The 57,671-nt window shown below is 47.0% G+C and carries 51 protein-coding genes and 1 pseudogene (1 of these 52 cut by a window edge); 28 read left to right on the forward strand and 24 right to left on the reverse strand.

Translation table 11 applies throughout. The features are described from left to right. Positions 1 to 63, reverse strand: partial view of a formate/nitrite transporter family protein gene (locus tag F905_RS05145; protein WP_005178046.1) — the 5' portion only. The gene continues 747 nt to the left of window position 1, outside the view; 63 of the gene's 810 nt are visible here — the first part of the coding sequence; its start codon is at positions 61 to 63; its stop codon lies off the left edge, out of view. Between the two features lie 292 nt (positions 64 to 355). On the opposite strand from F905_RS05145, the gene cynS reads away from it, so the two are divergent. Further along, positions 356 to 805, forward strand: coding sequence for a cyanase (gene cynS, locus F905_RS05150; RefSeq protein ID WP_005178047.1), 450 nt, complete (start codon positions 356 to 358; stop codon positions 803 to 805). 517 nt (positions 806 to 1,322) lie between these two features. On the opposite strand, the gene F905_RS05155 is transcribed toward cynS, so the two are convergent. Then, complete coding sequence (locus tag F905_RS05155) at positions 1,323 to 2,564, reverse strand: MFS transporter (protein ID WP_005178049.1); 1,242 nt, start codon at positions 2,562 to 2,564, stop codon at positions 1,323 to 1,325. 658 nt (positions 2,565 to 3,222) lie between these two features. Here F905_RS05155 and F905_RS05160 point away from each other — a divergent pair. The 3 genes from F905_RS05160 (at position 3,223) to F905_RS15395 (ending at position 4,680) form a co-directional block, all read left to right on the forward strand. Next, the gene (locus F905_RS05160) at positions 3,223 to 3,462 is read left to right on the forward strand and encodes a DUF2171 domain-containing protein (RefSeq protein ID WP_005178051.1); all 240 of its coding nucleotides are present in this window, start codon (positions 3,223 to 3,225) and stop codon (positions 3,460 to 3,462) included. Between the two features lie 90 nt (positions 3,463 to 3,552). Continuing rightward, positions 3,553 to 4,434 (forward strand): SDR family oxidoreductase, encoded by an 882-nt coding sequence (locus tag F905_RS05165; protein WP_228127888.1) that lies wholly within the window; start codon positions 3,553 to 3,555, stop codon positions 4,432 to 4,434. 81 nt (positions 4,435 to 4,515) lie between these two features. Then, positions 4,516 to 4,680: a hypothetical protein gene (locus F905_RS15395; protein ID WP_005178055.1), complete on the forward strand. Its 165-nt coding sequence runs from the start codon at positions 4,516 to 4,518 to the stop codon at positions 4,678 to 4,680. 98 nt (positions 4,681 to 4,778) lie between these two features. On the opposite strand, the gene F905_RS05175 is transcribed toward F905_RS15395, so the two are convergent. The 6 genes from F905_RS05175 to F905_RS05200 all read right to left on the reverse strand — a co-directional run bounded on the left by F905_RS05175 (position 4,779) and on the right by F905_RS05200 (position 13,060). Beyond that, positions 4,779 to 6,182: an iron-containing redox enzyme family protein gene (locus tag F905_RS05175; RefSeq protein ID WP_228127889.1), complete on the reverse strand. Its 1,404-nt coding sequence runs from the start codon at positions 6,180 to 6,182 to the stop codon at positions 4,779 to 4,781. Between the two features lie 316 nt (positions 6,183 to 6,498). After that, positions 6,499 to 7,662: a fatty acid desaturase family protein gene (locus tag F905_RS05180; protein WP_005178063.1), complete on the reverse strand. Its 1,164-nt coding sequence runs from the start codon at positions 7,660 to 7,662 to the stop codon at positions 6,499 to 6,501. Positions 7,663 to 7,679: 17 nt separating this feature from the next. Beyond that, positions 7,680 to 8,702 carry a ferredoxin reductase gene (locus F905_RS05185; RefSeq protein WP_005178067.1) on the reverse strand — a complete coding sequence of 341 codons (1,023 nt, stop codon included), beginning with the start codon at positions 8,700 to 8,702 and terminating at the stop codon, positions 7,680 to 7,682. A gap of 373 nt (positions 8,703 to 9,075) precedes the next feature. After that, a complete protein-coding gene (locus F905_RS05190; protein WP_005178070.1) occupies positions 9,076 to 10,365 on the reverse strand; it encodes a DcaP family trimeric outer membrane transporter in 1,290 nt (429 codons plus the stop codon). A gap of 106 nt (positions 10,366 to 10,471) precedes the next feature. After that, positions 10,472 to 11,854 (reverse strand): aromatic acid/H+ symport family MFS transporter, encoded by a 1,383-nt coding sequence (locus F905_RS05195; protein ID WP_005178072.1) that lies wholly within the window; start codon positions 11,852 to 11,854, stop codon positions 10,472 to 10,474. Between the two features lie 291 nt (positions 11,855 to 12,145). Continuing rightward, on the reverse strand, positions 12,146 to 13,060 hold the full coding sequence (locus F905_RS05200; RefSeq protein ID WP_005178075.1) for a LysR family transcriptional regulator: 915 nt from the start codon (positions 13,058 to 13,060) through the stop codon (positions 12,146 to 12,148). 118 nt (positions 13,061 to 13,178) lie between these two features. On the opposite strand from F905_RS05200, the gene F905_RS05205 reads away from it, so the two are divergent. The 12 genes from F905_RS05205 to pcaD all read left to right on the forward strand — a co-directional run bounded on the left by F905_RS05205 (position 13,179) and on the right by pcaD (position 24,386). After that, positions 13,179 to 14,288 (forward strand): muconate/chloromuconate family cycloisomerase, encoded by a 1,110-nt coding sequence (locus F905_RS05205; RefSeq protein ID WP_005178076.1) that lies wholly within the window; start codon positions 13,179 to 13,181, stop codon positions 14,286 to 14,288. Between the two features lie 11 nt (positions 14,289 to 14,299). Next, positions 14,300 to 14,590, forward strand: a complete 291-nt coding sequence (gene catC, locus F905_RS05210) for a muconolactone Delta-isomerase (RefSeq protein ID WP_005178078.1) — start codon at positions 14,300 to 14,302, stop codon at positions 14,588 to 14,590. Positions 14,591 to 14,756: 166 nt separating this feature from the next. Continuing rightward, positions 14,757 to 15,677 (forward strand): catechol 1,2-dioxygenase, encoded by a 921-nt coding sequence (gene catA, locus F905_RS05215; protein ID WP_005178079.1) that lies wholly within the window; start codon positions 14,757 to 14,759, stop codon positions 15,675 to 15,677. A gap of 75 nt (positions 15,678 to 15,752) precedes the next feature. Further along, positions 15,753 to 17,138: a benzoate 1,2-dioxygenase large subunit gene (gene benA, locus F905_RS05220; RefSeq protein WP_005178080.1), complete on the forward strand. Its 1,386-nt coding sequence runs from the start codon at positions 15,753 to 15,755 to the stop codon at positions 17,136 to 17,138. Beyond that, positions 17,135 to 17,626 carry a benzoate 1,2-dioxygenase small subunit gene (benB, locus tag F905_RS05225; RefSeq protein ID WP_005178081.1) on the forward strand — a complete coding sequence of 164 codons (492 nt, stop codon included), beginning with the start codon at positions 17,135 to 17,137 and terminating at the stop codon, positions 17,624 to 17,626. The genes benA and benB overlap by 4 nt, the downstream gene beginning before the upstream one ends. 95 nt (positions 17,627 to 17,721) lie before the next feature. After that, a complete protein-coding gene (gene benC, locus F905_RS05230) occupies positions 17,722 to 18,738 on the forward strand; it encodes a benzoate 1,2-dioxygenase electron transfer component BenC (protein WP_005178083.1) in 1,017 nt (338 codons plus the stop codon). Between the two features lie 17 nt (positions 18,739 to 18,755). Beyond that, a complete protein-coding gene (benD, locus tag F905_RS05235) occupies positions 18,756 to 19,541 on the forward strand; it encodes a benzoate diol dehydrogenase BenD (RefSeq protein WP_005178084.1) in 786 nt (261 codons plus the stop codon). Positions 19,542 to 19,595: 54 nt separating this feature from the next. Beyond that, a complete protein-coding gene (gene benE, locus F905_RS05240; RefSeq protein ID WP_005178085.1) occupies positions 19,596 to 20,822 on the forward strand; it encodes a benzoate/H(+) symporter BenE in 1,227 nt (408 codons plus the stop codon). Positions 20,823 to 20,846: 24 nt separating this feature from the next. Continuing rightward, positions 20,847 to 21,533, forward strand: a complete 687-nt coding sequence (locus F905_RS05245) for a 3-oxoacid CoA-transferase subunit A (RefSeq protein WP_005178086.1) — start codon at positions 20,847 to 20,849, stop codon at positions 21,531 to 21,533. Positions 21,534 to 21,552: 19 nt separating this feature from the next. Continuing rightward, positions 21,553 to 22,206 (forward strand): 3-oxoacid CoA-transferase subunit B, encoded by a 654-nt coding sequence (locus F905_RS05250; RefSeq protein ID WP_005178098.1) that lies wholly within the window; start codon positions 21,553 to 21,555, stop codon positions 22,204 to 22,206. Between the two features lie 134 nt (positions 22,207 to 22,340). Beyond that, positions 22,341 to 23,546, forward strand: coding sequence for a 3-oxoadipyl-CoA thiolase (gene pcaF / locus F905_RS05255; RefSeq protein WP_005178100.1), 1,206 nt, complete (start codon positions 22,341 to 22,343; stop codon positions 23,544 to 23,546). Positions 23,547 to 23,606: 60 nt separating this feature from the next. Continuing rightward, positions 23,607 to 24,386: a 3-oxoadipate enol-lactonase gene (gene pcaD, locus F905_RS05260; protein ID WP_005178103.1), complete on the forward strand. Its 780-nt coding sequence runs from the start codon at positions 23,607 to 23,609 to the stop codon at positions 24,384 to 24,386. Positions 24,387 to 24,506: 120 nt separating this feature from the next. Here pcaD and F905_RS05265 read toward each other — a convergent pair whose 3' ends face one another. Further along, positions 24,507 to 25,394 carry a DMT family transporter gene (locus F905_RS05265; protein WP_005178106.1) on the reverse strand — a complete coding sequence of 296 codons (888 nt, stop codon included), beginning with the start codon at positions 25,392 to 25,394 and terminating at the stop codon, positions 24,507 to 24,509. 338 nt (positions 25,395 to 25,732) lie between these two features. Between F905_RS05265 and F905_RS05270 the strand changes: the two genes are divergently transcribed. Further along, on the forward strand, positions 25,733 to 26,824 hold the full coding sequence (locus F905_RS05270; protein ID WP_005178110.1) for a zinc-binding metallopeptidase family protein: 1,092 nt from the start codon (positions 25,733 to 25,735) through the stop codon (positions 26,822 to 26,824). Between the two features lie 26 nt (positions 26,825 to 26,850). Here the strand turns inward: F905_RS05270 and F905_RS05275 are convergent, their stop codons facing one another. Next, entirely contained in the window at positions 26,851 to 27,906 is a 1,056-nt protein-coding gene (locus F905_RS05275) for an aromatic ring-hydroxylating oxygenase subunit alpha (protein WP_034597688.1), read from the reverse strand. A 238-nt stretch (positions 27,907 to 28,144) separates the two neighbouring features. Between F905_RS05275 and F905_RS05280 the strand changes: the two genes are divergently transcribed. Next, complete coding sequence (locus tag F905_RS05280) at positions 28,145 to 29,068, forward strand: LysR family transcriptional regulator (RefSeq protein ID WP_034597691.1); 924 nt, start codon at positions 28,145 to 28,147, stop codon at positions 29,066 to 29,068. Here the strand turns inward: F905_RS05280 and F905_RS05285 are convergent. The 13 genes and pseudogenes from F905_RS05285 to F905_RS05340 form a co-directional block, all read right to left on the reverse strand. After that, entirely contained in the window at positions 29,065 to 29,748 is a 684-nt protein-coding gene (locus F905_RS05285) for an ATP-binding cassette domain-containing protein (RefSeq protein WP_005178115.1), read from the reverse strand. The genes F905_RS05280 and F905_RS05285 overlap by 4 nt on opposite strands. Beyond that, positions 29,748 to 30,434 carry a molybdate ABC transporter permease subunit gene (modB, locus tag F905_RS05290; protein WP_005178116.1) on the reverse strand — a complete coding sequence of 229 codons (687 nt, stop codon included), beginning with the start codon at positions 30,432 to 30,434 and terminating at the stop codon, positions 29,748 to 29,750. Before modB ends, F905_RS05285 begins: the two co-directional genes overlap by 1 nt. 12 nt (positions 30,435 to 30,446) lie before the next feature. Next, entirely contained in the window at positions 30,447 to 31,202 is a 756-nt protein-coding gene (gene modA / locus F905_RS05295; protein ID WP_005178120.1) for a molybdate ABC transporter substrate-binding protein, read from the reverse strand. A gap of 11 nt (positions 31,203 to 31,213) precedes the next feature. Continuing rightward, positions 31,214 to 32,446 carry a molybdopterin molybdotransferase MoeA gene (locus tag F905_RS05300; protein ID WP_005178122.1) on the reverse strand — a complete coding sequence of 411 codons (1,233 nt, stop codon included), beginning with the start codon at positions 32,444 to 32,446 and terminating at the stop codon, positions 31,214 to 31,216. Then, positions 32,446 to 33,369 (reverse strand): bifunctional molybdenum cofactor biosynthesis protein MoaC/MoaB, encoded by a 924-nt coding sequence (moaCB, locus tag F905_RS05305; RefSeq protein WP_005178124.1) that lies wholly within the window; start codon positions 33,367 to 33,369, stop codon positions 32,446 to 32,448. Before moaCB ends, F905_RS05300 begins: the two co-directional genes overlap by 1 nt. A gap of 49 nt (positions 33,370 to 33,418) precedes the next feature. Further along, positions 33,419 to 33,943: a molybdenum cofactor biosynthesis protein MoaE gene (locus tag F905_RS05310; RefSeq protein WP_005178126.1), complete on the reverse strand. Its 525-nt coding sequence runs from the start codon at positions 33,941 to 33,943 to the stop codon at positions 33,419 to 33,421. 3 nt (positions 33,944 to 33,946) lie between these two features. Then, positions 33,947 to 34,072: pseudogene (locus F905_RS15660) on the reverse strand (MoaD/ThiS family protein); the annotation flags it as partial. 128 nt (positions 34,073 to 34,200) lie between these two features. After that, entirely contained in the window at positions 34,201 to 35,235 is a 1,035-nt protein-coding gene (gene moaA, locus F905_RS05315) for a GTP 3',8-cyclase MoaA (protein ID WP_034597697.1), read from the reverse strand. 180 nt (positions 35,236 to 35,415) lie between these two features. Further along, entirely contained in the window at positions 35,416 to 36,045 is a 630-nt protein-coding gene (mobA, locus tag F905_RS05320; protein WP_005178135.1) for a molybdenum cofactor guanylyltransferase, read from the reverse strand. Next, the gene (locus F905_RS05325; protein WP_005178136.1) at positions 36,042 to 38,819 is read right to left on the reverse strand and encodes a nitrate reductase; all 2,778 of its coding nucleotides are present in this window, start codon (positions 38,817 to 38,819) and stop codon (positions 36,042 to 36,044) included. The genes mobA and F905_RS05325 overlap by 4 nt, the downstream gene beginning before the upstream one ends. Before the next feature lie 297 nt (positions 38,820 to 39,116). Further along, positions 39,117 to 40,727: a nitrite reductase small subunit NirD gene (nirD, locus tag F905_RS05330; protein WP_034597559.1), complete on the reverse strand. Its 1,611-nt coding sequence runs from the start codon at positions 40,725 to 40,727 to the stop codon at positions 39,117 to 39,119. 93 nt (positions 40,728 to 40,820) lie between these two features. Beyond that, positions 40,821 to 43,367, reverse strand: coding sequence for a nitrite reductase large subunit NirB (nirB, locus tag F905_RS05335; RefSeq protein ID WP_005178140.1), 2,547 nt, complete (start codon positions 43,365 to 43,367; stop codon positions 40,821 to 40,823). A gap of 31 nt (positions 43,368 to 43,398) precedes the next feature. Continuing rightward, positions 43,399 to 44,739 carry an MFS transporter gene (locus F905_RS05340; RefSeq protein WP_005178146.1) on the reverse strand — a complete coding sequence of 447 codons (1,341 nt, stop codon included), beginning with the start codon at positions 44,737 to 44,739 and terminating at the stop codon, positions 43,399 to 43,401. 444 nt (positions 44,740 to 45,183) lie between these two features. Here F905_RS05340 and F905_RS05345 point away from each other — a divergent pair, with 444 nt between their 5' ends. Both F905_RS05345 and F905_RS05350 read left to right on the forward strand, forming a co-directional pair. After that, complete coding sequence (locus tag F905_RS05345) at positions 45,184 to 45,771, forward strand: ANTAR domain-containing response regulator (RefSeq protein WP_005178149.1); 588 nt, start codon at positions 45,184 to 45,186, stop codon at positions 45,769 to 45,771. 2 nt (positions 45,772 to 45,773) lie between these two features. Beyond that, the gene (locus F905_RS05350) at positions 45,774 to 46,781 is read left to right on the forward strand and encodes an ABC transporter substrate-binding protein (RefSeq protein ID WP_005178152.1); all 1,008 of its coding nucleotides are present in this window, start codon (positions 45,774 to 45,776) and stop codon (positions 46,779 to 46,781) included. 54 nt (positions 46,782 to 46,835) lie between these two features. Here F905_RS05350 and cysK read toward each other — a convergent pair whose 3' ends face one another. Beyond that, entirely contained in the window at positions 46,836 to 47,834 is a 999-nt protein-coding gene (gene cysK / locus F905_RS05355; protein WP_005178153.1) for a cysteine synthase A, read from the reverse strand. 298 nt (positions 47,835 to 48,132) lie between these two features. On the opposite strand from cysK, the gene plsB reads away from it, so the two are divergent. From plsB to F905_RS05395, 8 genes are all read left to right on the forward strand, one after another. Then, complete coding sequence (gene plsB / locus F905_RS05360; protein WP_005178156.1) at positions 48,133 to 50,628, forward strand: glycerol-3-phosphate 1-O-acyltransferase PlsB; 2,496 nt, start codon at positions 48,133 to 48,135, stop codon at positions 50,626 to 50,628. A 161-nt stretch (positions 50,629 to 50,789) separates the two neighbouring features. Then, positions 50,790 to 51,107, forward strand: a complete 318-nt coding sequence (locus tag F905_RS05365; protein WP_005178157.1) for an ArsR/SmtB family transcription factor — start codon at positions 50,790 to 50,792, stop codon at positions 51,105 to 51,107. Between the two features lie 73 nt (positions 51,108 to 51,180). Beyond that, the gene (locus F905_RS05370) at positions 51,181 to 52,905 is read left to right on the forward strand and encodes a SulP family inorganic anion transporter (RefSeq protein WP_005178161.1); all 1,725 of its coding nucleotides are present in this window, start codon (positions 51,181 to 51,183) and stop codon (positions 52,903 to 52,905) included. A gap of 230 nt (positions 52,906 to 53,135) precedes the next feature. After that, the gene (sstT, locus tag F905_RS05375) at positions 53,136 to 54,329 is read left to right on the forward strand and encodes a serine/threonine transporter SstT (RefSeq protein WP_005178165.1); all 1,194 of its coding nucleotides are present in this window, start codon (positions 53,136 to 53,138) and stop codon (positions 54,327 to 54,329) included. Positions 54,330 to 54,364: 35 nt separating this feature from the next. Continuing rightward, entirely contained in the window at positions 54,365 to 55,039 is a 675-nt protein-coding gene (locus F905_RS05380; protein ID WP_005178167.1) for a YoaK family protein, read from the forward strand. 15 nt (positions 55,040 to 55,054) lie between these two features. After that, a complete protein-coding gene (locus F905_RS05385; RefSeq protein ID WP_005178168.1) occupies positions 55,055 to 55,588 on the forward strand; it encodes a DUF2058 domain-containing protein in 534 nt (177 codons plus the stop codon). Positions 55,589 to 55,765: 177 nt separating this feature from the next. Further along, positions 55,766 to 57,004, forward strand: coding sequence for a mechanosensitive ion channel family protein (locus tag F905_RS05390; protein WP_005178169.1), 1,239 nt, complete (start codon positions 55,766 to 55,768; stop codon positions 57,002 to 57,004). Positions 57,005 to 57,208: 204 nt separating this feature from the next. Further along, positions 57,209 to 57,571: a NirD/YgiW/YdeI family stress tolerance protein gene (locus F905_RS05395; RefSeq protein WP_005178170.1), complete on the forward strand. Its 363-nt coding sequence runs from the start codon at positions 57,209 to 57,211 to the stop codon at positions 57,569 to 57,571. The last annotated feature ends 100 nt before the right edge of the window (positions 57,572 to 57,671 follow it).

Consider the following 57,671-nt stretch of genomic DNA (forward strand, 5'->3'; position numbering starts at 1 on the left):
TAGTTTCGATTCACCGGCATCCACAACTTTGGTTGCAAATTCGGAAGGTGCAAGATAAGCCATTGCGAGTACCCCTCAACGATTGAAATTTAGCGGTGGGATGATTTGCAAATAAAAAGCGCCTAAGACGACTTTCACGTCTTAGGCGCCATTGCCTGAATCATCCAGCATGTTTTAAAAATTTATGGCGTCGTTGCCATCAGTTCAGTGGAGATACAGCAAGGAACGTACCAACTTTGTGTGAAAGATAAATTTACGCCATGGTCAGATTCAATATCTGAGCTGATTTTAAGCTGGCATACATTGTGCTTTTCCCTTCTCAGTGTTTTAGCTATAAGCAGTTGAGGAAATAGATATGATTAGCCACCGCCAACAAGTGACAGACATGATTTTATCTGCCAAGGTACTGAACAATATTCAGTGGTCCAGTGTGGCGCAGGAAATTGGTTTATCCAAAGAATGGGTGACGGCAGCCTGTTTGGGGCAAATGGCCTTGAATAAGGAACAGGCCGAAAAAATTGGTCAGATATTTAACCTGAGTGATGAAGCCGTGGCCTGGCTACAGATTGTGCCGTATAAAGGCTCCCTGCCGACCAGCGTTCCGACCGATCCTTTAATTTACCGCTGGTATGAAGTGGTAAATGTCTATGGTTCTACCATTAAAGAGCTGATTCATGAAGAATTTGGCGACGGGATTATGAGCGCAATTGATTTTAGTATGGATATTCAACGGGAAAGCCATGAAAATGGCGACCGGGTAAATGTGGTGCTATCCGGGAAATTTTTGCCCTATAAATCCTATTAAGATGAGTTTGTGTTGAGCGGCTTTGTTGCACAAAGATTTCATAACTATATGATTTTAAAAGTTTTGATTATTTTTTGATCCAAAATTAAATTTATTTAAATCAGATGCTTACATATTTATGCAACAAAGCCAGATAAGAGTGAAAATTAAGATAAACAGCCGCGCTTTGTTTCAGATCATTGGAATGTAGCAGGTCTTTTTTATTTTAAAAAATTAACAGGCTGTATTTAAAATAGTAAAATTTTATTCTTTTAAATATCTTTTTTAATTTTTTACTATTTTTATATTTCAGCTGTTTTTATTTACAAAATGAAATAATAGACGCGTTAAGATGAAGTGGTTTATTTTCTTAATAATAAAAAATATTTAAATAGAGTCCATAATTTTTAAATATATTCTTTAGTCCCTTGATTTCACTTTCATTGTCTTATGAATTGCGGCTTAAATATAAAAAAAGCCAGTCAGTGAGCGCTGACTGGCGAAAAGGAAGACACAGATAAGTAGCTGAATGTCCGATTTAGTCGACCTGGGTAAAGCGGTTTAAGACAGCAATCGACAGCAGCAATAAGGCCACCAGCGCAAAGACGGTGCTCAGGCCAATGGCTTCACTTAGGAAACCGACCAGCGCCGGGCCACTTAATGAACCGCTATAGGCAATGGTCGATACCAGCGATAAAGCAGCTGCTTTAGGCATAATATTCTGACGTCCGACACGGGAGAACATCACTGGCACAATATTGGAACAGCCAAAACCGAGTAAGGCATAACCCAGCAGGACCACCGCCCAGTGCGGCGCCATCACAATAATGCCTAGACCCAAGGCCGCACACAGCGCGCTATAGGTGATGATGTTTTTCTCGCCCCACATTCTCAGTAAGCGACGTCCAGAAAAACGGCCGATGGTCATGGTAATGGCAAAGAAAGTATAGGCCAGACCGGCAAAAGAAGCGTCCATCCCAAAGTTGCTAACCAGATAAATTCCGCTCCAGTCCATTGCTGAGCCTTCTGATAAAAAGGCAATAAAACAGACCAAACCAATTAACAGAATCATCGGGCTTGGGCGAAATTTCTGCTTCGCTGATGGTGCGGTGTCTTCTGGGGCTGTGTCTGATTTTTTCTCAATTTCAGACAGGCTGTTGGGAACGGCCAGAATGGCAATAAAGGCCAGCACCGCGCTCATGATTAAAGCGCTCATTAGCGGTGAAACACCCAATGACAGCAGCACAGTCACAGTCAGCACACCAAGTAAACCGCCCAGACTGCACATACCATGGAAGCTGGACATCATATTTTTCAGGCTGTTCTTTTCAACAATCACCGCCTGTAAATTAATGGCCACCCCAAATGCACCCACCGCGGTCCCAAAGATAAACAGCACAATTGCCATGCTTAAGGCAGTACCAAATACCGTCAGTAACGGCAAAATGATCATCGCTACAACCAGCGCAATCCCGATTAAAATACGGCAGCCAATACGCTGGATTAACAGACCGGCCGCAGGCATGGCCAGCATCGATCCAATCCCCATACAGAGTAGCAACAGGCCAAAGTCTGCATGGTTTAAAGAAAGACGTTGTTGTGCAAATGGAATGAGCGGTGCCCAAGATGCCGTACTTAAACCCAGACCAAAAAAGCTGAGTTTGGTTGCCAGACCTTGTGCATTGAGCTGGGCAGATGCATCGACGACTGTGGTTTTGGAAAACAACATGTATGTGCCACCTTCTAAAAACAGGGCATCCCATTCCAAAAAATTGTCCATAGAAAAACCCCTGCACACTTATAGGAAAATCTATAAACTTGCAGGGGCTTTTGTTGGCGGAATTATACACAATTCACAGCACTGTACAGCCCTTTTTTGTCTATTTTACAAACAATTTTGTAATGACAAAAAGTACTTAATTTTTCTCGTTTTTTTGAAAAATTCCAGCTGCAATATTTTTATATAATCATTTAAAAACAAATGCTTAATAGGTTGATTGTTTTATTCAATCAGTTTAATGAGTTTTAGTGATTGCCTGAAAATTGACTTACATACAGATACACAGCCCTGCCCTTTCAGTTTTGATTATTTCGACCGCTCAACCATCTAGCTGATGCAGGATTAAGCGTTTAAACCAATAAGTAGCTAGAGATCTTCTGTAGTTTATAATTTTTATTTAAAAATAATAAAATGAGATTTATAAATATATGATTTTTGATTATCTCAACTCATCTATTTCAATATAACAATAGCTTTAATTATTTAAATTTAGCCTCAATCATTTAGATATTTCATAATGTTTAATATATATCTGCATGTAGTGAATTGTTATACTCTATGGCGGAGTTGTTTCGATTTTAAATAAAGCTATTTTTATCTCTTTGAGGCGTTTAAATTAAATAGAGATATTTATTTCATCTGAATTGGAGTAATAAAAATGGCTGATATTAATTTAAATAACATTCAGAAACATAGCGAAGTTATTGCCTCCTGCGGCACCCATGTGGGTACGGTCGATCATCTGGAAGGCAGCGATAAAATCAAACTGACCAAGCAGGATTCTGGCGATGGGATGCACCATTACATTCTGATCTCTTGGGTGGAAGAAATTCGTGGCAACCAGATTATCCTGAACAAGAATTCTGAAGAAGTCACCCGTCAGTGGGAAGCGGTATAACTTCTAAAAAGCACGATCTGCCCAGACTCGTGCTTTTTTATCGCTAACGATTTCATCTGATTGAGCAAAACAATAAATCGACCCTAAAATTTGGAGAACTCCATGAATCATTATCCTGACAGCCCATCTCCGCAAGAGAAACAGGAGCATCAGCCCGGTGTGCAATATAAAATGACGCCCGAACCTGAAATTATTAAAAGCAATTATCAGGGCAGTCAAAAACTCAAAGACAAGGTGGCCTTAATTACCGGCGGTGATAGCGGCATCGGCCGCTCCGTGGCAGTGCTGTTTGCCCGCGAAGGTGCCAATATTATTATTCCCTATTTAGAAGAAGATCAGGATGCGCAAGACACCAAGCGACTGGTTGAGCAGGAAGGTCGTCAATGTCTGCTGATTCAGTGTGACCTGCGCCAACATGCGGCAGTGCAGCAGATGGTCGATCTGGCTTTGCAGCAGTTTCCGCATATTAATATTCTGGTCAATAATGCTGCTGTGCAATATCCACAAAAAACCATTGAAGATATTAATCCCGAACAGCTGCATAAAACCTTTGAAACCAACCTCTACCCGCTGTTTTATGTGACCCAGCTGCTGATTCCTCAAATGCAGGCCGGTGACAGTATTATCAATACCACCAGTATCACCAGCTATCAGGGCCATAATGAGCTGATTGATTATGCCAGTACCAAAGGGGCTATTACTGCCTTTACCCGTAGCCTGTCGACCAACCTGCTAAAAAATAAAACCGGGATTCGGGTGAATGGTGTCGCACCCGGCCCAATCTGGACGCCGTTAATTCCAAGCAGTTTTGATGAAGAACAGCTAAAAGGTTTTGGTGAAGATACCCCCATGGGCCGCATGGGTCAGCCAAGTGAAGTTGCGCCGGCTTATCTGTTTTTAGCCTCCGATGAAGCCAGCTATATTTCCGGTCAGGTGATTCATGTTAATGGCGGTACTATTGTCAATGGTTAACGGCATTTAAAGGCACACAAGCAATGTAGATAACATTTTGAGTTTTATTGAAACATGCAGATCTATACAGGAGTGAAACTGATGTCTAGAGGTGATAAGTCGGCCTATACCGACAAGCAGAAACGTCAGGCCCGCCATATTATTGAATCGGAAAAAGAGCGAGGCCATTCCGAAGAAGAAGCAGAACGCATTGGCTGGTCTACCGTCAATAAACAGGATGGCAGCGGTAAAAAGAAATCCCACTAAATGCCCTTCTGTTCTGCTGGAACCCTTTTAAACTTCTATAAAAATGCCAATCCTTAGGATTGGCATTTTGTTAGGTGATGACAAGTAGTCATCAAATTTTATTGAATCTGCTGCAGTGCTTGCGGGAATAAAAACTGGGTCAGTTGACGCGTGGCCCATAAACCAGTGGGATTATGATGCTGATGCGGCGCCAAGTAAGGCAATAGCAGATTGATTTTTTCTTCCGCGTTACGCGCCAGTTTTAATTGCTGCTGCAAGGCCTGCTGTTCGCTTGAATTGAAATAATCGACAATATAATCATCGACCTGCTGCACCGGGGTTACTGCCTTAAACGGCGCACGGCGTTCGGTATAGGCTTGGGCAATCCAGTCATAAATAATCTGCTGTTCAGCGACTGAAAACACCCCAAACATTTTACCTTCTTCATTGTGAATCAGCTGCCAGAAGCGGCTTTCACTCGGATGCTGGCCGCGTTTAATCCACTGTTTATCCTGTAACACCTGAAGGAACTCAACCACTTTCTGGTCATTGCTGAGCCATTCATTCACCGATGCCTGAGCAAAGCGGCAGCGGTTATTATGAATCAACTTGCCGACCACAGCTTTTTTCTTGAAAATCTTTTCAATCAGCGGGGTTAAATCATTGTTTTTAATAATTTCAGTCGAGCCTAGGCCAACATCATTCAGAGCATAGCCGCGTTTCAGTTTGTCAATAAACTCTGTTTTATTGGCGGCCTGACTATAGCCATATTCCAGTGCGGCGACTGAACGATGCGCGTGACCATTGTCCAGGTTATCAATGGTAATGTGCACATTAAAATACTGATGATCCAGCCCCAGTTCAGCCAGTTCATAATTACTGATCAGCAAATGCAACGGCAACTGTTCATAGCCTAAATTAAAACCAATCACTTCCGGCAGATATTGCTGCGGCGCATAGGCCAGCGCCAGTTGTACCACGGGCTGATAATAGTATTCATCTTCCAGTCCTTCGACCAGATCTTGCAGATTCAGACTGCTGAGCAATTGCTGATACATCGACACGTGATTGGCTTTGGCTGAACCGAGGCCCAGCTCTTCCAGATAAATCATGATCAGATGCTGAAAATTCGGATCAGACCAATGTTTTAAGGTGCTATACAGCCAGGAACCATCAACATATTTTACTGGCGCGACTTTCACCAGAAAATCATAGGCTGCTGCTACATGCTGAAAGTATTCACGCTGACCACCAGCCTGACGCCGGCTTAAATACTGCTGATAGCGTTCACAATTCTGCATATTCTGCTGAAAAAGCCAGTCTTTGATCTGGACTGGCTCATCGGGTAAAGGAATAGATGGGGGATCTATCTGGTGAAGCTCGCGCTGTAAAAGCTGGGCCGAAAGCTTTTCTTTTTCTGGTGCTGGCGTGCTTTCATCCAGAAAGAAATGAAACAGCTCCCGATAGCTTTTTTGTCGTTCGAGTTTTAAGGGGCGATAACTGTTCTGAGAGACAACTGACATCTTGTTATTTTCCATTATTTTTCACTCAAACCAGCTTAGGAGATTCGCCAAAATCACCATAGTTCAGTTTTGTTAAACCACGTTAACTTGCCAGCTGCTCAAAAATAAAGCGCAGAGATATCAGAAACTTATAAATATAATTCAGTTACATAATCGGCAAGACCGGTCGTTTTTTCTGTAAAAATAGCTCATGCTCCTGTAGCGCTGTTGCACTCAAGTTTGAGTCTTGAGTAAAAAATGCAGCAGTTATGCAAAATAAAAAAGACCAAAAGACATCTTATCTTCTGGTCTTATAAAAGCTGGCTAAAATCTGCTGTTACTGGAATTTGGCTTTCAGCTGGGCCAGACAGGTACGAATCAGGTGACCGCCCTGCCCGATTTTGTCCTGCCAGTGATTTGGCACCGAACACTTGGCCAGACGCACCCAGACACTGGAAAACTGCTGGATAAAATTGGCTTCATTATAATGAATACCATATTCTGCACACAGCGCTTTAATTTTTGGCGCTACTTCGGCATAACGGTTGGCCGGCATATCCGGAAATAAATGGTGCTCAATCTGATGGCTTAAATTTCCACTTAAAATATGCAGCCACTGGGTGCCACTAAAATTACTCGAACCGCGAATCTGGCGGATATACCATTCAGCCCGGCTTTCATTTTCGGTGTTGTCGGCTTCAAAATTTTCTGCATCTTCAGTGAAATGGCCATTGAAGATGACTGCAGATGCCCACAGGCTGCGAATCACATTGGCGACAGCATTGCCGGCAAAAACCGGAATGGCATTTGGCCCGGCAAGCAGCGGGAAAAAGACATAATCTTTGACCACCTGACGGCGCATTTTCTTTCTTAAACCGGCCGCTTCATCCCAGACCTGTTTCCAGGTTTTGGTTTTATAAACCAGTACATCTTCTAAATGCAGACGTTGCAGTCCCACATACCATTCAAAAAATACCATCAGCTGAATAGCCAGCGGAATATTCATCAGAAAACGCGGTTCCCATTTTTGCGCTTCGCTAACCCGCAGCAAGCCATAGCCAACATCGTGGTCTTTGTCGACAATATTGGTATAGGTGTGATGAATATAGTTATGGGTATATTTCCAGTCGTCTCCGGTGGCAATGGTGTCCCAGTCATAACTGGCACCGTTCAGGGTCGGATCATTCATCCAGTCAAACTGGCCATGCATGACGTTATGACCCAGCTCCATATTTTCAACAATTTTGGATAATCCTAGTAAACCAGTCCCCAATAACCATACTGGCGGAATCCAGCCGCCAAACATCAGCATCCCACGTGAGGCAATTTCACTATAGCGGACAAAATTACGGATTTTATAAATATACTGGGCATCTTTTTCCCCCAGATCGTCCATGACTTCACGGCGGATGGCTTCCACTTTGGCACCAAATTCCTGAATCTGAGCCTCGGTTAAATATTTTGACTTGCTGTTCGGATGTAACGCGGCAGGCATATTCATGTGATGTTCCCTCCAGATTATAAGTTAATCACGACAGGACTGATTGCCTGCGTCACACAAAGTTTGATTTGGGTATTATGGTTATGGTCAATTTCACCGGTCAGCAGATTACGCACGCTGCCGCTGACTTTGGTACAGGAACAGGTATTGCAAATACCCATGCGACAGCCATGGGCCGGTCTTAGCCCGACGGCTTCGGCACTGTCCAGCAAATTACTGTTGGCCTGAAAATCCTGCTGCGAGCGCAAGAATTGCACCGGCTGCGCCTCCAGAGTTGCATCTGCAGTCATTTGAAAATACTCGGAATGAAACTGCTCGCTTAAATCCAGCTGCTGACAAATCTGCTGGGCGGCCTGCATCATCGAGGCTGAACCACAAGCATAAATATGTCGCTCACCCAGTTGCTCGACCGTGTTTTGCAGTAAGCTCAAAGACAGATGCTGATGCTGTTCTACAGTATTAAAATGATGATATTTAAAATGTGGATACATCAGCGCCAGGGTTTTAATTTCGGCATGGAAGGCATCATCCCGGGTGAAATACAGCAGGTCTATCGGCTGGGTCGAGCTGACCACGGCTTTTTGTAATAAGGAATAAATCGCGGTAATCCCACTGCCCGATGCAATAAAACATAAAGATGGAACTTGTGCCGGCAGCACAAAATTGCCCTGCGGCTGGGACAGCTCCACCACAGCCCCTGCCGGTAACCGGGTCAAGGCATTGGACATTTTACCTTGTCGTTTGATGGCCAGAATCACATCGCCGTTATCGAGCAAAGTGACAATAGAATAGCTGCGCTGCTGGCGTACCCCATTCATCGCCAGCGTGACCAGAATACTTTGTCCGGCCTGAAAACGCTGTGCCTGAAAATTCTGGTTGGGACGTAAATGAATTTTATAAAAGTCTGGACTTAATGCCTGAATTTCAACAACGCAGGCTTTGACTTTTTTCAATGCCCAGACTGGATTTATTTTTTCTGCAATAAAATCAATAAAATCTTCTCGAATCCACTCGGGTTTATACTCTACAGAAGTGCTCATAGCGGCCTCATGATTTTTTCAGTGAACGGATGTTCTTTTTTTAATGTTCATGCCCACTATATAGATTCATAATCTCGATTCCATGTGAATGCAGGACAAAACTTGTCTTTTCCTTATGTTTTAGCTGGTTTTGTCTGACAAGATTCTGCACTTTTTCGGTCCCGACTTCGATGGGAGAAGTTTTATTGTTCTGATTTGCTTTTGTGCAGGCGCAGGATTTTTCATGAAAATGTCGTATGCTTTTGTCAGACTCGGTGAAAATGCCTGATATTTTTGCTGTAATTTCCCCCCCACATTAGACTTAAGTCCAAAAAAGTCTAAAACCAAAAAAGCCAGAAGTGTCCTTCCGGCTTTTTTAATCTATAGCGTGTAATTAGAAGTTATAGATGGCCACCATATTAATACGGTTGTCTTCACCTGTTTTGCTGCCATTGGCCGCAGGAACTACTGCTTCACGCTCACCATAGACATATTCCAGACCTAAGCTAACCGGCTTGATCGGGCTATAGAAGACATTGGCCCATGCCTGCCATAAGTCTTTGTTAACGCCAGTTCGTTTATCTGCTGGAGTCGCTGCCAGATAATCAGCATCCTGATCAAAGCTCATATAGCCATAACCCACTGTGCCGCGCAGTTTTTCATTAAACTTCTGGGTCAGACCGACAGTAATCGAATCAAACTCGCTTTGCTCCAGACCATTCGCCCCCTGGATGGTGCCGGTATTGGCAAAAGACACAAAACTGCTATCACCCTTCACATGGTAGTAGTCTGCTTTTAAAGTCGTGCTTGGGGTCACATCATATTTAGCGCCCAAGCCCACACCCCACGCCATTTCTTCATCAGAATTGATGCGTTTTTCATGGCCCATGGCACGTGCGCTCACGCTCATGTTATCGGCGAACTGATGATTTAAGCGCGCAGTTAAAGCCGGTAAACGCTGGGTGATGCTGTTATCTTTTGGGTCTTCAGCAGCCACCACCAGATTGGTTTGCGGGCTGAATTTCGCGGTATAACGCACTTGCGGGGTACGTTTAACTGCGCCACCGGCATAGGCCAAAGCATCGACTGTTTCCGGCATATAATCCGGTACCGCAAAGTTAGACCAGGTTTGACCAATTAACCAGTCAGCATAATTTAAGTAAGCATGACGAATACGTAAGTTATCAAAATTTGAACCGCCCAAGAAGTCGACTTCAATTTTACCTTTTACGTCTTGATCACCCACAGGGCTTTTGAAATCCAAACCTAAACGTGTAGCAGAAAGCGTTGATCTTAAACGATCACTACTTTCATTATTGCCTTCTAACGCTACGGCATTAATATGGTTATATGGCAAATCTCGGCTACTGCCCTCAACCTGATAAGAACCATCCATACGGACGTTTCCATACAGGTTAAATTCAGCATTACCCAGCGTCATACCCAAGCCGCGCTTTTCAGTGCTGGCTTTTTGTGCAACAGGTGGTTGTACCGCAGTATTGGCAAGTTGGTTTAAATTCGCTTGAACCGTTTGATTTTGTTGAGCATATTGATGAACAAGTGCTTTCAGTTGTTGCACTTCCTGACGAAGCTGCTCAACTTCCTGGCTGCTTTGCGCATTGGCCATTACACTCATTGTTAAACCGACAGCAATTACTAAAGGTTTGATCATCATTGTTTTCATGGGCACACTTATCCTGTGACTATCCGTTTTTGTCGTTCCTGACAAAGTTTCATTGTTTTAAAGTTTGGCTAGCCTGAAGAACTCAAGCTAGCGGTTTGCTCAGAGATTAATGTGCAGAGCTTTTGACTGCTTTGACATTGCTGTTGGCGAAGCTTTCCTGCTTGGCTTTGGCACCATCTACCGAGACTTTCAGATTTACCATAAAGATCGCTACGGCTGCAATTAGACCAGGGATGGCAATCATCATGAAATTCATCTGGTGTGGCAGGTTTAAAGTCAGCAGTGCACCAGTCAGCACAGGCCCGACAATCGCGCCGATCCGGCCAATTCCAGAGGCCCAACCCATACCGGTTGAACGTACTGTAGTCGGGTAAAACTGTGCGACGAAAGTATATAGTAAAATTTGTGATCCAATGGTGGCTGCACCGGCAATGGCAATTAAGGTATACAGCACTGGCTGTGGACTGTTAAAGCCAAGCAGGATTAGCGCAATTGCCCCCACGGTGAACATAATGGTCAATACCGGTTTCAGATGGAAACGATCTGACAAGGCACCGCCACCAATTGCACCGACCATACCGCCAATATTCAGCGCGAACAGGAACAGCATACTTGCACCGAGTGAATAACCGGCCTGAATCATCAGTTTTGGTAACCAGCTGCCCAATGCATAGACCATTAACAGACACATGAAGAACGCAACCCAGAACATTAAGGTACTGAAGGTACGACCTTGCTGGAACAGTGCACGTAATGGGGCTTCATCACCGGCCATCACTTCATTCAGCACAAACTGGGTATTTGGCGCAATATTCTGTTCTGGAGCAATTTTCTGTACAAAGGTGCGGACCTGTTCTGTTTCACCTTTTTTGGTGAGGAACATCAGGGATTCTGGCAAGAATTTCCACAGCAGCGGTAACAGCAATAATGGTGTACCGGCTAGGTAGAACATGATTTTCCAGCCATAATCTGCCACCAGCCATGCACCTAACAAGGCAGAGGTCATCCCGCCAATGGCATAGCCACTGAACATCACGGCAACCAGAGTACTCCGAATCCGTTTTGGTGCGTATTCGGTCATCAGTGCCACCACGTTTGGCATCACACCGCCAATGCCTAAACCGGCAAGGAAACGTAAAATACCAAACTCAATCGGGTTACTGGCAAAAGCACCGAGGAAGGTAAAGCCACTGAAAATGGCCACACAGATCATAATGGTCTTTTTCCGGCCCAGTTTATCGGAGAGCGTTCCGAAACTCATGGCACCGAACATCATCCCGAATAGTGCAGTACTGGCCAATAGCCCTGCCTCTACCGCACCAAGTGACCATTCCTGCATCAATAGTGGTAAAGCCACCCCGTAAATAACCAGGTCATAGCCGTCGAAGATAATAATTAATAAACACCATAAAAGTACGCCCCAGTGAAATGGCGTAAATTTCGCGTTATCAACCACCGTATTGATGTTTACTGAATCTGTTGTATTCACGATAAGCCTCCTGCTTGTGAAACCGTCCAAATTTTTGTAAACAATGACCCAATGCGTTATTTTTGTCCAAAACCGATTGCATATATATTCATACCTAAAAAGTTAGGCGAAAAAATTAGTTTTATAAACAATTGTTTATGTTTTAAACAATCTATCTTTATGTAAGAAATATAAATTAAAGTTTATTTTTAAGCTGTGAAACATAAAAAAAGGTCTGAACAAAAGCGCGCCGTTCAGACCTGTTGCAACTTTATCTATATAAAGGATGGAAAGAGCTAAACTTCAACGCCCTTAAATTACAGTACGATCATATTTAATCGCTTCCAGATCATAGACCTGATAAATACTGTCAAACAGCGAGCGGATATCTTCGCTTTCATCCATACTGCGAATCGCCAGGAAAATCGGGCTTTTAGCAGCATCATCGAGTAAAGGAATATAGTTCAAATGCGGCAACTGTATGGTACGCGCGCTTTCCGGGACTATACACATACCTTCGCCGGCAGCTACCAGCCCCAAAGCCAGCTGAATTTCACGCACTTCTTTTAAACTGCGCGGCTCCAGACTGTATTCGGAAAACAGGCCGCGCACTTGGGTCGAAAAATTCGGTTTGGGATGGTTTGGATAGAGAAAAATATTTTCTTCGACAATATCTGAAAGGTATATACCCTGCCGCTTTGTTGCAAATAGATGACTGTCATGCACCGCCACCATGAGCGGTTCTTCACGCAATAAAATACGTCGAATGGCCGGATCGGAAATGCGTAAACGGCCAAATCCGACATCTATACGACCTTCCTTTAAGGCCTGAATCTGGTTGGTGGTGGTCATTTCAACCAGTTCTATCTTTAAATTAGGATGTTGTTGGCGGAATAAATAGACTATTCTGGGGAGTAAACCATAAAGTAAAGAGCCCACAAAACCAATGGTCACGGTTTTCTCGACCATTCCCACCCGCTTGGTCATGGTTTTGATCTCTTCCGCATTAGACAAAAGTTTTACGGCATGCTGATAGAAAAATTGGCCTGCCGGAGTGGTCTGTAATGGGCGGCTACCGCGCTCAAATAGCTGAATTCCAAGCTCACTTTCCAGATTTTGGATCTGACGGCTTAAAGGTGGTTGCGCAATAAACAGTTTTTCAGCTGCTTTGGTAAAACTCTGTTCTTCTACCACAGCAACAAAGTATCTGAGATGTCTAAGTTCCATACCCTTTCCATACCTTTAGAATATAATAAAATGCCAAAATGATCTTCGACAGTGCGTTTCTATTCTTTTAAGGTATATCACATCAGATACACAACGCAAGATTGCGAAGAGTAAAGTGATGTATAAATCCATTGAAACCATGCTTGTCGAGATTCCGACCATTCGTCCACACAAAATGGCGGTGGCGACAATGCAGACGCAAACCCTGGTATTGGTAAAGATCTCCACAGACGATGGTTTTGTGGGCTGGGGCGAAGCAACCACAATTGGTGGATTAGGCTACGGTGAAGAAAGCCCAGAAAGCGTAAAAACCAATATTGATACTTACTTCGCACCTTTACTAAAAACATTGGCTGGTTTGAACTTTGCACAAACCATGCGCGCCCTGAAAAAGAATATTAACGGCAACCGTTTTGCCAAATGTGCCATCCAGACTGCTTTACTGGACATTCAGGCACAGCGCCTCGGTTTACCACTGAGTGAAATTCTTGGTGGCCGTTTACGTGACAGCGTTCCTGTGCTTTGGGTATTGGCTTCAGGCAATACTGAAAAAGACATCGCTGAAGCGCAGAAGATGATTGAAATCAAACGTCACAATGTGTTCAAGCTGAAAATCGGTTCTCGTCTGGTTGAAGAAGATGTTGAACACGTGCTGGCAATCAAAAAAGCATTAGGCAAAGACGTTTCTATTCGTGTTGACGTCAACCGTGCCTGGTCAGAGCTTGAAGCCATTAAAGGTATTCAGCTGCTGCAAGATGGCGGTGTTGACCTGATTGAACAGCCATGCGGCATTGAAAACCTCGATGCGATGCGTCGCCTCACCCGCCGTTTCGATATTGCCATTATGGCAGACGAATCGTTAATGGGTCCAAACAGCGCTTACCAGATTGCCCGTAACAATGGCGCATCAGTTTTTGCAGTTAAAGTGGCGCAGTCCGGCGGCCTGATTGAAGGATGTGAGGTTGGCAAAATTGCCAAGCTGGCCAATATCGACCTATACGGCGGCACCATGCTGGAAGGCCCGGTAGGAACAATTGCTTCAGCGCATGTGTTCTCGACTTTTGAAAGCCTGGCTTACGGCACCGAACTGTTTGGTCCATTGCTACTGACGGAAGAAATTTTAAAAACACCATTGCAATATCAAAACTTTGAATTGGTGTTACCAACCACTGCCGGTTTAGGTATTGAACTGGATGAAGACAAGCTTGACCGCTTACGTCGTCAATAAAGGAGCTAGACATGCTTTTCCACGTACGCATGGATGTCAATATTCCACTCGATATGCCAGCTGAACGCGCTAATGAAATTAAAGCCGTTGAAAAGGCATATTCGCAGGAATTACAGCGCCAAGGTAAATGGCGTCATATCTGGCGCATTACAGGCCAGTATTCAAACATCAGTATTTTTGATGTTGAGAGCAACGAAGAACTGCACAACCTGCTGCAAGGTCTGCCGTTGTATCCATACATGAATATTGAAGTGATGGCGCTTAACCGACACCCATCTTCTGTCCGTGATGATGACACCTGATTCACAGTTCATATCGGTATTTTAAGAATTTAAAGCCGCTATCGGGGTAGCGACTTTAGAAATCCAAAGGGTAAATAAACAAGGATTGTGGCCAGCCAGATCAGCCAGCCAAACAAGCATTCAGGCAGCCACGACAACTATATACATACATTCAAGGAGTAATTGTATGGATCGTCAAACAATTGAAAACGTAGTTAAGGCTTGTAACGTCGACACTGCAGAGGGTCCGGTAAATCCACGCGTTCAACAGGTTGTGGTACGTCTTGTAACTGATCTTTTCCAAGCGATTGAAGACCTGGATTTAAGCCAGTCTGAAGTATGGAAAGGTATTGAAACCATTATTGACATCGCCAAAGCAGATGAATTTGCATTAATGGGTTCTGCAGTTGGTCTGGAACACTTCCTTGATCTTCGTGCTGACGAAGCAGATGCCAAAGCAGGCCTGACTGGCGGTACACCACGTACCATCGAAGGCCCGCTGTATGTTGCAGGCGCACCTGAATCAGTAGGTTTTGCACGTATGGACGACGGTTCTGAAGAAGGTCAAATCGCAACATTAATCATTGAAGGTCAAGTGACTGACACTGATGGCAACATCCTGCCAGGCGCGAAGGTAGAAATGTGGCACGCCAATAGCCATGGTAACTACTCTTTCTTTGACAAGTCGCAATCACACTTCAACCTGCGTCGCAGCATTTTAGCAGACGACCAAGGTAACTACGTTGCACAAACTACCATGCCTGTAGGTTATGGCCTGAACCCAGAAGGTCCTTTACAAGGCGTATTGAACCAGATCGCGCGTCACGGTCAACGTCCTGCACACGTGCACTACTTCATCTCTGCACCGGGTCACCGTAAATTGACAACTCAATTCAACATTGAGGGTGACAAATACTTATGGGATGACTTCGCATTCGGTACACGTGAAGGTCTGGTAGCCGTTGCTGAAGATGTGACTGATGAAGCTGAAATCGCGCGTCGTGGCTTGAAAGGTCCGTTCAAATACATCCGTTTTGATGTAGTTCTTCAGAAAGATAAAGAAGGTGCTCCTTCTACTGAAGTTGAACGCCGCCGCGCAAGCGCTTAATCATACAGGGAACCGAAATGTCTACTCCCAGACATTTCGGTGACTTACCCAAATTTGGAAAGTCGGAGAACGGACATGCCTCGTATTCCAGTAATTAACACCAGCCATTTAGATCGTATTGACGAATTACTTGTTGAAAACTATGAAACAGGTGAATTCAAGCTACATCGTTCAGTATTTACAGACCAGGCCATTTTTGACCTTGAAATGAAATATATTTTCGAGGGAAACTGGGTGTACTTGGCACATGAAAGCCAAATTCCAAATAACAACGATTATTACACCACTCACATGGGCCGCCAGCCGATCATCATTGCACGTAACCGTAACGGTGAACTGAATGCCATGATCAATGCCTGTTCACACCGTGGTGCGCAGCTTTGCCGTTACAAACGCGGTAACAAAGCGACTTATACCTGCCCTTTCCACGGCTGGACATTTAACAACTCAGGCAAACTTTTAAAAGTAAAAGATCCGGCAGATGCAGGTTATTCAGACTGCTTCAATCAAGACGGTTCACACGACCTGAAAAAAGTTGCCCGTTTTGAAAACTACAAAGGTTTCTTGTTCGGTAGCTTAAACCCGGATGTTCCACCACTAGAAGAATATCTTGGCGAAGCCACCAAAATTATTGACATGATCGTGGGTCAGTCTGACCAGGGTCTGGAAGTATTACGCGGCTCATCAACCTATACCTATGAAGGTAACTGGAAGCTGACTGCTGAAAACGGTGCCGATGGTTACCACGTGTCTGCAGTACACTGGAACTATGCTGCAACCACTCAACAACGTAAAGAAAAGCAAGGTGGCGACAACATTCGTGCCATGAGCGCGGGTGCTTGGGGTAAACAAGGCGGCGGTTCATACGGATTCGAAAATGGTCACATGCTGCTTTGGACACAATGGGCCAACCCGGAAGACCGTCCAAACTTTGCCAAAAAAGATGAATATACCGAGAAATTCGGTGCGCCAATGGCGAAATGGATGATCGAGCGTTCTCGTAACCTGTGTATCTATCCAAACGTCTACTTCATGGACCAGTTCGGTTCACAGATTCGTGTACTTCGTCCATTGTCTCCAACCAAAACTGAAGTGACCATTTACTGTATCGCTCCTGTCGGTGAAGACGCTGATGCACGTGCACGTCGTATCCGTCAGTATGAAGACTTCTTCAACGCTTCAGGTATGGCAACTCCAGATGACTTGGAAGAGTTCCGTGCATGTCAAGCGGGTTATGCCGGTATTGCCCTGGAATGGAACGACATGAGTCGTGGTGCCAAACACTGGATCCAAGGTCCGGATGATGCGGCTAACGAAATTGGTTTAAAACCAAAACTTTCAGGCATTAAAACTGAAGATGAAGGTTTATACCTTGCTCAACACGAATTCTGGCTCAAACTTATGAAAAAAGCGATTGCTGACGAGAAAGAGCTTGCTGCAACTGAAGGAGAAAACGCATGAGCGCGATTACTTTAGAAAATATTGCTCAATTCCTCTACCGTGAAGCACGTTTTTTAGACGATGAGCAATGGGACGACTGGTTACAGTGCTATGCGCCAAATGCAGAATTCTGGATGCCAGCCTGGGATGACGATGACAAACTGACTGAAGATCCACAGTCTGAAATTTCACTGATCTACTACCCGGACCGTCAAGGCCTTGAAGACCGTGTGTTCCGTATTAAAACTGAACGCTCTTCTGCCACCATGCCGGATACCCGTACCAGCCACAACATCAGCAATATTGAAGTGGTTGAGCAAAACGGTGATTTAGTCACAGTGCGTTTTAACTGGAACACTTTAAGTTTCCGTTACAAAACCAACTACAGCTACTTCGGCATGTCACGTTATGTGATCGATTTCTCTGGCGAAGAACCAAAAATCGTGAACAAGTATGTGGTTCTGAAGAACGACTACATCAACCAAGTAATTGATATTTACCATCTGTAAGCCCTGCTGTTTTAGCTTACTGATGTGGCCTTCAGCCAAACGGAAACTTGGCTGAAGGTTGAAAATGTTTCAAAGATTTTTATAGGATTCCAGCCATGTCAAACCACAATGTTGCACTTCAATTTGAAGACGGTGTTACTCGTTTCATTACAGTTGCACAAGGTGAAACTCTATCCGATGCAGCTTACCGTCAAAAGATCAATATCCCTCTGGATTGCCGTGACGGTGCATGTGGTACCTGTCGAGCGTTTTGTGAATCAGGTACGTATGACATGCCTGAAGAAACCTATATTGAAGATGCATTAACACCTGAAGAAGCAGAAGAAGGTTATATCCTTGCCTGCCAATGCCGCCCGACTTCAGATGCGGTGTTCCAGATTCAGGCATCTTCAGATGTATGTAAAACTGAAATTCACGCGTTCGAAGGTACTTTATCTCGCGTTGAGAACCTGTCTGACTCAACCATTACCTTTGATATCCAGCTTGACGAAGGTCAACCTGATATCCACTTCCTGGCCGGTCAATATGTCAATGTCGGTATTCCAGGAACAGCTGAAACCCGTTCTTATTCATTCAGTTCTAAACCGGGCAACCGTTTAACCGGTTTCGTAGTACGTAACGTACCAAACGGCAAAATGAGTGAATTCTTAAGCAAAAATGCCAAAGCTGGCGACAAAATGACCTTTACCGGTCCATTTGGTAGCTTCTACTTACGTAACGTGGTGCGCCCGGTACTGATGCTTGCGGGTGGTACAGGTATTGCTCCGTTCATGTCAATGCTGCAAGTACTGGAAGAAAAAGGTTCAGATCAGCCAGTGCGTCTGGTATTTGGTGTAACCAATGACTTTGACCTGGTTGCGCTGGAAAAACTGAACGAACTGCAAGCCAAATTCCCATGGTTCGAATACCGCACTGTTGTAGCGAATCCGGAATCTGCACATGAGCGTAAAGGCTATGTGACTGGTCATATTGACAACGAATGGCTCAATGGCGGCGATGTTGATGTGTACCTGTGTGGTCCAGTGCCAATGGTTGAAGCGGTACGCGGCTGGTTAGATGGTGAAGGTGTAAAACCGGCCAACTTCCTGTTCGAAAAATTCTCTGCTAACTAAAATCGAGTAATCCCGCAATGTCTGATCGTCAAAGATTTTTAAATAAAGTGGTGATTGTGACTGGTGCTGCCCAAGGCATCGGTCGCGGGGTTGCCCTGCAAGTGGCAGCCGAAGGCGCCCAAGTGGTCATGGCCGACCGTTCTGAATATGTCGCAGAAGTGCTGGCAGAGATTCAGGCCGCCGGTGGTGATGCGGTCACCATTAATGCTGACCTGGAAACCTATGCTGGCGCGCAGTCAGTGGTTGCCAAAGCCATCGACACTTACGGCCGCGTTGATATCTTAATCAACAACGTCGGCGGTGCCATCTGGATGAAACCTTTCCAGGAATTTTCTGAAGAAGAAATTATCAAGGAAGTGAACCGTTCACTGTTCCCAACCATGTGGTGCTGCCGCGCAGTATTGCCGGAAATGCTGAAAAACCAGAAAGGCACCATTGTAAACGTTTCATCTATTGCCACCTGTGGTATTAACCGTATTCCTTACTCTGCCTCTAAAGGCGGCGTCAATGCCCTGACCAAATCGCTGGCTTTTGCACATGCGAAAGATGGTATTCGTGTTAATGCCGTGGCAACCGGTGGAACTGAAGCGCCACCACGTAAAGTGCCACGTAACACTGCCCCATTGTCTGAACAAGAACAGGCATGGATGCAGGAAGTGGTTGATCAGACCATTGATCGCACCTTCCTCGGCCGTTACGGCACCATTCAAGAACAAGTCAATGCCATTTTATTCCTGGCATCTGACGATGCGTCATATGTGACAGGCACAGTTGTTCCTGTCGGCGGTGGTGATCAGGGTTAACCTGATCATCTTTTTTTGTACAGGATCATTGCCAGACTTGCACGGAGGCAAACAATGAGTCACCTGTTAGATACCTTAAGAAAAGACTGGTCCCTATCAGCCACAGTTGCAGGATTTTTAGCTGTACTGATTTCCTATGCCGGTCCTTTAATCATCTTCTTCCAGGCAGCCCAACAGGCTCAAGTGTCCAATGCCATGATGATTTCATGGATTTGGGGCATTTCTATTGGCGCAGCCGTTGCCGGTATCTTCCTTTCAATTAAATTCAAAGTTCCGGTGGTTACCGCCTGGTCGGCACCCGGAACGGCCTTGCTGGTCACCCTCTTTCCTGATATTTCCCTGAACGAAGCCGTTGCAGCCTACATCACCTCAGCCGTGGTGATTTTCATTATTGGGATTACCGGTTATTTCGACAAATTGCTGGCCTTAATTCCGCAAGCGGTTGCAGCGGGCATGATGGCCGGCATTTTGTGCCAGTTTGGCTTTGGCCTGTTTACTGCCAGTAATAACATGCCGTTTATTGTATTTGGCATGTTGCTGGTGTTCTTACTGGCCAAACGTTTTAGTCCGCGCTATGCCATGCTGTATGTACTATTGACCGGAATTGGCCTGAGCCTGTTGCTCGGCACCATGAATCCGGTCGAAATGAGTTTTAGCCTGGCAGTGCCGCAGTTTATTGCGCCGGAATGGACCTGGAACTCGACCCTTAACCTGGCCTTACCGCTGATTTTAGTCAGCCTGTCTGGTCAGTTTCTACCGGGGATGGCCATTTTAAAGCTCAGTGGCTACGACACGCCGGCTAAACCCATTATTACCACCACCAGTATCGCTTCGCTGGCGGTGGCGTGTGTTGGCGGGATCACTATTGTCCTGGCCTCAATTACCGCCGCGCTGTGCATGGGCAAAGACGCGCATGAACTGAAAGAAAAGCGCTATATCGCCGGGATTGCCAACGGCCTGTTCTACATTTTAGGCGGTTTATTTGCCGGCAGCATTGTGATGCTGTTTAGCCTGCTCCCGAAAGAATTGGTGGCAGCATTGGCCGGTCTGGCACTTCTAGGAGCCATTGGCATCAATTTAAATGCCGCCATGCATCAGGAAAACCAGCGTGACGCAGCACTTATTACCTTCCTGGCAACTGCATCGGGTATGCAGTTTTTAGGTCTCAGCTCAGTTTTTTGGGGAATTTGTCTGGGTATTCTGGCTCATGTCATTTTAAGCAGAACCGGTTTATCAGCACTGACCTCACCTTCAAGCCCAAGCAAAAGCACGGGTCAATGAAGTTTGTTTGACTAGGAAACAACTATGATTGATAAAAGCTCAGCATCTTTAAAAGATGTGCTCTCTCAAATTAAAGATGGTTCAACCATCATGATTGGTGGTTTCGGTACAGCAGGTCAGCCTGCTGAACTGATTGATGGCCTGATTGAACTGGGCATCAAGGATTTGGTCATCGTCAATAACAATGCCGGTAATGGCGACTACGGTTTGGCCAAATTACTCAAAGCAGGCGCTGTACGTAAAATCATCTGCTCGTTCCCTCGTCAGTCTGACTCTTATATTTTTGATGAACTGTATCGTGCTGGCAAAATCGAGCTGGAACTGGTGCCGCAAGGTAACCTGGCTTGCCGTATTCAGGCTGCAGGTATGGGTTTAGGCCCAATCTACACCCCAACTGGCTTTGGTACTTTACTGGCTGAAGGTAAACCGACCTTAAATTACGAAGGCAAAGACTTCGTTCTGGAAAACCCGATTAAAGCCGATTTCGCTTTAATTAAAGCCTACAAAGGCGACCGTTGGGGCAACCTCGTTTACCGTAAATCGGCACGTAACTTTGGCCCGATTATGGCCATGGCGGCAGATGTTACCATTGCACAGGTCGCTGAAGTGGTTGAACTGGGTGAGCTTGATCCTGAGCACATCATCACTCCGGGTATTTTTGTACAGCATGTGGTGTCAGTTGCTGCCAAACAGCCTGAACAATCAGCATAAATACGTGAAGGAGAACACGATGAGCTATACCAAATTAACACGTGACCAGATTGCTGAACGCGTTGCCCAAGACATTCCAGATGGTGCCTATGTCAACCTCGGGATTGGCCTGCCAACCAAAATTTCAAACTACCTGCCTGCAGATAAAGATGTATTCCTGCATTCTGAAAACGGTTTATTGGCCTTTGGTCCAAAACCTGCGCCAGGTGAAGAAGATCCGGAACTGATCAATGCCGGTAAAGAATATGTGACCATGCTAATCGGCGGCTGTTTCTTCCATCATGGGGATTCTTTCGCGATGATGCGTGGCGGTCACTTGGACATCGCTGTACTCGGCGCGTTCCAGATTGCAGAAAATGGTGACTTGGCCAACTGGCATACCGGTGCCCCAGATGCGATTCCTGCGGTGGGTGGAGCAATGGACCTTGCAGTCGGTGCCAAAAAAGTCTTTATCACCACCGATCACGTCACCAAAAAAGGCGAGCCGAAAATTGTAGCAGAGCTGAGTTATCCGGCGACTGGCCTGAAATGTGTAGACCGTATTTATACCGACCTGTGCGTGATTGACGTGACTGCCGAAGGCATGAAAGTGATTGAGAAAGTTGACGGTCTGTCATTTGAAGAGCTGCAATCCTTGACCGGTGCGAAGCTGATTGATGCGACACAGGGTTAAGTAATCCCTCCCAACCTCCCTGAGCGAGTTTTTAAAGCACGGCTTTAAAAACTCAGCGCAAGCAAGGGAGGAAAAGTCCGCCTTTTCTAAAGGAGGATTTAGGGGGATTAAAAAGAATTTAGGAAATAGAAAAAATGAAAAACGCATATATCATCGATGCTATTCGTACCCCATTCGGTCGCTATGCAGGTGGACTTGCTCCTGTACGTGCAGATGACCTGGGTGCCATTCCCATTCAGGCGCTGATGGAGCGTAACCCCAGTGTTAACTGGGAAAAAGTAGATGATGTGATTTACGGCTGTGCCAACCAGGCCGGTGAAGACAACCGTAACGTCGGCCGTATGTCTGCGCTATTGGCGGGTGTGCCGCATCAGGTGCCTGCAACAACCTTAAACCGTTTATGCGGTTCATCACTGGATGCAGTTGCCATGGCAGCGCGTACCATTAAAGCCGGTGAAGCACATCTGATTGTGGCGGGTGGCGTAGAAAGTATGTCACGTGCGCCATTTGTGATGGGTAAATCTGAATCTGCCTATGGCCGTAGCCAGAAAATTGAAGACACCACCATGGGCTGGCGCTTCATTAACCCGAAACTGAAAGAAATGTATGGTGTTGAAACCATGCCTCAAACTGCTGAAAACGTGGCAGAACAGTTCAACATTAACCGTGAAGATCAGGACAAGTTTGCGTTTGAAAGCCAGCAACGTACTGCTGCTGCACAAGCCAAAGGTTTCTTTAAAAATGAAATCGTACCTGTGGTCATTCCACAGCGTAAAGGCGAACCGGTTGTGATCGATACCGATGAACATCCACGTGCATCAACCACGTTAGAAGGTCTGGCCAAGCTAAAACCTGTGGTCAAAGCCGATGGTACTGTGACTGCCGGTAATGCCTCCGGTATTAACGATGGTGCAGCAGCATTATTAATTGCCTCTGATGAAGCGGTAGCGGAATACGGTTTAAAACCACGTGCCAAAATTATTGGTGCAACAGTAGTCGGTGTAGAACCACGCATTATGGGCTTTGGTCCAGCGCCAGCCATTAAAAAACTGTTGGCCCAAACCGGTCTGACGTTAGAGCAGATGGATGTGATTGAGCTAAACGAAGCTTTTGCTGCTCAAGCACTGGCGTGTACCCGTGACCTTGGTCTGGAAGATGGTGCCGCGAAAGTGAACCCGAATGGTGGCTCCATTTCACTGGGTCATCCACTCGGTGCATCAGGTGCGCGTCTGGTCACCACGGCCCTGAACCAGCTGGAAGCCACTGGCGGCAAATATGGCCTGTGCTCAATGTGTATTGGTGTCGGTCAAGGCATCGCTTTGATTATTGAACGCGTTTAAAGATACGATAACAAATTAAATTTCCCCTCCCTTTTTTAAAGGGAGGTCGGGAGGGATTCAATGCCAACATTTACATCTCAAGATGCTGAAATTAATTACCAAACCTTTGGTGATGCGACAAAACCTGCGCTGGTATTTTCTAACTCGCTAGGTACCAACTTTAAAATGTGGCAACCGCAAATTGACCACTTCCAGCAGGACTTTTTTGTCATTTGCTATGACACCCGTGGTCACGGCGCATCTTCTGCTCCACAAGGTCCATATACGCTTGACCAGCTCGGCCAAGACGTGGTGAATCTGCTCGATCATTTAAATATTGAAAAAGCAGCCTTCTGTGGGATTTCGATGGGTGGTTTGACCGGTCAGTGGCTGGCAATTAACAAGCCTGAACGTTTTAGCCATGTTGTGGTCTGTAATACAGCCGCTAAAATTGGTCAGGAACAGGCTTGGAATGAGCGTGCCGCACTGGTCCGTGAACAAGGTTTGGCCCCTATTGCATCAACGGCGGCCGGTCGTTGGTTTACCGAACCCTTTATCCAAAGTAACGCAGCAACTGTAGCGACTCTTTCAAACGACCTGGGAGCTGGCAGCCCTGAGGGTTATGCAAGCTGCTGCGAAGCTTTGGCTAAAGCGGATGTACGTGAACAGTTAAAAGACATTCAGGTACCGGTATTCATTGTTGCTGGTCAGCAAGACCCGGTAACAACTGTAGCCGATGGTGAATTTATGCAACAACGCATTGCCAACGCTGAACTGTTTGAAATTAATGCTTCGCATATTTCCAATATTGAACAGCCAGAAGCCTTTAATCAGGCGGTGCAGGCGTTTATTCAACGCTAAACCCAGCTCGGTTGAAAGCATTTAAAAAAAGATAATCTCCGGATTATCTTTTTTTGTTTTTAGGCAATTTTTAAAAAGATTGATGATTCTACTGAGATGCCCTGCCCATCTACTTCAACTTTAAGCCCAGATCACCAGCATCGCGGCAATCACCACCAGTACCAAGCCCAGATGATCGGTTCGGGCCAGTTTTTCCTTAAAGAAAAAGGCAGAAATCAGCAAGCTAAATAGAATTTCAATCTGTCCCAAAGTTTTGACCAAGGCCACAGTCTGCATACTCATGGCACTAAACCAGCCAAGGGAGGCCAGAAAACTGCAAATACTCACCTTAAAGGTCAGTCCCAGTCGCTGCCACATGGCCTGTAAGGTATGCCGGCTAAACAGCCCCAAATACAACAACATGCTGATACATTGCAGCCCGATCACAAAACATAATACCCAGCCGGCACGATGTAAAAAGGGTAAATTCTCCAGTTCCAGACTCGCTTCACGCACCAGCAGTGAGGTAATGGCAAAACTGAGACCACTGCCCACCCCAATCGCCAACGTGCTGACAGAAAGCTTGGTATTGGCCGGCCCTTTACTGAGTAAAAAGACTGCCACGCCGCCTAATACGACGCCAACCCAGCCCAGCAGACTTAAATATTCGCCCAGTAGTGCCACGCCAATTAAAGCCGCCAGAATCGCCTCGCTTTTGGCCAGTCCGACCCCAATGGCATAGTTTTTCTGCTTGAACAGCTGCACCATGAGAATGGTGGCCAGAATCTGGCAAAAAGCCGCCACAGCAATATACAGCCAGAATTTCCCGCTAAAGCTAACCGGCGTTGCGGCAGGCTGCTGCAGATATAAAAAACTCAAATAACCGACCGCAAACGGCAAGGCAAAAATAAAGCGTGCAAGCGTGACGCCATAAACGTCGACCGTCATGCTGAGCTGTTTTTGAAAGGCATTGCGCCAGGCCTGCATAAATGCAGCCATCAGGGTAAAAAGAATCCAGGTACTGGCCATGCGAGTATGAAAAATATGATCGGGAATAAGGTTTAATCTACTCCTTTCATGGCATATATTCGACCATTTTTCATCCATTTACCGTGGCTTTGCTGAATAAATCTTCAATTCTGTCAATTTGCGGCTTTTATGTTCCCTTTAACCCGGAATGCGATGACTGCAAGGCACATGCTTGTGGTTTGCATCTACATGGTTTTTTGACTCAAAATGAGGCTAAGCGACTGATCGCATCAGGCAACTTTGTAAATTTGCTACAATTTTATAGCGGGTTTCAAATACCCTCCTGACTCAATCTATGTTTAGATAAATGGATGTATCCTGCAGGCTGAGGATCAAGAATGAAGTATTTTGAATGTGCGGTATGCCATCAGCAGATTTTTTTTGGTGCCTCATTTTGTGAATATTGCAAGGCGCCCATTGGCTTTGTCGCCTCCGAAAAAGATATGGGCACCTTTCGTAAGGATAGCGAAAATGAATGGGTCAGCCTGAATGAAAGCTATCGTAATCAGAAATTTAAGCCCTGTTTTAATTATAGTCACTATCAGGTCTGCAACTGGATGATTCCCGTCGATGATGAAAATATCTATTGCGAATCCTGCCAGCTTACCCACACCATCCCCAATTTAGATGAACCGGAAAATATCCAGTACTGGCGTTATCTGGAACAGGCTAAACGGCGGTTTTTATATCTGGCGCAGCGCATGAATATTATGCCGCGGCCAAAACGTTCTGAAGATGACCGCTATGGCCTGCGCTATGAATTTCTAATGCCCATGGAAGGCCAACCGGTGCTGACCGGCCACGCCAATGGTCTGATTACCCTCAATGCCATTGAAGCCGATGTGGTCTATCGGGAAACCACGCGCGTAACCATGGGAGAAAACTACCGCACCCTGCTCGGCCATTTTCGCCATGAAAGCGGCCATTATTATTTTGATGTGATGCAAAACCGCCATCCGGAACTGGTCGATGAATTCCGCTACTATTTTGGTGATGAACGTCAGGATTATGGCATGGCACTCAAACGCCATTATGAACAAGGCCCGCCCTCCGACTGGCAAGACAGCTATATCAGCACCTATGCCACCACCCATCCCTGGGAAGACTGGGCTGAAACCTGGGCGCATTATCTGCACATGATGGATACTTTGGAAACCGCCTATTTTGCCGGAATCCGGGTGCAAGGTAACGGCCGTACCCTGTCCAATCTGTACTTTACCGAATGCCCGATTGGCGGCAAGGATATTGAACACATTTTAGAAAACTGGATTGCCCTGACCTTTAATCTGAATGCGCTGAATCGTAGTATCGGGCTGGATGATGCCTATCCGTTTAAACTGACCGAGCCGGTAAAAGACAAGCTGCGTTTTATTCACCGGCATGTGCTGGATAAAGCCTTTAAATCCAGTCAGGCCAGTCATCCTGCTTAAGATCGCTTTCAATTCAATGAGATTTGCTACACGATATAGCGTTTACTTAGGCCCCATTCGGCCAGAATCCGGCGGTATAAGGCCGATGCGCGATCTGCTTCAAAATGGGCTTCCATGCTTAAATCCAGCGGCAGTTCTTCCGGTTTCTGACTTTCTACCATATCCTGATCTTCGGCAAAAATCTGCGCATTAAAATCGTAAACCGCTTGCAGGTCACCGGTGGTATCAAAATTCCGGGTTAAAGGCACAAATAACTGGGTCTGATTGGCCGATACCGGACAGCAGGCATTTAAGATTTTCAAGATCCCATTATTCGGAAAATAAATGGTCAAGGTCGCTGCAAAGGGTGGATAAACATCAAATTCACGCGTCCATAAAAAGCCTTCGGGTGCTAAATGTTGCATACCATGCGGATAATTACTGACATTGGAAATATAGATACTTTTCAGGCCATAGTCGGTACGTTCAGTATGATATTTCGGCACCACCGGATTGTCCCGATCGGCAAAAGCCTGATGATGCACCCAGGCAAAATGTGCAACATCAATAAAGCCTTCTAACTGACGGCCGCTAGAACCGGCAATATCCACACTGGGCGGTAAAATAGATTGATGCTCAACATCTTCCCAGGTATCCAACACCGGAAAATTAGCCGCCTGTTCATCGCGCCCAAACAGGCTGGTCCAGACCAGGCCATATTTCAGCACTACCGGAAACGTGGTCAAGCTAAAACGCTCCGAAATCTGGGTCAGGTCGGGCTGGGCCGGAATTTTGGTGCATTTGCCGGCCCGGTTATAGTGCAACCCATGGTAAGGACAGACAATTTCATCGCCTTCTACCCAGCCTTTGCTTAAGGGCACACCACGATGCGGACAAATATCCCGCACCAGCTGAATATCACCGCTTTCCGTCCGGTACAGTGCCATCTTCACATTCAGTAAAGTCACCTGTTGCGGCTGGCTGCTGACATCCTGAATTCGTGCCACCGGATACCAATGCTGCGCCAGAATATGCCAGTCACTGGCATCAAAGCGGCTGTCATGGGGTTGGGCAAACAGGTTGATTACAGGAATTGCACTCATAGGCTGGCTCACTTTTAAGCTATACAGGTACAGAAAAAAACGGAAATCAGCCGGTTTTCTCATGTCGTTTATTGTTAATTTCCTGTTTTAAATTAAGAGCTTCTGCTTTTTCTGTCTATTAGAATGTTTTTGATGATCTGTTCTAAATATTCGAACACTTTAGTCAAAATTGACCTGAACTGGCGCAGATCTTGCTCTTTTAAAACCTGTCGATATCACGCTGGCCAGGTCTTAAATGGTGAATACCCCATTTTCGCGTTTTTCAGAATATTTTATTGCGGTGGCGCAAACCGGCAGCTTGCGTAAGGCAGCCGAACAGCTGTTTATTTCGGTATCTGCCGTGCATCGACAAATTGTACTGGCCGAGCAGGAACTTGGGATTGCACTATTTGAACGTCTGAATCATGGGCTACGGCTGACTTTGGCCGGAGAGTTGCTGTATGCCGATCTATTAAAATGGCACAAAGAATTTCAGCAGACCCGCATCCGTTTTGATGAAATTCAGGGCCTACATCGTGGCAGCATTGAATTTGGCTTAATTTCAGCGCTCAGCGAAAGTTTTGTGCTGCATTCCATGCAACACATGAGCCAGCATTATCCCTGGATTGATTTTCACGTGCATGTGCTGGACAGTGAAAAAGTCGCGCAGATGATTCAGGCCGCGGAGCTGGATTTTGGTCTGCTGCTGAATCCGCAAGCGCATCCGCATTTAGAAGTGGTGGCTTTTGTGGAAATTCCGCTGGGTTTTGTGATTCCAGTTGAGCATCCTCTGGCAGAACAAACACCGCTGTATTTTTCCGATACCTTGCCTTATGCCCATTTAATGCCAGCACCACCGCTGATTATTCATGAATATGTCAGCGCGCTGTATAAGCACCATCAGTTTAGTCCGCGTAGCCGCATCGAATGTAATGACATTCGCATGTTAATGTCATTGTTAAAGCAGAATTTGGGGCTGGGGCTAATGAGTTATTTAGATGCACTGCCGCTCCTGGAACATCAAACAGCCATCTTTAAACCGGTTCAGGACAAAGGTTTATATCCACTGACGCTGGCCCTGTGTGTGGCACCGAAACGACAGCTTTCCCGGATTGCGCAAATCATGATGAAACAGTTAACCGAGCAGCTGGAGCAGCTACAACAGCAAATTGCCGAGCTTTAACAAACCGGCTGAATCAAAGGTACTACATTGTCCCGTTGCAAACGGCTGATGCCCTGCACTTTTTGCATTTGATACACCGTGGCCTGAAGTTCCAGCAATTCTTCCGGATGATGGGTCACATAGATCATGCCCAGCTGCAGTTCGCGCTGAATGCGTTTTAAAAATGGCAGTATCTGCTGTTTTAACTGCTGATCCAGTCCGCTTAAGGGTTCATCCAGCAGCAATAACTGCGGTGCAGATAATAAAGCCCGGCCAATCGAAACGCGCTGTGCTTCCCCGCCGGATAATTGATGCGCTTTGCGTCGAATCAGCCTGGACAGTTCTAACAGCTCAACAATCTGCTCAAACTCAAATTTACGCTGTGCCAGCGGCTGTAAACCTTCTGCATATCTTAAATTCTGCTCAACATTCAAATGCGGAAATAACAGGGCTTTCTGAAAAATCAGGGCAATTTTACGTTGATGCACAGGCACAAATACCTGCTGCTGGGTATCGAGCAATAAACGGTGATTCAGCACAATCCGGCCCTGTTGCGGCCGTAACAGTCCGGCCAGCAGATGCAAAAAGCTGGTTTTACCAGAACCGGAGGGCCCCAGAATGCCAACAATCTGCTCTGCACAGGCCAGCTGCAGCTGTAATTTGAACTGCGCATTCTGATAATCAATCTGACAATCCAGCATCAGTTTTGCCCCAATTTACGTTGATATCTGTGCAGAATAAAATAATTGGCCAGTAAGGCGGCAAAAGCCAAGCCGGTAGATAACAGCACCAGACGCATGGCAGCGGCTTCACCATCGGGCTGTTGAATGAGCGTATAAATAGCGATGGGAATGGTGCGGGTTTCATCCGGAATATTGCCAACAAAGGTAATGGTGGCACCAAATTCACCCAGACTGCGGCTAAAGCCCAGAATACTGCCCATAAGAATCCCGGGCAGCACCAGCGGTAAGCTAATACTGAAAAAGACTTTCAGCGGCGCAGCCCCGAGTGAGGCCGCCACCTGTTCCAGTTGTGGATTCAACATTTGAAAAGACAAACGAATCGGTTGAACCAGCAAGGGAAATGCAACCAGCATGGCGGCCACTACTGCACCTTTCCAGTTAAATGCCAGCTCAATACCCCAGTGGGCCAAAACCTGCCCAATCCAACCTTGCGGACTAAACAGCACCAGTAATGCATAGCCCAACACTACCGGCGGCAAAACCATCGGCAGTTGTAACATGGCTTCGATCAAAAACTTGCTGCGAAATTCATAGCGTGCCAGCATCCAGCCCAGACAAATTGCAAATGGCAGGCAAAACAAGGTCGCAACACTGGCCACTTTGGCAGACAGATACAAGGCACTTAGTTCTTCGGGACTCAGCATCAAAGCAGCAACCTAGGGGCGAAAACCATGTTGAACAAAAATCTTGTGAGCCGCGGCGCTACCCAAATAGCGCCCGAACTTGATCGCCTGACGATTCTTTTCGCCCTGTTTGGTTAAAGCTGCGGTATAGACAATGTCCGGATGGGTTTGCACCGGAAACGTACCCAGCACTTTTACTTTATCGCTACTGACCGCATCGCTGCGATAAACAATGCCGACCTGACAGGCACCGCGCTCGACAAAGGCCAATGCAGCCCGGGCATCCGACGCGCCAATAATGCGTTTTTCCAGCTGTTTATACCAGCCCAGCTTGGTTAGACTGTGTTTGGCATATTTTCCAACTGCCACCGAATCGACCTGTCCGGTACACAGCCGCCCTGTAAAGGCCTGAGGAAAATTAAAGGTAGGATGCGCCCGAAACGGAATCCGCGCATCTTTCAGGGCAATTGCCACCAGCTGGTTATAAATAATTGGTTTGACCTGACTGGCTTTGACCTTGTTGCGTTTCACCAGATAGGTCATCCAGTCCTGATCGGCCGGAAAATAAAGATCGACTTTTGCACCGCGGACAATATGTTTGGCCAGGGTCGATGAAGTGCCAAAAACCGGTACAATCTTGGCTTCTGGATATTGTAGCTGATAATGCCGAATCACATCCGTCAATGCCGGGCCCAGACTTGCAGCTGCATACACCTGAACGGAATTGGCTCGACTGAATGTGCTTAAGCACAAGGCGACACAGATTAAACCAAGTTGGATAGTCTTCAAAACGCACTCCCTCAATGCTGTATGAATATTCCCTTTAAGCATTGGCCTTTTTGAATCGACTGATGGGCCGGCACACGCACCAGACAGTTGGCATACATCAGATTACTGAGCATATGTGATTGCTGCTTGGCTAAACTGTGCAGTTTCAACACCCCATCTTCAAAACAGGCGGCCATTCTTAAAATCCTTTCTCTCGCATCGGGCTTTAAGTCATGTTGTATTTGCCCTGTCCACCACGCGGGTGGCTGACTTTGCCCTTGTAATACTTCTAATAAAGTTTGCGTATAGATCGAGATTCCAACATATACCGCCGCAGGATTGCCCGGCAATGCCAATAAGTGACAAAATTTGTTAGCCGATTTTCGGTATCTGGCGAAAAAAACCGGTTTCCCCGGCTTCTGTTTCACTTTCCAGAACACCTGCTCAAAGCCTACATTTAAAGCCACCGGACGGATAAAATCATAATCACCAACCGAAATTCCGCCAGTGCTGATGATGACATCATACTCCTCCTGAAGTTGCTGAAAGTATCGGATTAAGGCAATTTCATTATCTCCCACATGCACAATATGCACAGGTTGATGCCGTGCCTGACACCAGGATGCAATTAAAGGCGCATTGGCATCAAAAATTTTTCCTGCTTGCAGATCTGTAGCCGACTGCGCGACTTCATCGCCGGTAATCAGCACGGCAACTTTAGGCTGCTGATAGACCTGTACCTGATCAATACCGGCCATGCTTAAAGCCGCAATTGCGCCGATATTTAAATATTGTCCGGCTGATGCCAGTAACTGACCTTGGGTAATTTCTTCGCCCACATCCCGGATATCGGCATGCAGTTTGAGCGCAGTCTCTAGCTGAACCAGATGGCTCGACATCCGCTGCACAATTTCCTGACGTGCCACCGTGGTGGTACCGGCAGGAATGGGCGCGCCGGTAAAAATACGCATCGCCTGTCCACGCTGCAGCGTCACATCGGCTGATTGACCTGCCCGGATTTCACCGACCAGCTGGAACTGCGCGCCTGGCGCTATCTCTCCATCGCTACACAGGGCATAACCATCGACTGCACTTTGGGAAAATAAAGGCAGATCAATCCCCGCATAAATATCTTCAGCTAAATAGCGATGCAAGCCCTGTTGTAGCTGCAGGGTTTCCACCTCCAGACAGGGCGTTGCCGCAATTATCTTGTCCAACGCCTGATCCAGACTGATCAGCCCGCTTTCTGCACCACAGCCTGACATTATTGATAGCCTCCTGCATGTGGAATATTTTTCTGCACATCAAAGACATGCACCAAGGCCGGTAATACCGCCAGCAAGGATTCCTTCGCGCCTTGACGGCTGCCCGGTAAAGTCATCACCAGACTATTTTCAATATAGCCAGCCACTCCACGGCTTAAAGCCGCATACGGCGTGCGTTTCTGGCCAAAACTGCGCGAGGCTTCCATCAGCCCCGGAATTTCCCGTTCTAATAGCGGAGCCAGGGTTTCTACGGTTAAATCTTTCGGGCCAAGACCGGTGCCGCCGACGGTTAAAATCAGCGGATACTGATTTTTCTGCTGTTCAATTAAAGCCAGCAGCTGTTCCGGGCTATCCGGAATCACCTGATACTGAACCTGCTGGAAATTGGCCTCTGCCAATATTTCCAGAATATTCTGGCCGGCGGTATCCGGTTTTTTACCCGCGGCGACGGTATCGGACAGCACAATCACCGAGGCTGGCATCGGCTGCGCCAAGACCCGACTAAAATGGGATTTACCGCCTTTTTTCTGCTGTAATTTGCATTGATCCAGACACAAATCTTCCGGTTCACAATGCGGTTTCAGCATGTCGTATAAGGTCAGTCCGGCCAGACTGGCTGCGGTTAAGGCTTCCATCTCGACACCGGTCGGACCAATCGTTTCTACCGTGGCAATAATCTCGACATGCTGTTCATGCAGTTCATAATCCACATCGGCCCGGTAAATGGGTAAAGGATGGCACAGCGGAATCAGCTCATCGGTACGTTTGGCTGCCAGAATACCGGCAATACGCGCAGTTTTCAGCGCATCGCCTTTTTCGGTATTGCCCTGACGCAGCAGCTCGATACAGTGCGGCGGCGCATATAAAATGGCACTGGCCACCGCAGTACGATAGGTTTCGGCTTTCATGCCTACATTTTTCATGACTTTATTCCGGAATTATTGATTTAAAAAATTAGGCTTAACATCAAATTTAAAGCGGCCATTGATAGGCGTTTTCGCCTGCATGGGGGTGATTGCAGCAATCGGTATGCGTATTCGCTTCCACTGGCGGATGATCTTTACGAATACAGCAGCCTTCGACATACTGGCTGCTGCCATCGCAATAAAATTCTTCTTTCCAGACCGGGACTTCATGTTTGACCCGCTCCACCGCCACCTCACAGGCCTGAAAGGCTTCACGGCGATGCGGTGCATACGCCATGGCAATAATTGCGGTTTCACCAATGGCTAAATCCCCAATCCGGTGGATGACCCGCACATACGACACGCCATATTGCTGCTGAATTTCCTGCTCAATCTGCCGGATCATTTTTTCTGCCACCGGTGCATAGGCGGTATATTTCAGCGACTGCACCGCTTTACCTTCATGATGGTTGCGAACTGTGCCCACAAAAATGCCAATGCCACCACATTCGGGAAAGTGCTGAATCTCATCGAAGCTGGACTGGCTGAGTGGCATATCCTGAATCCGGGCAAACTGTTTTAGATGTTGCATCGTTTAACCTCCTGCCACCGGTGACAGCAACACCAGCGTGGTACTGTGCTGCAAAGTCTGCTGGCGTGGCACAATATCTTCACCAATCGCGCAGGCACACCGCTCGACCAGAGCCGCCGCCGCTGGATAACTGTGGTTTAACTACAGCAACAAGTCCGCAATGGCCGTACCGGGCAAGCACTGCATCTGCACGGTTTCTGGCAGCGCCTGTTTTACAGCGCCAAAGGCTTCAATCTGAATCAGGATATCGTGCATACTTAACCTCCAATCATATACATGCTGATTTTCCGGGGGCTCCCGGCAGTGGTTGTGGCTTGAGAATGAATGGCATGAAAGCCGGCTTTTTTCTGCCAGATATAAGCCTGTAATTGCTGCAATAATTGCTCACGTGCCACGGGCGCCGTGTGAGTCTGCAGCTGTTCAATCAGCGCTTTTAAGGGCACAGGCTGTTCGGCAAACAGACAGTTATACAGTTCACCCTGCGCACTTAAACGCAACCGGTCACACTGGCCGCAAAAGGCATGGCTGATGGTGGAAATAATCCCCACCAGATGGCCATCGAGCCGATATTCCCGTGCCGGATTCGCGCCTTGGCTGTGGATGACTTCGACCGGAAAATACTGGCTTAAGTGCTGCAAAATTTCCTGCTCGGTCACTACATGTGAGGCACTCCAGCGTCCATCACCATCCAGCGGCATAAATTCAATAAAACGCAGTGGAATCTGCTCGGCTTTGCTCCACTGCAAAAGCGGCACCATCTGGTCGTCATTAACCCCTTTGATTAGCACGCTATTCAGTTTGATGGGCAAATGCGCCTGCTGCGCGGCCTGAATCCCGTCGAGTACCGGCTGTAGCTGTTTTTGGGTTAGCGTAAAAAACTGCTGCGGATCTAAACTGTCCAGGCTGATATTTAAATCATCCAGACCGGCCTGTTTTAATTCCTGCGCATAGCGGCTTAAATAATGGCCATTTGTGGTCATGGAAATTCGCGCCAGCCCCAATTGGCGTAAGGGCTGTAAATCCCGGATAAAATGCACCACACCCTGGCGCATCAGCGGTTCGCCGCCGGTAATGCGGATATGCTGAATCCCGTGCTCAACCATCAACTGGCAAAACTGCAGCAAGGCCTCAAAACTCAGCAGCTGATGTTTCTTCATCCATTCAGGATGTTCAGGCATACAGTAGACACATTTAAAATTGCAGCGATCGGTCACAGAAATCCGCAGTTTGCGTTTGCTCCGGCCAAACTGATCCTGAAAATATGCGGGTCTCACGGGAATCTGGGGATTGATCACGCCTGTTATCCTCTGGGCAATTGCTTCATGGCTGTGCAATAGGCAATAGGTTTGCACGGATCACATGCCGCGCTTTAGGCTTGAATTTGCAATTAATGTTCCAACTTTGGGCTTTTGATAAAGAGAGTGTTTAAATTCTGCCCAGCACATGCTAGTAGCGAAGAAATGAGATGATTTTTAAAGAAATTTCAGCTGACGATACTGTTGCAGTTCATCCAGCGAGTTAATACTGTGAAAAAATAGCGCACGATTTTTAAATTTTGCCACCTGAGCATGCATTTCTGCGAAACAGTGCTTTAAACTGCGCTGATGTTGTGCAAGATGCGCGCGAAGTGTGGGCAAACTGCTGCGTTTCATCAGACAAAATGGATACAGCGCCTGTCCGTTCATCATCACATAGGCCACGTCGGCCTGCGGCTGTCTGGCCAGACGCTGATGCAACCGTGGCAGCACATCGGGCGGAATATAGGTCACATCACAGGGAACAAACAGCACATAGTCGGCCTGCACATGGCCCCAGGCGCTTTTCATGCCCATCAACGGGCCTAGAAAACCGCCTTCATCATCATGATAACACTGCAGATGCGGCAGCAATCTGGCGTAAATAGAACGATCGCGATGGCTATTGATCCACAATTGCTGAATTTCTGTTTTAAAGCGCCGCTGGATTTTGAGCAGCTGGATGTCATCATCAAACTTTTGCAGCAGCTTGTTCATGCCATTCATGCGGCGGGCTTGTCCGCCCGCCAGAATGACCAGATCGGTCACAGGATAATCCATCTGAATGGTGGCATAGTTGCGATTCATGGCATTTCCTCCATCTGACAGGCTTTAATCAGCCCACGGATTTCCGGTAAACATGAGCCACAATTGCCGCCAGCTTTTAAACAGGCCGTGATCTGTTTTTCATGGCTTAACTGCTGCTCCCGAATGGTCTGGATAATGCGGTTTTTGCCAACTTTAAAGCAGCTACATACCAGCGGTCCTTCATTGTTCTGTACCGACATCGCCTGTCCGGCCAGCAAGGCTTTGCGATGCGTGGCACTTAAACGCTCACGTTTAAACAGGCTGGCAACCCAGTCCCGATCGGGCAATAAAGCGTTGGGCGCAATATACAGGCTGGCAATTAAAATCCCGTCCTGTAACACCACACTATGGCTGATGAATGCCGATGGATCTTCCAGCTGCAGCCATTCAAAGCGGCTATCTTCCAGCTGCAGCAGCTGTTTAATCTGTGCGGCGGTATGTTTAAATTTTTTCCGGTCGGCCAGTTCATAACGCACCGCTTTGGCGGTCTGAATCTTGCTCCACCACGCTACCTGCGCCAAAGTGGCCTGAACTGCCGCTTCATGACCGTGGCGAATATACAGCACGCCCTGCCAGTCGGTATAAAATGGCTGGATGCTAACCGGGGTATGTTTAAATTCGGGTTCGCCGGAAATGGCATCCACCACCGGATTGACCACTTTTCCAATTCGCGCATCGGAAGCGACCTGATCATTCCAGTGAATGGGTGCAAACAGCTGGCCACGGCGAATACCAGTCGAGACTTCAACCCGCAGTACACAACTGCCCCAGCGGGATTTCAGCTCCACCAGTTCCCCATCTTTCAGGCCATATTTCAGTGCATCATTGGGGTGAATTTCACAATAGGGCTCGGCTTTGTGAGTGCTTAAATTGGCCGATAAACCGGTACGGCTCATGGTGTGCCACTGATCACGAATCCGGCCAGTATTCAGAATGAGAGGATAATCTTCACAAGCGCCATGTACCGGGTCGATGGCCTGAGTGGCAATAAAACGGGCTTTGCCATTGGGGAAGCTAAACTGTCCCTGGGTAAACAGCTGTTCCACCGGTGGATTCTGCTGAGGCGTTAATACTGGCCATTGCAACGGCTGCAGCTGTTCATACTGTTGCAGGCTTAGCTGGCTCAGACCGCTTAAATTAAAGTAGCGAAATAGCGGATAGTCCTGACGCTGTGTCACCGGACCATTTTCACAGGCCGATAAAGCCGCATGTTCCAGAAAAATCTCATGCACATGCTGATAATCGAAACCGCGAAAGCCCATGGCCTTGGCCACCTGACTGATCGCCCACCAGTCGGCCCTGGCCTGGCCCGGTGCGGGCAAAAAGGCACGCTGTCTGGAAATGCGCCGTTCGGAATTGGTAACACTGCCCTCTTTTTCGCCCCAACCCAAAGCCGGTAATAAAATATCGGCATAGGCGGTGCTATCGGTATCCTGACAGATATCCGACACCACCACAAAATCACACTGCGCCAAGGCGCGTTTGACCTGATCGGCATTGGGTAAACTCACCACCGGATTGGTGGCCATAATCCACAGTGCCTTGATTTTCCCGGCTTCTACCGCTTCAAACAGATCGACCGCTTTTAACCCGGCTTGAGAGGCAATTTTGGGGCTGTCCCAGAACTGCTGTACCAGCTGCTGATGGGCCGGCTGATCCAGATCCAGATGTGCCGCCAGCATATTGGCCAGTCCCCCCACTTCACGGCCACCCATGGCATTCGGTTGTCCGGTCATGGAAAACGGTGCTGCGCCCGGCTTGCCAATTTTGCCTGTTAACAGATGGCAATTGATAATACTGTTGGCTTTATTCACCCCTTGTGAAGACTGATTGACCCCCATCGAAAACAAGGTCATGACTTTGTCAGTCTGGGCAAACTTTTCAAAAAACAGCTGTAATTTCTCGGCAGAAATCCCGGTACGCGCTGCCACATTTTCCAGCTGCTGCTCCGCGGCGCTGGCTTCTAACGCCTGCTGCAAGCCTTCGGTATAGGCAGCGGTAAAATTGTGGTCCTGATGACCGTTTTGCTGTAAGTACTGCAGCAAGCCGTTAAACAGCGCCACATCTTGCCCGAGCATAATCGGCAAATGTAAATCGGCCGCTTCACAGGTCGCGGTAAAGCGTGGGTCGACCACCACCACAAACAGATTGCGCTGTTCTTTGGCCTGCATCATGCGCTGATACAGAACCGGATGGCACCAGGCAGTATTGGAACCGACCAGCACCACCATCTCGGTCTGTTCAAAATCTGCATAGCTGGCAGGCACCAGATCTTCACCAAAGGCCCGTTTATGCGCCGCCACCGCAGAGGACATACACAGCCGCGAGTTGGTATCAATATTAGCCGTGCCCAAATAACCTTTGACGAATTTATTGACCACATAATAGTCTTCGGTCAGCAATTGCCCCGAAACATAAAAAGCAATACTTTCCGGGCCATATTGCTCAATACAATGCTGGAATTTTTGCGCAATTTCGGTGGTGGCAGTCTGCCAGTCTGTTGGCTGACGGTTGTCCTTACGGCCCAGCATTGGGGTTAATACCCGTGTCTCTAGCCCCAAGGTATCGGCCAGATTGCTACCTTTAATACACAGCTTGCCAAAGTTGGCTGGATGCTGCACATCGCCTTCGACTTTCACCTGCACGCCTTGTGGTGAATGGCTGACATGAGCCCTCACCCCACAACCAACCCCACAATAAGGACAGGTGGTTTGCGTAGTCATCGTTTTTAATTCTGTGGAGCTTTCAAGTTCCACAACGGGAATGCTGTTCATGGATGCTCCTTAGGTGCTGAAACACAATTTAATTCTTTTCAAAAAGATTCATTCCAACGCTGTCTTTTCAATGCAACTCATTTATCTGGATTAAGCTTCGGTTCGACCTACTTTTCTTTCGGGAAAAGTAGGCAAAACCTGAGCCACACTGTGGCGTAAGAACCGCAAAACTCGCCTTCATCGGGCATTTATCAAAAAGGTTGCAGAAATATTCATTTTCATATTTTGTCCTGGCTCAAACAGTTGCGGATGACGTTTCCGTGTATCCGCTTAAGTACAGGACAGAATAGTTTGTTCTTAACCCGCTTTCTTTAATGCAAAATCTTTACCAAACAGCAGTTTGTTGCGGATTTGATGAATCGGGGTCTGATCTGCAATCAGCTCGGCATACCAGGCACCATCTTCGGTATCGCCAAACAGTACTGCACCAATGACTTTGTCTTTCTGGATGATGATGCGTTTATAAATCTGACGTTTTTCATCATTCAGGACAATGTCTTCAAAATCATCTTCCGGTTCAAAATTACCGGCCGAGAACACATCACAACCACTGACTTTGAGCTGGGTCGGAATAGTAGGTGCTTTAAAAGTCAGGCTGCCGTGTTCTGCCAAATGCGAGGCGCAGATGAAGGCCTGTCCCCACAGCGGCTCTACCAGACCAAAAGTTTGGCCACGGTGTTCGATACACTCACCGACTGCGTAAATACTCGGGTCATAACTTTGCATGGTGTCATTGACCAGCACCCCACGCTGACAGCGCAGGCCGGCACTTTGCGCCAGGGCAATATTCGGACGGATTCCCACCGCAAACACCACCAGATCGGCATCGAGCAGCGTGCCATCTTTTAGCCGGACTTGTGTGACATGGCCATTTTCACCAAGCAGCATTTCGGTATTGGCTTCGGTCAGGATACGAATACCTTTTTCTTCAATACTGTTTTTCAACATTAAGCTGGCTTTGCTATCCAGCTGACGATCCATAATACGGTCCATTAGATGCAGTACGGTAACGTTCATGCCACGCTGTTTCAAACCATAGGCCGCTTCAAGTCCAAGTAAACCACCACCAATAACCACAGCATTTCGTTTCTGTTCGCAATATTCCAGCATCCGGTTCACATCATAGATATCGCGGAAGCTAAGCACACCGTCCAGCTCTGTGCCCGGAATTGGTGGAATAAAGGGCTGCGAGCCAGTGGCTAAAATCAGCCGGTCATAATTCACCACCTGCCCCGACTGGGTGAAGACTTGCTTGCGTGGACGATCAATTTTCACCGCAGCATCACCGGCAATCAGCTGAATACCTTTTTCGGCATACCAGGCATGCGGATGCAGCATGATATCGTCCACCGTTTTATCACCGGCCAAGACCGGGGACAGCATAATCCGGTTGTAGTTGCCCCACGGTTCTTCGCCAATCACGGTAATCTCGTAACGATCAGGTGCCATATCCAGCAAATCTTCCAGACAGCGCATGCCCGCCAGACCATTACCCACCAGCACCAGCTTCATTTTTTCCTGTTGCACGCCATTATTGGTGATATAGGTTTTTTGTGCGGTCGGACTGACAAAAACCCGGCCCTGTTCAATTTTGCTTGGAAACACCAGTAATTTCTGGTCTTTATCTTCCAGACAGCGGCCGGTGGCCAGACTGAAATGCTGTTTATAGATTGGTGATGCCACCACACGCTCACCTTGCAAATCGCCAAGAATACCGCGCGACATCACATTGGCACCGCTAAACGGGTCCTGATTACTCAGGGCATAAACACGCTGTTCCTGCCCCACACGGAAAATTGCAATCTGCTGGCCTTCCACCAAGGCTGCCACGCCGGTATGTGGTGTAATCTCCTCCAGATGACAGACCTCTACCCAATCCAGTTCATTCATATCTTTTAAAATTGTCATCATCGTTATCCTGTGCTTTGGCATCTTCTGCTGCATATCCCATTTGGTTTTTCTGGCGGATTTGCTTTAGAAGATGCGTCTTGATCTTGAAGGTTATGCCTGCATCACCGGAATCCGGCTTTCATCACGCTCGGCTGCCGTTTTCGGGCGAATCTGCCCACGCTCGGTGGCAAACTGGATGTGTGGATCGTGCTGCTGTTCAGCTTTGGCATTGATAAAGGTCTTGAAGCGTTTGCGTACTTCCGGATCTTCAATCGCGGTGCGCCATTCATCCTGATAAGTACCCACCACATGCTGCATGCGGCGTTCTAGTTCTTCGGCCAGACCTAAGGAATCGTGCACAATCACGTCTTTCAGATAATCCAGCCCGCCCTCCAGGTTGTCGCGCCAAACCGAAGTACGCTGTAAACGGTCTGCGGTTTGAATGTAGAACATAAAGAAGCGGTCGATGTATTTGATTAAGGTGCTGGTATCCAGATCGGAAGCCAGCAGCTCGGCATGACGCGGTTTCATGCCACCGTTACCGCAAACATACAGGTTCCAGCCTTTTTCAGTGGCAATCACGCCCACATCTTTACTTTGTGCTTCGGCACATTCACGGGTACAGCCCGATACGGCCATTTTCAGTTTGTGTGGAGAGCGCAGGCCTTTGTAACGGTTTTCCAGGAAAATCGCCAAGCCAACTGAATCATCCACGCCATAACGGCACCAGGTGCTACCCACGCAAGATTTCACGGTACGCAGTGACTTGCCGTAGGCATGACCCGATTCAAAACCGGCATCAATCAGTTTTTGCCAGATTTCCGGTAACTGATGTACCTGCGCCCCAAACATATCCACGCGCTGACCACCGGTCAGTTTGGTGTACAAGCCGTATTCCTTGGCAATCTGGCCAATGGCAATCAGGCCATCTGGAGTCACTTCACCACCGGCCATTCGTGGGACCACCGAATAAGAACCATCTTTCTGGATATTGCCCAGATAGTAGTCATTGCTATCTTGCAGGCCGGCATGACTTGGTTTTAGCACAAAGTCATTCCAGCAGGAGGCCAGAATATTGGCCACAGTTGGTTTACAGATATCACAGCCCAGACCGTGACCATGTTGCTGGATTAAATCTTCAAAAGTCTTGATCTCGTTCACACGCACCAGGTGATACAGTTCCTGACGCGAATAGGCAAAGTGTTCACAAAGATGGTTATTGACCGTCACCCCTTGACGCTGCAATTCGGCTTTTAATACCTGAGTCACTAAAGGTGCACAGCCCCCACAAGCAGTTGCGGCCTGGGTACATTTCTTCAGTGCACCGAGTGAAGTTGAACCGGCTTCAATCGCCTGGCAGATATCGGCTTTAGACACGTTATTACAGGAACAGATGGTGGCGCTGTCTGGCAGCAAATCGACACCGCTGCCACCGGCTTTGGCACCTGACTCGGCAAAGCCCGGCATGATCAGGCTTTCTGGCTGTTCTGGAACTGCCAGACCATTCAGCATCATTTGCAGTAGATCGTTATATTCTTTGGCACAGCCAACCAGCACCGCACCCAGCAATCGGTTTTTTTCCGCATTAACCACAATTTTCTTGTAGATCAGCGCATCTTCATCGGCATAAAAATAGCTGAGTGAATTTGGAGTCATGGCATGTGCATCACCAATAGATGCCACATCCACACCCATCAGCTTTAATTTAGTGCTCATGTCGGCGCCAGCAAAGCAGTTCGGGTTTTGCTGCATCACATGCTTGGCGGCAATTCGAGCCATGTCATAGCCCGGTGCGACCAGACCGTAAATCTTGTTTTGCCACAGCGCACATTCCCCAATCGCATAAATATCCGGATTGGAAGTCTGACAGTAATCATTAATCACAATCCCGCCGCGCTCGCCAATGCTGAGTCCGCTTTGGCGCGCCAGTTCATCACGTGGACGAATCCCGGCAGAAAACAGGATGATATCGGTTTCCAGTTCAGCGCCATCACCAAACTTCATCACATGCTTGGCCGACGCGCCATCTTCAATTGAGGAGGTGGCTTTCTGGGTATGGACTTTCACGCCCAGATCTTCAATTTTGCTGCGCAGCACCTTACCGCCCAGGTCATCAACCTGCACCGCCATCAGACGCGGCGCAAACTCGACTACATGTGTTTCCAGATTCAAGTCACGTAGTGCTTTAGCTGCTTCCAGACCTAACAACCCACCGCCAATCACGACACCGGATTTGGCAGTCAGACTAGCGGCTTTAATTGCATCCAGATCTTCAATGGTGCGGTAAACAAAGCAGTTTTCACGGTCATTGCCCGGAATAGGTGGCACAAAGGCATAAGAGCCCGTCGCCAGTACCAGTTTGTCATAGGCAATCACATCACCCTGATTGGTGGTGACCAGTTTATGTACCGGGTCAATATCCGTGGCTTTGGTATTGAGGCGCAGATCAATGCCATAGGCATCGGCGAAGTCACTGCGGCATAGACTTAGGTCTTTGGCAGACTTGCCGGTGAAGTATTCAGTTAAATGTACGCGATCATAAGCCAAACGCGGTTCTTCTGCCAAAATGGTGATTTCAACTTCATCGCCCGCAGTTTCCAAAACCGATTCGATAAATTTGTGGCCGACCATACCGTGGCCAATCATGACAAGTTTCATACAGTTCTCCTCAATAATATTCTGTGTTGGCTTAGGCTGCGTTATTGCGTTCAACAATGGCCTGTTCGAATAGGCGTTGTTCTTTTTCTTTATGCTCCACCGAGAAGCGAATCATCAGGACAAAACTTGCGGCAATTACCACCAGTCCGCCCAGAACCATCAGGCAGGTCTGAATATCCAGTACGCCTTTTAACAGGAAGCCTGCGGCGACTGCGCCGACGTTCCCACCTGCCCCAATAATGCCGGCCACGCCGCCCAGTGCGTCGCGGTCAATAAATGGCACCAGTGCATAGGTCGCGCCGCAGGCCATATGGGTAAACAGGGCAAAAATGGTCATGACTAAAATGGCCAGCATGGCGCTGTTCATTTGCGAGAACAGAATCAGGAACAAACCTTCCATTAAAATCATGGCAAACAGCACTTTGGTACGCCCATCCAGACCGCTTTTTAGTGCCACCTTGTCAGAGACAATGCCGCCCAATGCACGGGCAAACAGGGCCAGCAAACCGAAGATGCCCGCCGCCATACCGGCTTCTTTCAGGCCAAAGCTAAAGTGTTCGACGTAATACATCGCCACAATGTTGTGAATAAAGATTTCAATCCCGAAACAGGCAGCATAGGCACCAAATAAAATCCAGACGCGGTAGTTACGTGCAGCATGCAGCAGAATCGCCATACCGCCTTTTTTGTCGCTGCCGACCTGAATGCCCTGTTCGCGTAACTCTTTAAAGTTGCCTTGGGTACAGTCCTGAGTCAGTTTCCAGTACAGGATGCCGACAATAATCATCATGATGCCCGGTACCAGCAAGGCAATACGCCAGCCCATGGCCTGCTCGACCCCAAACATGACCAAGGCAGATAACAGCAAAGGCATCAGTGCCTGGGTCGCGCCGCCGCCGGCATTGCCCCAGCCTGCCGTAGTGGCATTGGCTGTTCCCACCACATTCGGTGCAAACATGATGCTGGTGTGATATTGGGTAATCACGAAGCTGGCACCAATGGCGCCAATCAGCAAACGGAAAAACAGGAAAGATTCATAACTGTTGGAAGCCGCCACCCCAAACACCGGAATACTGCCGATAATTAACAAAGCAGTATAGGTTTTGCGCGGGCCGTATTTATCACACAGCGGCCCGACAATTAAACGGACCAGAATGGTGATGGCCACCGCAGCAATATTGATATTGGCAATCTGATCTTTGGTTAGGTTGAACTCGCCGGCAATGACTGGCATTAACGGTGCGCAGGCAAACCAGGCAAAGAAACAGACAAAAAATGCGAGCCAACTCATATGGAAGGCTCTCATCGCTGAAGTTTTAAAGTTAAATAGACTTATTTTTGTCGCTTTATTCGCTTGCAAATTTGAAGACATAACCATCTCCTACCTGAACTGAACGTGTGGGTTAACCTGCTATACGGATAGCTGCATAACAGATTCGAACAGAGCGGACGTCGTTGGCCGTCTTTCAAATTTTGGGAGTCTTCTTTGACTCAGCTGGAATAATGCAGATAGTGTGCCAACTTTTTAGAAAAGCCCATTAGCTTGCTGTTTTTTATTGGGTTTTGAGGGTTATCTATGCTGGGTGAAGGTATTCAGATGCGAGTGGCATCCCAATTTTACGGTTCTGGCAGCCTCCTGTTTTATTTTTTGAAGTCCCCTGCCTTATCTTGGTGCGTTTTGTTTCATGCAAGTGCATCTTCCTGTTAAGTTCAGATTTAATTTTTGATTTTAAAGGTTTTATTTCAATAAATTTGGGTTTGGCACCATCTTTGCATTATTAAAAGCACTCGTTGTACAGACTCTATTGAGAGTTGCATGCCAAAACTGAAAATCGCGTTAATTGATGATGATCTCGAGCGCGCAGAGTTCATCAAAGCCTCCTTGATTCAGCATGAATTTGAGGTGGTTGCCTGTTTAATTATCAATCATTCCAATATGTTCCATTTACAGCAATTGCATGCCGATGTAATTCTGCTGGATATGGACCATCCGCATCGGGACATTATTGAAAGCTGCGTCAGCCAGTTTGATTTACCGACCGTGCTGTTCACCAAAAACAGCCACAAAGACACCATCAAAAATGCCATTGATGCCGGTGTTACTGCCTATATTGTCGATGGGATTGATCCGGCCAAGCTGGACAGCATTCTGGAAATTTCCATCGAGCAGTTTAAAAAACACAAAAAGCTGCTGCACGATCTGGAAGAAACCAAAGGCAAACTGGCCGACCGTAAAGATGTCGAAAAAGCCAAGGTCTTGCTGATGCAGATGCATGCCTTAAGCGAAGAAGATGCCTTTGGCCTGCTACGCAAAAATGCCATGAGCCACCGGATGACCATTGGTGAAATGGCACGGCGCCTGCTCGATGCCCAGCAACTCCTGCAAAACCAATTTAAGGATTAGCCATGCATAACTTAGAAAAAACTGAACTTCAGATTGGCTATATTCCTTTGCTCGACTGCGTCGCCATTTTATGGGCCAAACAGCGTGGCTTTTTTGCCGATGCCGGCCTCAATGTCGAACTGCTAAAAGAACCGTCCTGGGCCAGTTTAAGAGACCGGCTGGCCTTTGGTTTTATGGATGCCGCGCATTGCCTGTCGGCCATGTTACCGGCGGCGGCGCTCGGCACCGACCAACTGGGGATTCCGCTGCAAACGCCGCTGGTGCTAAGTACCAATCAGGCTTACATCAGCCTGAGTCAATCGCTGTGTTTTGAACTGGGCATCCAGTCGGAAGATGATGCCGCACACATCGCCACAAAACTGATAAACGCGCATCAGCAACGCCCGATACAACTGGCGCATGTGTTTCACACCTCGATTCATCATTACTGTTTAAGAGAATGGCTGGCCTTGGCCGACCCGATCCTGGCGAAAAATATTCAGCTCAGTACGCTGCCACCGCCATATATGGTCGAAGCGATTTCCCAGCAGCTGATTGATGGCTTTTGTGTTGGCGAACCCTGGAATACCCAGGCCGAATTACAGGGCTATTCTAAAATATTGCTCTCGGGTCAGCAGGTTATTCCGCAAGTGGCCGATAAAGTGCTGGCGGTAACCGCAGAATGGGCCGCCCAGCATCCGAATACCTTAAATGCCATGACCTCTGCCATTCAGCGCGCGCAAGCCGAATTGCACCAGCTGGAAGATGTACAAGCAGTCTGGCAAATGCTAAATGAGGCCGGCATCATCCAGTTTCCTTGTTCCGCACAGGTCCATGTCGAACGCTATTATTTTATTCAGAATATTATTCGCAGTTTGGTGGATGAATCGTCAGCCCAGCCGCAAGCGCAGGATTTTGTCTGGCTCACCGAACAAATGTTGAAATGGGATGCGCTGGATGTGCCCGAGGTGGAGAGTTCTGCGGTCAGTCAACGCTGTATTTATCCGCTACCCTCAGGTCACGCCGAATAAAAAAGCCCGCAACGATGGCGAGCTTTTTTATGGCTATTTTTGCAGTCGACAGACTTAGTCGGCAGAAATATCTTCAAACAGCACTGAAGATAAATAGCGCTCGCCACCATCTGGCAAAATCACCACAATATTTTTACCGGCATTTTCCGGACGTGCAGCCAGCTGTGCCGCAGCCGCCATTGCGGCACCACTGGAAATTCCAACCAGAATGCCTTCCTGGGTTGCTGTCTTACGCGCAAAATCAATTGCTTCCTGGCTTGGAATGGCAATGACTTCATCAACCAGGTCTAAATCGAGGTTTTTAGGAATAAAGTTGGCGCCAATACCCTGAATTTTGTGTGGTGCCGGGCTAATCGCTTCACCACGTTTGGCCTGACCAATAATGGCCGATTCTGCCGGCTCAACCGCCACCGAATACAACGGCTGGTTCTGCACTTTTTCGAAATAACGCGAAATACCGGTAAGCGTACCGCCCGTGCCCACGCCGGCAACCAGAATATCGACCTGACCGCCTGTGGCTTGCCAGATTTCTACCCCGGTGGTTTTTTCATGGATGTCCGGGTTGGCCGGGTTTTCAAACTGCTGCGGCATGAAGTAGACATCCGGTTGCTCCGCCACCAAACGCTCGGCTTCTTCAATCGCGCCTTTCATGCCTTTGGCTGGTTCGGTCAATACCAGATTGGCGCCCAGCGCTTTTAATACTTTACGGCGTTCAATACTCATGCTGGCCGGCATGGTTAAAGTAATCGGATAACCTTTGGCTGCTGCTACAAAAGCCAGCGCAATACCGGTGTTGCCGCTGGTTGGCTCAACAATATGCATGCCAGCTTTAAGCGCGCCACGCTGTTCTGCATCGGCCACCATTGCCGCACCAATCCGGCACTTGACGGAAAATGCCGGATTACGGCTTTCCACTTTGGCAAATACATTGGCTCCCCCGCCAATGACACGATTAATGCGCACCAATGGCGTATTACCAATGGCTTCGGCATTGTTGGCATAAACCGCAATCCCCAAATTGTCAGGGGCGGTAAAAGCTGCATCTGTTGTCATCATGTTTTCCTTAAGTCTTTTTTCATTTACCTCGCCTTCTATCATACAGGCTTCTTTAAATTTTAAAATTCGATTTCTCTAAGATTGGTTACAATAAAAACTGAATAAGTTTCACACAAATACGGCCAGTTTTTCGTTAAATTAGGTGATCACTCCATGAAATCTATTCAGTCCAGCCTATAAATCGCTGTAAACTTAGTTCAATTTTGATCTTGACTGACAACCGTGTCAGCCCACCGGCCTCAGGTTCTACTGTAAAAACAGCCCATCCGGCCCATGAAAATATTTAGGGAATGCAATGTCTAACAAGAGTTACAGCCGACTTTATCGTAACCTGACGCAAAAAATTCTAGATAAGATTGTGACCCCGCAAGTCCTGGGCAGCACCAGCGAACTGGAACAGAATCTGGCGCAGAATCAGCTACATACCCGTATCTGCTATGTACTGCAAGACGCTTCTTTAAGTAATACCGTACTGATTGATAAAGAAGCGCAAGCACGTGGTCTGCCTTCGGTATTTTCACCGCTGATTTTAGGCCAGTACAATGAAGATAACTCGATGCTGGCACTGAATGAGCAGGATCAGCCACATGACAGCTATCATTATTCAGCCCGACTGATTCGTCTAATTGAGGCCTTGCAGCAGCATCCGGATCAGGATGTGCAGCTAGTGCCGGTAACTGTGCTCTGGGGGCGTGCGCCGGAATATGAAGATTCCTGGTTTAAAGCGCTGTTTGCCGATGCCTGGGCCAAACCGAACAAGCTGAAACAAACCCTGAATATTTCCTTATATGGCCGTGAAAACTATATTGAGTTTCACAAGCCGGTATCGTTAAGAGCTTTGCTGGAAACTGCGCAGACCGAACGCCCGAACTTTTCTCCGGCGCATTTTGTGGTGCAAACCCTGGACCAGAACTTTAACCAATATAAAGAAGCCATTTTAGGCCCTGACCTGTCCGACCGCCGCAACCTGATCAATAAACTAATGAAAACCGAGGCGGTGCAACAGGCGATTCGTAAAGAAAGTATTGATAAAAAAGTCAGCATGTTTGAGGCAGAAAACCGTGCCAAAAGCTATCTGACCGAAATTGTATCGGACTTTTCCTATTCGACTTTACGTTTTGCCGAGCTGGCACTGACCAAACTCTGGACCCAGCTCTATGACGGGATTGAAGTGCATCATTTCGATACCGTGCGTGAACTGGCCAAAGACTATGAAATTGTCTATACGCCGTGTCATCGCAGTCATATTGACTATCTGCTGCTGTCCTATGTAATTTTTAACCGTGGCCTGATGGTGCCGCATATTGCAGCCGGCATTAACCTGAATTTACCGGTGGTCGGGCAAATTTTACGTGGTGGCGGTGCCTATTTTATTCGCCGTACCTTTAGCGGTAATGCGCTGTATACCTCGGTATTTAAGGAATATCTGCACAGCCTGCTGTCACGCAATACCCCGCTGGAATATTTTATTGAAGGCGGCCGTTCCCGTACCGGCTTATTGCTGCCGCCGAAAAAAGGCATGCTGTCGATGACGGTACAAAGCCATTTACGCGGTGCCACCAAACCGATTGCCTTTATTCCAACCTATTTCGGCTATGAAAAGCTGATGGAAGGCACCTCTTATTTAAATGAGCTGAATGGCAAGCCCAAAGAAGCCGAATCGTTATGGGGCATTTTGAACTCGGCGCGGAAAATTGAAAAAGTATTTGGCCAGGTCTATGTCAACTTCGGCGAACCGGTGTTCCTGGACAATATTCTGCAACAGAATCAGGCCGATCAGATTCAGCTTTCAATTCATGATGAATTGCCACGTCCAGTCATCAACACGGTTGATCAGGCAGCACGGGAAATTCTGGAAAATATCAATAAAGCGGTGGTAATTAACCCGATTTCGCTGATTTCCACCATCTTGCTGAATGCACCGCAACATGCCTTAAGCCAGGATGATTTACTGCGCCAAATTGAACAATATCGTGAGCTGCTTAAAGCGACGCATTATGATGATCGGATGATTATCACCCAGCTGTCGGCACCGGAAATTATTGAATATGCATTGAAATTGAAACAGGTCGAGCATTATCAGCAGGATAACCAGACCTGGATTCGTGTGGCCGAGAGTCAGCGTATTTTACTCAGCTACTTTAGTAATAATATTCTGCACTGCTTAAGCTTACCGGCGCTGATTGCCCTGCTCGTGCAGGATATGCCGGCGATCACCACAGCGCAGCTTAAGCAGCACGTCAGCCGCTTATATCCATTCCTGAAATCGGAGCTGTTTTTAAAATGGTCGGCCACAGAACTTCCTGCGCAGATTGACCGTATTCTCAGCAGCATGCAGCAACTGGGCTGGATTGAGGTGTCGGAGAACATTCAGCTGCTTGAACTCCAAGCAACACATCCAATGCACAGTCTGGCAACGCTGGCACGCAGCAGCCTGAACAACTTTGTGCTGATTAGCCAGTTATTGCAGGAATATGCCGAGCCGTATCAGTTAGATTTAAAAGCGCTGGAAAAAATGGCCAAAACCGTATTTAAACGGCTGGCAGAGTCAGGCAATTTAAACAGCGGTTATTACTTCGACAGTGCCACGTTAAAGAGCTTTATGGGCAGTTTACAACAGCTTGGACTGCTGGAGATGCAAGGTCAGCAGTTACAACTGAAACCACAATTTGATACAGAAATATCAGATTATCTGGGCTGGTATGCCCCTGAGCTGCAACAGCAGATTGCAGATAAGCTGCTGTTCTCTGAGAAAGAAATCAAACAGTTTAAAGAGTATAGTAAAAAATAAAGTATCAGATTCTCAGATATTATTGTGATACTAATCACACGATCTTATCAGTTAATTTGATATATTTATTCACAAAAAACAATGGGGTTTTGGCGCTTTTATTCAGCGCTTTGCCCCGACTCGCTCTATACTAGCAGCAACGTGTTTTAGAGAAATTAACTATGAGTGATGGTCTTGAAATAGACGTAATGCGTGATTCTGCTGAAACTGTCGTAACGATTTTAAAATCGCTTGCCAATACCGACCGTCTATTGATTCTTTGCCATCTTTCCCAACAAGAGTTGAATGTATCGCAAATTGAGGAAATTACTCAAATTCGCCAGCCGACCCTGTCGCAACAGCTGATGATGTTGCGTAAAAGTGATGTGGTGAACACCCGCCGAGACGGTAAACAGATTTATTACACCATTAAAGATCCGAAACTGGTTGAAGTTCTCAGCACGCTCTATCGACTGTATTGCCCGGCTACCCCACTTTAATAAATTTTGCATAGGCAGATTTCTTAGCATTTTTTATGCATAATATATCTAAATTTATGATTTAGATTTTTATATGTTAGATTTTAAGTCACGCCTGCTCGATCGTTTACCCGCCTGGCAATGGTTAAAACATTATAATACCGTGACCCTGAAATCTGACCTGCTGGCCTCGCTAATTGTCATTGCGATGCTGGTGCCGCAAGGTATGGCTTATGCCATGCTGGCTGGTCTTCCACCGGTGATGGGACTGTATGCCAGTGTACTGCCGATGATCATCTATGCCTTTTTCGGCAGCAGTCCTACGCTTTCGATTGGCCCGGTGGCCATCATCTCCATGATGACTTTTGCCACTTTAAATCCCTTATTTGAAGTCGGCTCGCCAGTGTATATTCAGGCCGCCTGTCTGCTGGCGCTGATGGTTGGAGTCATTTCCCTTCTGCTCGGTATGCTACGCTTTGGCTTCCTGATCCAGCTGATCAGCCATCCAGTTATTAAAAGCTTTATTATTGCTTCGGCGCTGCTGATTGCACTGGGCCAGTTAAAGTTTCTGTTTAATGTGCCGCTACAAGCCAACAATATTCCGGAATTTGTGCTGAGTGTCTTTGAATATATCGGCCTGATGCATTGGGAAAGCCTGATCTTTGGTATCGCATCCATTCTGTTTTTGGTCTTCATGCCGAAGTTTTTTAATCTGGAAGCAGTCAAACAGCGCCTCGGGGCCAGCGGATTTATCATTAAATCTTTACCGCTGGTGCTGGTGGTGGTCTCCATTGCGCTGGTCTATTCTTTCAATCTGCAACAGGTCGGTATTAAAACCGTCGGTGAAATTCCTTCCGGTTTCCCGGCGCTGTCGATGCCGTTGTGGAATCTGGAGCTGGTACTGCAACTGTTACCCGGCGCCGCGATGATTGCCATGATCAGCTTTGTGGAGTCATTATCCATTGCCCAGGCCACCGCCTTGCAACAGCGGAGCCAGTTGAATAGCAATCAGGAACTCATTGCCCTGGGTGCAGCCAATATTGGGGCCGGCCTCAGTTCAGCCTTTCCGGTGACCGGCAGCCTCTCACGTACCGTGGTCAATGCTGATGCCGGTGCCAAAACCTCCATGGCTGGCGTGTTGTCATCTTTATTTATTGTGCTGGTCAGCCTGTATTTCACCGGCTTTTTCCGTGATCTGCCGCTGACTGTACTGGCGGCAACCATTATTGTGTCAATCTGGAAACTGGTCGAACTAAAACCGTTTATCGACACCTGGCGTTATTCCAAGGCCGATGGTCTGGCGATGTGGATTACCTTCTTCGGCGTATTATTTATTGATATTTCTACCGGGCTGATTATCGGGATTGTTTCAACCTTTATTCTGCTGCTGTGGCGTATTAGCCGGCCGCATATTGCCGAAATTGGACTGGTTGAAGGCACCCAACATTTCCGTAATATCCAGCGTCATCAGGTCATTACTTCAGCTAAAGTGCTGTCGATCCGGATTGATGAAAACCTGACCTTTTTAAATTCCAATACCTTAAAAGGTTTCCTGATTAATGCAGTCAGCCAGAAACCTGAACTGGAGCATGTGGTAATTAACGGCTCCAGTATTAGTGCCATTGATTTAAGTGCGCTGGAAATGCTGGAAGATCTGGACAATGAACTGAGAAAACTGAATATCCAGCTGCATTTTTCCGAGGTCAAAGGCCCGGTCATGGACAAACTGCAACGCTCTAAATTACTGAATCATTTAAGCGGTAAAATTTTTCTGACCCATTATCAGGCCATTCGTGAGCTGAGTCCGGACATCACCTAAAATGTCGATCCTGTCTGCTTTTCAGGCAATTATTCGCCCTAAAAAGCAGGCATAAGCATAAAAATATAAAAAAATCATGACTTTTGAACAGCTTAATTTTTCGAATATTCTATTTAAAAACAGCCATTTGATTTTTATATGATTTTTTTTTGTAAGCTATTTAAATTTTCGGTATAAAATACATCGCTAATTTTTCCCTATATTGTCCGTAATTCAGACAAGGCCTTCCTATGTTCTCAGCATTTCTGCGCTTGAGCTTAGTCACTCGAATTCTGATCGCTATCATTTTAGGCGTGATAGTTGCGGTGGCTTTTCCACAATTTGCGCCCTACTTAAGCCTGCTCGGCGATTTGTTCATTAAAGCGCTTAAATCCGTGGCACCGATTCTGGTGTTTGTCCTGGTGTTATCCTCTATTGCCAATTTCAAGGTTGGCCATAGTGCGCATATCCGCCCGATTATGGTGATGTATACCGCAGGTATGTTCTTGGCTGCCCTGGCTGCAGTAATTGCCAGCAGCCTGTTCCCAAGCACGCTGTTCCTGGATATTCCGGCCAATACCGACATGCAACCACCGGGCAGTCTGGCTGAGATTTTAAAGAATCTGCTATTAAGTTTTGTGGCTAACCCGGTAACAGCAATTAGTGAAGCCAACTTTATTGGTATTCTGGCCTGGGCTGTGGCTCTAGGTGTGGCCTTCCGTCATGCAACAGACAATACCAAAGCCTTCCTGACCGATGCTGCAGATGCTGTGAATAAAGTGATCCGTCTGGTCATTAACTTTGCGCCGTTTGGTATTTTCGGTCTGGTGGCGGTGACTTTTGCCGAATCGGGTATGAGTACGCTGGTTAGCTATGCACAATTATTAACTGTGCTGATTGGTACCATGATTTTTGTGGCGCTGGTGATTAACCCGATGATGGTGGGCTTTGTCACCCGTTCAAATCCGTATCCACTGGTATTCAAATGTTTACGTGAAAGTGGCATTACCGCCTTCTTTACCCGTAGCTCTGCCGCTAACATTCCGGTAAACCTGGATTTGGCCAAGCGTTTAGGGGTACAGGAATCAACTGCCAGTGTCGCCATTCCATTGGGTGCTGCGATTAACATGGCTGGTGCTTCTGTAACCATTACTGTGCTGTCACTGGCGGCGGTAAATACTTTAGGCATTCAGGTTGACTTTAGCACCATGCTGATTTTATCCGTGGTCGCAACAGTTTCGGCTTGTGGTTCATCAGGTGTGGCCGGCGGTTCATTGCTGCTGATTCCGGTAGCATGTGGCCTGTTCGGAATTTCATCGGACATCGCTATGCAAGTGGTGGCCATTGGTATGGTGATTAGCGTGTTGCAGGATTCAACTGAAACTGCACTAAACTCATCTACCGATGTATTATTTACTGCCGCAGTTGATCGTAGTTTGCGTTAATATATGCACTACGTCTGTTGATTAATCAATGAATTATGCCATTTCAAAAATTACCGCTCTGGGTTCAGCTGGGTGCATTTTTTCTTTCTGTGAATGCAGGAATCATTAATGTTCTAGGACTGGTGACTGTGTTGCACCAGTCCGTTTCCCACATGACCGGTAATGTCAGCATGCTGGCAATGGCACTTTTGGACTGGCAATGGTCACAGGTAATTTATCTGTTTCTGGTCGTTGTCTGTTATGTGATTGGTTCATTTTATAGTGGACTTATCTTGGGAAATAGCCACTTTCTCCTCGGACGCCGTTATGGGCTGCCGCTGAGTTTAGTGGCTATTTTTATTCTGCTGTGCTGGATTTTACTGCCGTATTTCCCGCGTTATGCATTGCTCTGGGCCTGTGTAGCGATGGGCGTTCAAAACGCCATGATCAGCTATTACAAAGGCACCATCATCCGGACCACGCATTTATCCGGGGTATTGACCGATTTGGGTCTGGCCTTGGGCTATCGCGTGCGTGGCCTGCATGTTGGCAAACGCCGGGTGATTTTGCACCTGCTGATTTTAATTGGCTTCTTTATTGGCGGTCTGGTTGCGACAGCGGTTTATCCTTTATTACAATTAAACTCTTTCCTGGTGCCGGTGGCTTTAAGCTTTAGCTTAAGTCTGGTGTACTGGGTGATTTATTTTCGTTATCGACATTTTCAGAAATAGTTCGGACATTTTCTCATGGTCAAAAATGCATTACAGGCACAGTTACTCAAAGCAGGTTTAGTCGATAATAAAAAGGCTAAAAAACTGTCTAAACAGGCCGTACATGAGCAGCGCACAGGTGTGAGTAAAGATGCTGAAGTAAAAGCCAAAATCGAGCAGGACAAACAGCAGAAAATGGCCCGTGATCAGGCGCTGGAACAAGAGAAAAAAGCCGCCTTGCAGGAAAAAGAGCTGAAAGCTGCCATCATGCAAATGATCAACCAGCATAAAATCCGCGACACCGATGGCGACAGCGTGTATCAGTTTATTGATGGCACCATTAAAAAAGTCTACATCAACCAGCAGATTTATAATGCACTGGTGGCCGGAAGTCTGGTGATTGCCAAGGAAAATGACGGTTATGCCTTCTTGCCAAAAGCGTTGGCAGAGCGTATTAACCAGAAAATGGAAGGCTTTATTCTGGTGAATAATTCACAAAGCAACGCAGATACCACCGATGAAGAAGATCCGTATGCAGCTTATGTCATTCCAGATGACCTGATGTGGTAAGCATTACAAAGGAAACCGGCTTAGGCCGGTTTTTTATGGGCCGTTTCATGTGATTCAGACACGATTGAACGTAAGCGGATGCACAGGATATGTATAAAAATTTTATTAGAGGTTATAAATTTAAATATAAACCTTTAAACTCTATCACATTTTTAAAATGAATTAAGCGAGGATCACTTGGAACAGTTTGACGTCATCCAGAATCTGCAAGACTGGATAGATCAATACCCATGGCTAGAAATGCTGTCATCTCTCAGTATTGTGATTTTATTGGCGATTATTGCCAATTTTATTGCCAAGCAAGTGGTGGTACGCGGCATTCGCAAGCTTATTTCCAAACTTCCTTTTGCCCACAACGAAATTATTGCCGAACACAGCGTTATCCGCCGTATTGCCAATATTGTGCCGGCGATTGTGATCATGAACGGGATTACCACCGTTCCGCATTTGTCCGATAAAGCCATCACCTTTGTGCAGATGGGCGCGCAGGCCTTTATCTTCCTGACCATTGCCCTAGCCATTGGCGAATTGCTGAATATCTTTAATCTGATTTACCAGCGTAATCCTAAGTCACGCAATAAACCGATTAAGGGCTATTTGCAGCTGGTCAAGCTGATTATCTTTATTGTCTGTGGTCTGATGATTCTGGGCACTTTCCTGAAAAAAGATGTATTCACCTTGCTGGCCGGTTTTGGTGCCATGGCTGCGGTGCTGATGCTGGTGTTCCAGAATACGATTTTATCGCTGGTGGCTTCGGTACAGATTGCCTCTTATGACATGGTGCGTTTAGGAGACTGGATTGAAATGCCGTCTTTAAATGCCGATGGTGATGTCATTGATATGTCATTACATACCGTCACGGTACAGAACTTTGACAAGACCATTACCACCATTCCGACCAATAAATTAATTACCGACACCTTTAAAAACTGGCGCGGTATGCAGGAAGCCGGTGCGCGCCGGATTAAACGTTCGATTCATATTGATCAGAGCAGCGTGCATTTCATGAGCGCTGAGGAACAGGCCAAGCTGAAAGAATTTATTTTGCTGGATCAGTATTTAAATACCAAGGCAGAAGAACTGGAAAAGTTTAACCAGCAACTGAACAACCATGCCCAGTACAATCATCGTCGTCTGACCAACTTGGGGACGTTCCGTGCCTATGTTGAGTTTTATCTTCAGCAGCATCCAGGGATTAGCAAAAACCAGTCCCTGATGGTGCGTCAGCTACAACCGACCAGCGAAGGTTTACCACTGGAGATTTATGCCTTTACCAACACCACGGTCTGGAAAGAGTATGAAAATATCCAGTCAGATATTATGGATCATTTACTGGCAATTATTCCGGAGTTTGGTTTACAGGTGTATCAGGCGCCATCTGGAACCGATTTTAAAGATTCGTTTAAAGCATCTTAAGTTTTTCGACTGAAACTAAACACATGAGAACCCACCGCTTGGTGGGTTTTCTTTTTCCTCTTCCCTATCAAATGTATCAGGCTCATTTCCCTGTTCTTTCTTACCTAAACACTGCCCGCTGATGTTTACAATGACATAGCATTGCAGCACGCTGTTTTTACGTATACTGAAATTAAGCTTATAAAAGAAAGAGGTACATCCTGCATGAAAATTAAAATGCAGTTGATCTTGGCCAGTGTTCTGCTTGCACTTTCAGCTCCTGCCTTTGCTGATGATGGCCAGAAAATTATTGCGCAAGCAGCAAAAAATATTATGACTACTGCGCAGGCACTGAAAGCCGCGGATAAAACACCGGTTACAGTGTATGGTACCATTCATGAACATCTTAAAGACGATATGTACCAGCTTCAGGATCAGACCGGCATTATCCATGTCGAAATTGATCATGATCTGGCGATACCGGCACAATTTCTGAATCCCGGGAAAAAAGTCCGGTTGATCGGTGAAGTGGATACACACCGTTATAAACCAACCGATATTGATGTGGTCGAGATTGAAATTCTGTAAGTTTCAGGCCAATATTTTCTGATCGAAGCTTGAAAAAAATATGAGGTTTCTTTATTTATCTGCCTGATTTTAAAGCAGCACTACCATGAAAAGTTTTACT

Source organism: Acinetobacter sp. CIP 53.82 (genome assembly GCF_000369465.1).
GTDB classification, from domain to species: Bacteria; Pseudomonadota; Gammaproteobacteria; order Pseudomonadales; family Moraxellaceae; genus Acinetobacter; species Acinetobacter indicus.

What these genes read in the sequence shown, in the direction of transcription:
- cynS (WP_005178047.1), top strand. Translation starts at nt 356, where the DNA reads ATGATTAGCCACCGCCAACAAGTGACAGACATGATTTTATCTGCCAAG.
- F905_RS05155 (WP_005178049.1), bottom strand. Translation starts at nt 2,564, where the DNA reads ATGGACAATTTTTTGGAATGGGATGCCCTGTTTTTAGAAGGTGGCACA.
- F905_RS05160 (WP_005178051.1), top strand. Translation starts at nt 3,223, where the DNA reads ATGGCTGATATTAATTTAAATAACATTCAGAAACATAGCGAAGTTATT.
- F905_RS15395 (WP_005178055.1), top strand. Translation starts at nt 4,516, where the DNA reads ATGTCTAGAGGTGATAAGTCGGCCTATACCGACAAGCAGAAACGTCAG.
- F905_RS05175 (WP_228127889.1), bottom strand. Translation starts at nt 6,182, where the DNA reads ATGTCAGTTGTCTCTCAGAACAGTTATCGCCCCTTAAAACTCGAACGA.
- F905_RS05180 (WP_005178063.1), bottom strand. Translation starts at nt 7,662, where the DNA reads ATGAATATGCCTGCCGCGTTACATCCGAACAGCAAGTCAAAATATTTA.
- F905_RS05185 (WP_005178067.1), bottom strand. Translation starts at nt 8,702, where the DNA reads ATGAGCACTTCTGTAGAGTATAAACCCGAGTGGATTCGAGAAGATTTT.
- F905_RS05190 (WP_005178070.1), bottom strand. Translation starts at nt 10,365, where the DNA reads ATGAAAACAATGATGATCAAACCTTTAGTAATTGCTGTCGGTTTAACA.
- F905_RS05200 (WP_005178075.1), bottom strand. Translation starts at nt 13,060, where the DNA reads ATGGAACTTAGACATCTCAGATACTTTGTTGCTGTGGTAGAAGAACAG.
- F905_RS05205 (WP_005178076.1), top strand. Translation starts at nt 13,179, where the DNA reads ATGTATAAATCCATTGAAACCATGCTTGTCGAGATTCCGACCATTCGT.
- catC (WP_005178078.1), top strand. Translation starts at nt 14,300, where the DNA reads ATGCTTTTCCACGTACGCATGGATGTCAATATTCCACTCGATATGCCA.
- catA (WP_005178079.1), top strand. Translation starts at nt 14,757, where the DNA reads ATGGATCGTCAAACAATTGAAAACGTAGTTAAGGCTTGTAACGTCGAC.
- benA (WP_005178080.1), top strand. Translation starts at nt 15,753, where the DNA reads ATGCCTCGTATTCCAGTAATTAACACCAGCCATTTAGATCGTATTGAC.
- benB (WP_005178081.1), top strand. Translation starts at nt 17,135, where the DNA reads ATGAGCGCGATTACTTTAGAAAATATTGCTCAATTCCTCTACCGTGAA.
- benC (WP_005178083.1), top strand. Translation starts at nt 17,722, where the DNA reads ATGTCAAACCACAATGTTGCACTTCAATTTGAAGACGGTGTTACTCGT.
- benD (WP_005178084.1), top strand. Translation starts at nt 18,756, where the DNA reads ATGTCTGATCGTCAAAGATTTTTAAATAAAGTGGTGATTGTGACTGGT.
- benE (WP_005178085.1), top strand. Translation starts at nt 19,596, where the DNA reads ATGAGTCACCTGTTAGATACCTTAAGAAAAGACTGGTCCCTATCAGCC.
- F905_RS05245 (WP_005178086.1), top strand. Translation starts at nt 20,847, where the DNA reads ATGATTGATAAAAGCTCAGCATCTTTAAAAGATGTGCTCTCTCAAATT.
- F905_RS05250 (WP_005178098.1), top strand. Translation starts at nt 21,553, where the DNA reads ATGAGCTATACCAAATTAACACGTGACCAGATTGCTGAACGCGTTGCC.
- pcaF (WP_005178100.1), top strand. Translation starts at nt 22,341, where the DNA reads ATGAAAAACGCATATATCATCGATGCTATTCGTACCCCATTCGGTCGC.
- pcaD (WP_005178103.1), top strand. Translation starts at nt 23,607, where the DNA reads ATGCCAACATTTACATCTCAAGATGCTGAAATTAATTACCAAACCTTT.
- F905_RS05265 (WP_005178106.1), bottom strand. Translation starts at nt 25,394, where the DNA reads ATGGCCAGTACCTGGATTCTTTTTACCCTGATGGCTGCATTTATGCAG.
- F905_RS05270 (WP_005178110.1), top strand. Translation starts at nt 25,733, where the DNA reads ATGAAGTATTTTGAATGTGCGGTATGCCATCAGCAGATTTTTTTTGGT.
- F905_RS05275 (WP_034597688.1), bottom strand. Translation starts at nt 27,906, where the DNA reads ATGAGTGCAATTCCTGTAATCAACCTGTTTGCCCAACCCCATGACAGC.
- F905_RS05285 (WP_005178115.1), bottom strand. Translation starts at nt 29,748, where the DNA reads ATGCTGGATTGTCAGATTGATTATCAGAATGCGCAGTTCAAATTACAG.
- modB (WP_005178116.1), bottom strand. Translation starts at nt 30,434, where the DNA reads ATGCTGAGTCCCGAAGAACTAAGTGCCTTGTATCTGTCTGCCAAAGTG.
- F905_RS05300 (WP_005178122.1), bottom strand. Translation starts at nt 32,446, where the DNA reads ATGTCAGGCTGTGGTGCAGAAAGCGGGCTGATCAGTCTGGATCAGGCG.
- moaCB (WP_005178124.1), bottom strand. Translation starts at nt 33,369, where the DNA reads ATGAAAAATGTAGGCATGAAAGCCGAAACCTATCGTACTGCGGTGGCC.
- F905_RS05310 (WP_005178126.1), bottom strand. Translation starts at nt 33,943, where the DNA reads ATGCAACATCTAAAACAGTTTGCCCGGATTCAGGATATGCCACTCAGC.
- mobA (WP_005178135.1), bottom strand. Translation starts at nt 36,045, where the DNA reads ATGAATCGCAACTATGCCACCATTCAGATGGATTATCCTGTGACCGAT.
- F905_RS05325 (WP_005178136.1), bottom strand. Translation starts at nt 38,819, where the DNA reads ATGAACAGCATTCCCGTTGTGGAACTTGAAAGCTCCACAGAATTAAAA.
- nirD (WP_034597559.1), bottom strand. Translation starts at nt 40,727, where the DNA reads ATGACAATTTTAAAAGATATGAATGAACTGGATTGGGTAGAGGTCTGT.
- nirB (WP_005178140.1), bottom strand. Translation starts at nt 43,367, where the DNA reads ATGAAACTTGTCATGATTGGCCACGGTATGGTCGGCCACAAATTTATC.
- F905_RS05340 (WP_005178146.1), bottom strand. Translation starts at nt 44,739, where the DNA reads ATGTCTTCAAATTTGCAAGCGAATAAAGCGACAAAAATAAGTCTATTT.
- F905_RS05345 (WP_005178149.1), top strand. Translation starts at nt 45,184, where the DNA reads ATGCCAAAACTGAAAATCGCGTTAATTGATGATGATCTCGAGCGCGCA.
- F905_RS05350 (WP_005178152.1), top strand. Translation starts at nt 45,774, where the DNA reads ATGCATAACTTAGAAAAAACTGAACTTCAGATTGGCTATATTCCTTTG.
- cysK (WP_005178153.1), bottom strand. Translation starts at nt 47,834, where the DNA reads ATGACAACAGATGCAGCTTTTACCGCCCCTGACAATTTGGGGATTGCG.
- plsB (WP_005178156.1), top strand. Translation starts at nt 48,133, where the DNA reads ATGTCTAACAAGAGTTACAGCCGACTTTATCGTAACCTGACGCAAAAA.
- F905_RS05365 (WP_005178157.1), top strand. Translation starts at nt 50,790, where the DNA reads ATGAGTGATGGTCTTGAAATAGACGTAATGCGTGATTCTGCTGAAACT.
- F905_RS05370 (WP_005178161.1), top strand. Translation starts at nt 51,181, where the DNA reads ATGTTAGATTTTAAGTCACGCCTGCTCGATCGTTTACCCGCCTGGCAA.
- sstT (WP_005178165.1), top strand. Translation starts at nt 53,136, where the DNA reads ATGTTCTCAGCATTTCTGCGCTTGAGCTTAGTCACTCGAATTCTGATC.
- F905_RS05380 (WP_005178167.1), top strand. Translation starts at nt 54,365, where the DNA reads ATGCCATTTCAAAAATTACCGCTCTGGGTTCAGCTGGGTGCATTTTTT.
- F905_RS05385 (WP_005178168.1), top strand. Translation starts at nt 55,055, where the DNA reads ATGGTCAAAAATGCATTACAGGCACAGTTACTCAAAGCAGGTTTAGTC.
- F905_RS05395 (WP_005178170.1), top strand. Translation starts at nt 57,209, where the DNA reads ATGAAAATTAAAATGCAGTTGATCTTGGCCAGTGTTCTGCTTGCACTT.